Below are 57,671 nucleotides of genomic sequence, written 5' to 3'. Positions count from 1 at the left end.
TTAACATTGCCTGGTATTGCTGCCCTTATTTTAGGAGTAGGTATGGCTGTTGATGCTAACATCATCACATATGAACGAATTAAGGAAGAACTGCGAAGCGGAAAATCTGTATTAAGTGCATTTAAGGCTGGTAACCGCCGCTCGTTTACAACAATTTTCGATGCAAACATTACAACCATTCTTGCAGCAGCCGTTTTATTTGCATATGGGACAAGTTCTGTAAAAGGATTTGCGTTAGTTTTAATTATTTCAGTACTGGCAAGTTTTATTACTGCTGTATTTGGATCAAGACTATTCCTGGGCTTATGGGTACAATCTCGTCTAATGGATAAAAAGCCAGGTTTGTTCGGTGTAAAGGAGAGTGACATCCGTGAGCTTTAATTACGACTTTGTAAAAAACAGAAACCTTTACTTTATTATCTCTGCTCTCCTGACTGTTGCGGGAATCATCTTCTTGCTAACGATTGGCTTAAAGCTAGGCATAGATTTCGAAAGCGGATCACGCGTGAATATTCAAGCGAACGAGACACTGACGAATGAACAAGTGGAAGAAGAATTTAAGTCATTAGGTTTGGAACCTGAATCTGTTGTGCTTGCAGGGAAAAATAATAACCAAGCTAACGTAGCTTTTAAAGGCGTTCTTTCAAAAGTAGAAATCGCGAAATTGAATACACACTTTCAAGATAAATACGGTGAGCCGCCAAGTGTAAGTACGGTAACGCCAACAGTAGGGCGTGAACTTGCTCAAAATGCACTGATCGCAGTTTTGATAGCTTCTGTAGGTATTATAATCTACGTGGCTTTCCGATTTGAATGGTCGATGGCATTATCAGCCGTTACTGCATTGCTTCATGACGCTTTTATGATTATTGCGGTATTCAGTATTCTACGCATCGAGGTGGATCTTCCGTTTATTGCGGCTATACTCACAATTGTCGGTTATTCCATTAACGATACGATTGTAACGTTCGACCGTATTCGTGAGAACATGAAGCATGAAAAAGTTAAAACACAAGAAAAACTGGCTGAGATTGTAAACAGAAGTATCCATGAAACGCTCGGCCGTTCCATTAACACAGTTCTTACAGTTATTATTGCAGCGGTAGCTTTGTTGATTTTTGGTGCTGATTCAATCCGTAATTTCTCTATTGCCCTTTTGATCGGGTTAGCATTTGGAGCTTATTCCTCCATCTTTATTGCTTCACAACTCTGGTATGTACTTAAGTCACGCCAATTAAAAAATAAAAAGGCACGTCCTGTCGAAGCAGAACCTGAAATCTAAACGAAATATCGATTCATAAATTGTCACCTCTTATCCTGTTTTGTATAATGAATAGGTTAAGAGGTGATTTTTATGCTGGAGCCAAGAACGAGGTGGAAGATTCAAGAAACTTCGGAAGAAAAGGCGAATTGGTTGTCACAAGAATTGAATATTCCACTATTGATTGCAAATCTATTAATAATAAGAGGAATAGATTCTATAGAGAAAGCTCAAGCTTTTTTGAAAATAGATTCTAATCAATTTCATGATCCATTTTTGTTAGATGGTATGAAAGAAAGTGTTGAACGGATACATAAAGCGGTTGAATCAAATGAAAAAATCCTTATCTTTGGGGATTATGATGCTGACGGTGTAAGCAGTACTACTGTCATGTATTATGCACTTAAAGAACTAGGAGCAAATTTCGATTATTATATTCCAAACCGGTTTACAGAAGGATATGGACCAAATGAGCCAGCCTTAAGGAAAGCAAAGGAAGACGGGTACACCCTTGTAGTTACAGTTGATACCGGGATTTCTGCTGTTCATGAAGCAGCTGTTGCGAAGGAGATTGGGCTTGATTTCATTATTACTGACCACCATGAAGCGCCACCTGTTCTTCCTGACGCATATAGCATTATTAATCCGAAGAAGCCTGGATGTACATACCCTTTTTCAGGTCTTGCTGGTGTTGGTGTTGCTTTTAAAGTGGCCCATGCACTCCACGGAAACCCGCCGCTTCATCTACTTGATTTTGCATGTATAGGAACGATTGCAGATCTTGTTCCTTTAGTAGATGAAAATAGAATGATAGCCAAGCTAGGAATAGAGGCTCTATCAAAAACAGATAAGATTGGTTTACAGGAACTTTTAAAAATATCAGGTCTATATGAAAAAGAATTAACTGCAGAAGATGTCGGTTTTGCTATTGGCCCGCGCGTGAACGCAGCCGGAAGGCTAGGATCAGCAATGCCGGTTGTGGAATTGTTCACAACACATGACCGGGAGCAGTCAGCTATGCTTGCCGAAGAAATAGATTCTGTTAATAAGGAACGGCAAGCAATCGTAAACGATATTACGAAAGAAGCGATCGCGATGGTGGAAGAAAATTTCCCGCCTGAAGAGAATGAGGTACTGCTTCTTGCGAAAGAGGGCTGGAACCCTGGAGTGATTGGAATCGTTGCTTCACGGCTAGTCGAGAAATTTTACCGTCCGACGATTGTTTTATGCTTAGACCCAGAAAAAGGAATTGCGAAAGGTTCTGCGCGAAGCATACAAGGTTTCGATATGTTTGAAAATCTGTCTGAATCACGTGATATCTTACCTCATTTTGGGGGTCATCCAATGGCTGCAGGCATGACTTTGTCACTGCATGACGTTGATGAGTTAAGAGAACGGTTGATCAGACAGGCTAAAAAAGTTTTAAAGCCAGAAGATTTTCTGCCTGTGACAATGGTTGATCTTACAGCATCGTTGGATGAGATATCATTGGATACTGTAGAATTGCTTAGTACTCTTGCTCCGTTTGGAGTAGGAAATCCACACCCTAGGGTATTGATTGATCAGGTGCCTATCCGGGAGATGAAAAAAATAGGCAGCCAGTCAAACCATTTAAAATTACAAGTAGGAAATGGAGAGATGTCTGTTCTTGACTGCATCGGTTTTCAAAAAGGCAGTCTGCTGGCTGAGATGACACCCTACTCTATTCTCTCAATTGTCGGCCAAATTCAGCTGAATGAATGGAACGGATACAGAAAACCTCAAATGCTTCTTGAAGATTTAGCGATTTCTCATTTTCAGCTTTTTGATTATCGCGGTTTAAAAGATGCAGGCAATAGATTACTTGATCTGCCAAAAGCAAAAACACAATTTATTGTATATAGCGTGCAGACATTAACAGATTTAGGCTTGAAGTCATTATCTTCGCAAACATTAAGGGGAGAAGATCTGGCAGAACTACCAGAAAATTCATTTCGGGATAAGTATATTGTATTTCTAGATGTTCCGCCTTCCATATCGGAATTTAGAGAAATTCTTGAAACAAAAGGTGAACCCGCAAGGATCTATGCCGTATTTCACCAAAATACAGACCACTTTTTTACAACCTTGCCAACAAGAGACCACTTTAAATGGTATTACGGATTTTTGGCCAAAAGGAAGAAGTTTGATGTTAGGAAAGATGGAACAGAACTTGCAAAATGGAAAGGCTGGTCAAAAGAAACAATAGATTTTATGTCACAGGTGTTTTTTGAGCTGGATTTTGTTACAATAGACGATGGTGTAATTACAATAAACAGTAAACCAGGTAAAAGAGAACTGGAGAGTTCAATAACGTACCAGAAAAAGTTTGAACAGGCGGACATTGAAAATCAGCTCGTTTATTCATCTTATCATTCTTTAAAAAGTTGGTTTATAGAGCAAACAAGGTCAAAAGCCAGTTTGTAATTTTCGGGAGGCAAAGATTCATGGATTATAAGCCGTATATTTCAGTAGTAAATGATTTTCCGATCGAAGGCATTCGCTTTAAAGATATAACATCTCTTATGTCAGACGGAGCAATCTACAAAAAAGCGATGGACGATATTGCGGAATACGCAAAAGAAAGAGATGTTGATGTAATTGTTGGACCTGAAGCACGAGGGTTTATTGTGGGCTGTCCAGTTGCATACACACTAGGACTGGGATTTGTTCCGGTTCGTAAAGAAGGCAAGCTTCCGCGTGAAGTAATCAAAGTAGATTATGGTCTTGAGTACGGAAAAGATGTTCTTACGATGCATAAAGATGCTATTAAGCCAGGACAAAAGGTATTAATCACAGACGATTTGCTGGCTACTGGAGGAACGATCGAAGCAACGATTAAACTTGTAGAACAACTTGGCGGAATTGTTGCAGGAATTGCATTCATGATCGAACTCACATATCTAGATGGACGTCAAAAGCTTTCTGGTTATGATATTTTCACTTTAACCCAATACTAGGATTGAAGATAAAAGAGCACTCAGCTAGTGCTCTTTTTTATACTTTTATAAAGTATCACTTTTTAACTGACGCGTAAGCGACGAAGTTAAAAATTTGGGGATAAAGTATAAATTCAACTAAGGCTGACAGATAAGTCTTGTCCACAGACAACGTTTATTAACATTCCTGTCACAAATATTACCCATTCATTCGACAAATTTCGTTTTTCGCTTTACATGAGGGTTCAATTTAACGATAATAGAAGCAATATACAATGACAACGTAAGGTGATTCCATGACGATTGAGCAAGTGTTGCAAAAAGCGGAAAGCTATCTGCCTAAAGACGATATCGCTTTTATAACAAAGGCTTATGAATATGCAAAAAGTGCGCACGAAGGACAATTCCGTAAATCCGGGGAGCCGTATATCCACCACCCTGTTGAGGTAGCAGGCATTCTGGTGAACCTGCAGATGGATCCTGTAACTGTAGCTGCAGGGTTTCTTCATGATGTCGTTGAAGATACGTCCATTACACTAAAGGACATATCTAATCAATTCAACGAAGAAGTAGCGATGCTGGTTGACGGCGTAACAAAACTTAAAAAGATTAAGTTTAAGTCAAAAGAAGAGCAGCAGGCAGAAAACCACCGGAAAATGTTTGTTGCGATGGCACAGGATATCCGCTGTATCCTCATCAAGCTCGCTGACAGGCTTCACAACATGCGTACGCTAAAACATATGCCTAAAGAAAAACAAATACAAAAAGCAAACGAAACATTGGAAATTTTCGCACCGCTTGCTCATCGTTTAGGTATTTCGACGATTAAGTGGGAGCTTGAAGATGTTTCTTTGAGATACCTGAATCCGCAGCAATATTACCGTATTGTAAACTTGATGCAGCAAAAACGTGCTGAACGTGAAGAATATGTTCAGCAAGTAATGGATGAGATGAAAAGCAAGCTGAAAGAAGTTCAGATTACCGTAGATATTTCTGGACGTCCAAAGCATATATACAGCATCTATCGGAAAATGGCAAAGCAAGGCAAGCAGTTTAATGAAATCTACGACCTGCTGGCTGTGCGTATTATCGTTCAGAACATTAAAGACTGCTATGCGGCTCTTGGTATTATTCATACGTGCTATAAGCCGATGCCAGGCCGTTTTAAAGACTATATTGCCATGCCTAAAGCAAACATGTATCAATCTTTGCACACGACAGTTATCGGACCAAAAGGAGATCCCCTTGAGGTTCAAATTCGTACAGCAGATATGCACCGTGTAGCGGAGTACGGGATTGCTGCTCACTGGGCTTATAAAGAAGGTGCAGCAAAAGCACCAGTAAGTTCGTTTGAAAATAAACTTACTTGGTTCCGTGAAATTTTAGAATGGCAAAATGATGTTGTTGACGCCGAAGAATTCATGGAATCGTTAAAGGTAGATCTCTTTTCTGATATGGTCTTTGTTTTCACTCCAAAAGGTGATGTTTATGAGCTGCCATCTGGTTCTGTTCCGATTGACTTCGCTTATCGGATTCATACCGAAATCGGAAACAGATGTATTGGCGCAAAAGTGAACGGCAAGATGGTTACACTTGATTACCGTCTGAAAACTGGGGATATTGTTGAAATTCTAACGAGTAAACATTCTTATGGGCCGAGTCAGGATTGGCTTAAGATCACCCAGAGTTCTCATGCGAAGAACAAGATCCGCCAATGGTTCAAAAGGGAACGAAGAGAAGAAAACGTAGCTAAAGGAAAAGAGCTTGTTGAAAAAGAAATCAAGAATCGCGGTTATGATCTAAAAGATATTTTCACAAGTGAAAATCTGCAATATGTCGCTCAAAAATATAACTTTGCAGGCGAGGAAGATATGTATGCAGCAGTCGGCTATAACGGTATTACTGCAGCACAGATTGCCACGCGCTTAACTGATAAAGTCCGCCGTAAAAAAGAGCAGGATCCAGATAATTCTGAACTGCTGGATGCAATAAGGGATTCAGCTGAAAAACCGCCAGCAAAACGCCGCACTGACTCAGGAATTGTTGTAAAAGGCATCGATAACATGCTTATCCGTCTGTCGAAGTGCTGCAACCCTGTTCCTGGTGATGACATTGTAGGATATATTACAAAAGGCCGTGGTGTTTCGGTTCATCGTGAAGATTGCGTGAATGTGCATAATGAAGATGCACAAGTACGATTGCTTCCTGTGGAGTGGGAAGGTAACCTGGAACAGCCGAAGAACTATAATGTCGATATTGAAATTAATGGGTTTGACAGACGCGGACTGCTTAATGAAGTTCTGCATGCAGTTGCAGAAACGAAAACAAATATCACAGCTGTAAGCGGCAAGTCCGATAGAAATAAGATGGCAACAATCAGTATGTCAATTTCCATCCACAACGTAAGTCATCTGCAAAAAGTTGTTGAACGTATTAAACGTATCCCAGATATATATGCCGTACGGCGTATCATGCAATAAGCTTTAAGGGAAGTGACTTTTTATGAAAGTAGTATTGCAGCGTGCAAAGAATGCAGCTGTCTCTGTAGATTCAGAAATTAAAGGTCAAATAGACAGAGGACTGATGCTTTTAGTTGGTGTCACGCATGAGGATACAGAAAAAGACGCTGACTATTTAGCTGAAAAAATTGTTAACTTGCGAATTTTTGAAGATGAAAATGGAAAAATGAATTTATCTTTAAAAGATACGGAAGGGAGTATTCTTTCTATCTCACAGTTTACGTTATTTGGAGATACAAAAAAGGGCAGAAGACCGAACTTTATGGAAGCTGCTAAGCCGGATCATGCAAACAAGATGTATAATTATTTTAACGATAGACTGAAAGCTCTTGGTATCAATGTCCAGACTGGGGTTTTTGGTGCAATGATGGATGTGTCATTTACGAACGATGGTCCCGTAACATTAATTTTAGATTCAAGAGTTTAAAAAACGAATGAATGAAACCTTCGCCTTGATGGACAGACTAACCAAAAAAGGCGGAGGAGTTTTTTTATGAGACAGAACCGTAAAGGCATTGAAGGTATTCCGCAATGGAAACATTTAAGCTTTCATGATTTTCTTGCTTTAGAAAAATCTGCTAACGACATTGAGCTTGCTGAAGAGTTTGGACTGGATTTGTATCAGGTTAATCAATTAAAGAAAAAAATAAAACGAGAAAACTATTGACACAATACCCCGTAGAAAAGTATGATAATCTACAATTCCAAAATGAAAAAACCGATGACGAAGAAAAGTATCTTTACCCCACAGGGTTAGAGAGGAAATGCCTTGGCTGGAAGCATTTCTCCCTGATGATAAAGTGAAAGACACTTCACAGGTTTTAATTCGAACGGTTTTTAAACCTCAGTAGAGTTACACGTGGGCAATCGTTACTTGCATAAATGAAGGAAGCTTATTAATGCTTCGAAGCAGGGTGGCACCGCGGGAACTCCCGTCCCTTATGAAATTATTAATTTCATGAGAGACGGGAGTTTTTTATTTATTTTATGAATAATAGACATTCGGGAGGATGAAGCGAAATGAGTATTAATATTCCAAGGGGAACGAAAGATATTCTCCCAGGAGAAGTGGAAAAGTGGCAGATTATTGAGGAAAAAGTAAAAGAGGTATCTGCAAAATTCAATTATAAAGAAATCCGGACTCCTATCTTTGAACATACTGATCTGTTTCAAAGAGGAGTAGGAGATTCAACGGATATCGTTCAAAAAGAAATGTACACTTTCACGGACAGAGGAGACAGAAGTTTGACACTCCGTCCAGAAGGAACTGCACCTGTAACACGTTCTTATGTTGAAAATAAGATGTTCGGACTTCCTGGCCAGCCTGTAAAGCTTTATTACATTCAGCCTATGTTCCGCTATGAAAGACCTCAGGCAGGGCGCTACCGCCAGTTCGTCCAATTCGGAATTGAGGCGATGGGCTCAGCTGATCCGGCGATTGATGCAGAGGTTATCTCTCTAGCTATGACTGTCTATAAAGAGCTGGGATTAAAAAAACTGCGCCTTGTTCTTAATACATTAGGAGATGCTCAAAGCCGAAAGTCTCATAAGGAAGCGCTGATCGCTCATTTTGAACCTAGGATTGAAGAGTTTTGTTCTGATTGTCAAAATCGTTTAATAAAAAATCCGCTTCGGATCTTGGATTGTAAGAAAGACCGTGATCACGAGCTTATGAAGAACGCTCCTTCTATTCTTGAACACTTAAATGAAGATTCCAAATCATACTTTGAGGAAGTTAAAGCAAGCTTAGAAGCGATGAACATTGAATATGTAATTGATCCGACTTTAGTAAGAGGCCTGGATTATTATAATCACACTGCATTTGAAATTATGAGTGAGGCTGAAGGTTTTGGTGCAATCACGACGCTTAGCGGCGGAGGCAGATACAATGGACTTGTTGAAGATCTTGGCGGTCCTGCTACACCAAGTATTGGTTTTGCAATGAGTCTGGAGCGCCTTTTATTGGCACTGGAAGCTGAAGGAGTAACACTTGAAACAGAAGAAGATCTGGATTGCTATGTTGTGGCACTTGGTGATGAAGCAAAGAAAAAGTCTGTTTCCATACTAAGTCAGCTTCGCCAATCCGGCATTAAAAGTGACAAAGATTACCTGGATAAAAAGATGAAAGCGCAATTTAAAGCAGCTGACCGCTTAAAAGCTAAATTTGTTGCTATCTTAGGAGAAGAAGAGCTTTCAAAAGGAATAATCAATGTGAAGAACATGCAATCCGGTGAACAAACAGAAGTACGCATAGAGGAATTGAGTTCTTTTATTAAGCAAGGACAATAAGGAGGAGACATCTTATGGAATATCGCACACATCAATGCGGGAAAATTACCGAACAATATATCGGTGAAAAAGTAACAATAACAGGCTGGGTACAAAAAAGACGTGATCTTGGCGGGCTTATCTTTATCGACCTTAGAGATCGTTCAGGAATCGTACAAATCGTATTTTCACCTGAAGTTTCAGCAACAGCTCTGGAAACAGCTGAAAAAGTGAGAAGCGAGTATGTACTAACTATTACAGGAACGGTTATAGAAAGAGATCAGAGTACGGTTAATCCGGCAATGAATACAGGCAAGATTGAAATTTCAGGGGAAGAAATCAAAATCTTAAACAGTGCAAAGACACCTCCCTTTTCCATTAGTGAAGATATTGAAATTACGGAAGATATTCGTTTAAAATACCGTTATTTAGATCTTCGCCGTCCGATCATGCAGGAAACATTGAAGATGAGACATGAAGTTACCCGCTATATTCGAAACTTCTTGGAAACAGAAGAGTTTATGGAAATGGAAACACCGATGCTCACGAAAAGTACTCCTGAAGGCGCGCGTGACTATCTTGTTCCGAGCCGTGTACATCCAGGTGAGTTTTATGCACTCCCGCAATCACCTCAATTATTTAAACAGCTGTTAATGGTATCAGGATTTGAAAAATATTATCAAATCGTCCGCTGTTTTAGAGATGAGGATCTGCGAGCTGACCGTCAGCCTGAATTTACCCAGGTCGATATTGAAACATCATTCATGGGTCAGGAAGCTCTTCTCTCAATGATGGAAGAGATGATGACTGGATTAGTGAGCAAAGTAAAAGGAATAGAGGTTCCAAAGCCATTCCCAAGAATGACTTATAAAGAAGCAATGGACCGCTACGGTTCTGATAAGCCTGATACTCGTTTTGGCCTTGAGCTAATCAATGTTTCGGATGTGGTTAAACAAACTGGTTTTAAAGTGTTTGCTGCAGCAGTTGAAAACGGCGGAGAAGTAAAAGCGATAAACGTAAAAGGAAAAGCTGCCAACTATTCCAGAAAAGATATCGATGGCCTCACTGAATTTACAGCACGATATGGAGCAAAGGGTCTTGCATGGATGAAGGTTGAAGCAGACGGCTTAAAAGGTCCGATCTCTAAGTTCTTTAATGAAGAAGATGCCGCTGCTCTTTCAAAAGTATTGAATGCTGAAGAAGGAGATTTACTCCTTTTTGTGGCAGACAAACCAACAGTAGTGGCTGACAGCCTTGGTGCACTTCGTCAAAAGCTGGGTAAAGACCTGGATTTGATCGATCAATCAAAGTTTAACTTCCTATGGATCGTAGATTTCCCTCTTGTTGAGTATGATGAAGAGGCAGACCGTTTCGTAGCCTTGCATCATCCGTTTACAATGCCAAAAACAGAAGACCTTCACTTAATGGACTCAAATCCATCTGAAGTAAGAGCTCAGGCATATGACTTAGTTCTTAATGGATATGAGTTAGGCGGAGGATCGCAGCGTATTTACGAACGTGATGTCCAGGAAAAAATGTTTAAGACATTAGGATTTAGTGAAGAAGGCGCCCGCAAGGAGTTTGGTTTCCTTCTGGATGCATTCGAATATGGAACACCTCCACACGGCGGAATAGCGCTTGGATTAGACCGAATGGTAATGCTATTAGCAGGCAGAACTAATTTAAGAGATACAATTGCTTTCCCTAAGACAGCATCAGCATCATGTCTGCTGACAAATGCACCTTCACCTGTTAATGAAAAGCAGTTGGATGAGCTGCACCTTGCTTTAAAAGTAAAGCAAGAGACAAAATAATGAAAATTTAGAAAAATAAGAATTGTTTATTACAAAGACACATTTTGTCTTGTATTTGGAGGAACTGTGTGATAGTATTTAGTTAAACGATGGGTCCTATGGTGACCGTTAACAACCCGAAAGTTTTGAGCCAACATTAAGTATTAGGGAGTTTGTGTTTTCTCACAGCGTCCATGCCCTGAAAGATAGGGGACGGACAAAATGGGGAACAGGACACCCACCTGCGAGAGCAGGTTCAAAACTAAGGGAAGACGGCATTTTTGGGGCTCATTTTTTTTGTGCATTTAAACCAAGTAACCATATTGATTTTGTTTTGAAAAGTGGATATGCTGATAAAGATGCATTTTCTTTATTCATATGCACTTGAAAGGAGATCTCTATGCTATATCAATTCTCAAGAAATGAACTGGCAATCGGAAAAGATGGGATAAACGTTCTGAAAAATACAACTGTAGCTGTACTGGGCATCGGAGGAGTAGGTTCTTTTTCAGCAGAAGCTCTTGCAAGATCAGGTGTTGGACGTTTAATTCTTATAGATAAAGACGATGTGGACATCACGAATGTCAATCGTCAAATACATGCTCTTGTTACAACGGTAGGCCAGCCAAAAGTTGACCTGATGAAAGAAAGAATTGCCTTAATTAATCCTGAATGCGAGGTTATCGCATTAAAGATGTTCTATACAGAAGAAACGTATGAACAAATTTTTGAATATGGCCTTGATTTTGTAGTTGATGCTTCTGATACGATCTCTTATAAAATCCATTTAATGAAGGAATGTCTTAACCGTAAGATTCCGATCATCTCAAGCATGGGTGTAGCCAATAAACTGGATCCAACAAGGCTCCAAATTGCTGATATCTCTAAGACTAGCTACGACCCAATCGCAAAGGTAATCAGACAGCGTTTAAGAAAAGAAGGAATTACAAAAGGAATTCCGGTCGTATTTTCAGATGAAAAACCTATACAAATCCGCGAAGAAATCCGTCAGGAAATTGTTCCTGAGAATGCACCTGGTATTCGAAAAGCGAAAATGCCGCCATCTTCTAATGCGTTCGTGCCATCTGTATCAGGATTATATATGGCTGGATATGTAATTAATAAAATTATTGAGAAAAACAACATTAAAGTTGAAAGAATTCGTTAAATGAAGAAAGAAGCTGACACAAAAGGGCAAAAAATATCCCTTATTGGTGTTAGCTTTTCTTTTTTTATGGAATTTTGTATATCTGCACTCATTTTTACTTGGATTTTAAGCTAGAAAAAACTTCACGGAGCAAAAATAAGTGGTCATTGGGCGAAACTTCAAGTAGTTGGAGCGAAACGGGTACTCGATGGGGCGAAAACCCGATGGCACTGAGCGAACGTGTAATAAATGAAAGAACATGTACCGTAAAACGCAAAAAAAAGGGCTAGACCCAAAAGATTTATTTCTTTTGAGTTTAACCTTTCATTACTTTGCCAGCTTCTCTAAGTTCCCGTTCTTATCCATTCGGAAGCTTTGATTAGGGTTGGTATCCTCATCCTGGAACAGAACCATCTTTCTCGCACGATCCATGATCTGAATAAGAGCTTGATAATCTTCTTGAACGGTTTGATATTCTTTTTCAAGGACAGCAAGCTGTTCTTTCATAACCTTATTCTGCTGAAGCATTTCGTTCATCTGCAGGCGGAGCTCCATATTTTCCTGAACAAGCTTACCGCTGGACATTCCGTTTCTTTTTAATCCGGTAAGGAAGTCTATTACGTCATCCAGTGTAAGTTCTTCATGTTTACTAGCTTGAGGCTGCTGATAAGTAGAATTGACAGCTGCTGCAGGAATATTGTTTATTGGAGCAGGAGCAGGAGCAGGAGCAGGAGCAGGCTGTTTATCGTATGCATTTGAAGATGGCGCTCCTCTATCATACGTATAAGGAGTTTTAAAGAATTCCTCAGGATGATAGGTTTCATCATCATGCATTTGTGGCGTTTGAACGGGCTGAACAGCAGGCTTCGATACAGGTTTAGACTGCGGCTGCTGTTGAGATTTTGCTTGAGCCCGCTGACGTTCTTTTCTTTGCTTTTTAGCAATCTTTAAAGCTTGCTCGTATTTTTTTCTTACGATTGCATTCCATCGAAAACCCACAGCGGCACTCGTCCGTTCTAATTTATCTCCAACCTCTTCAAAGGCATGAAGCTGTGTACTTCCTTCACGGACATGGCGCAGTACTGTTTCTGCCAAAAGCAGATCGTCTTCTTCTGACCAGGCGTCCTGTCTGATTTTTGACACGTAAATCCTCTCCTTAGCTATTAAAAATATCATTTTATATTTTCATGTTTACCAAAGAGAGAAAATCCTATACACTCAGGAACAAAAATTTTGCTAGTTTGATAAAGTTAAAAGCTAAAAAGAACCGTTTAGATTAGTGCTGGACAATAAATGAAGTTAAAAGAATGATAGATTTACTCACCTTTTTTCTTTCTTTCGTTGAAATAATCCAATCTTCTTTTAATATTTTTTTCATATCCGCGTTCTGTTGGCTCATAAAATGATTTTCCAATCAAATGCTGCGGCAAATATTCCTGCGGAACATAGGCGTCTTCAAAATTATGCGGATATTTATAATCAACTCCATGTTTTAGTTCCTTAGCGCCTTTATAATGTGCATCGCGCAGATGAATCGGCACGAGACCTGTTTTTTCTTTTTTTACAGCATCCAGGGCTTTATCAATTCCTAAAATCACTTTATTGCTTTTGGGAGCGGTGGCTAAGTAGAGTGTTGCTTCTGCAAGCGGAATTCTTGCTTCAGGCATTCCGATAAAATCAGCAGCATAGCTGGCAGCCTGTGCAACGAGCAAAGCGTTAGGATCAGCGAGGCCAACATCTTCTGCGGCATGAACCATTAAACGCCGTGCAATAAAACGCGGGTCTTCCCCTGCATATATCATTTTCGCCAGCCAATATAGAGCTGCATCAGGATCTGATCCACGGATGCTTTTTATAAATGCAGAGACGGTATCATAATGATTGTCTCCTTTTTTATCATATTGTAGGACTCTTTGCTGAATAGATTCTTCCGCAATCTCAAGTGTGATATGGATATCCCCGTTTTTATCCGGCTTTGTTGTAAGTACAGCAAGTTCTACGGCATTCAGTGCAGTTCGTGCATCTCCATTGGCAATTGAAACGATATGGTCCTTTGCTCCTTTTTCCATTTGGACTGGGTGTTTACCATAGCCTCTCTCTTTATCTTGTAAAGCTTGTTCAATAATTTTAGCGATATGATTATCCGTTAAAGGTTCAAAACGGAACAGCCTAGATCGTGATAAAAGGGCAGGGTTGATCTCGAACATCGGACTTTCGGTCGTTGCACCGATCAATATTACAGTACCATCTTCAACATAAGGCAAAAGTGCATCTTGCTGGTTTTTGTTAAACCGATGGATCTCATCAATAAATAATACCGTTTTTTTATCTTCTAATAATAACCTTTCTTTTGCAGAGCCCATAATAGCTTTTAAATCAGCTACACCGGATGTTACTGCGTTTAATTGGTCAAACCAGGCAGATGTAGAGTTTGCGATGATCCTGGCTAAGGTTGTCTTCCCGGTACCTGGGGGCCCAAAAAATATCATGGGTGTTAGCTGGTCAGCTTCAATCGCTCTTCTTAGCAGCTTTCCTTCTCCTGCGATGTGTTCCTGCCCGATAAACTCTTGTATGTTTCGCGGACGCATTCGGTTGGCAAGAGGTCTTTTTAATGAGTCAGAGTTTTCTTCTTTATAGGAAAACAAGTCCATTTCTGTTCATCCTTCCGTACACTTGTTCTTAATTGTCATATGACAATACTATACATCAGTCCTTCATGCAAGGTTAAACTATTTCGTGCTATAATAAGCTTTAGATTTATTGATAAGGTTGCTTTTACAAGCTTCTATAGGAAGGATTTTGCAGGATGAGAGACCAAAAGCAATCACGGGTGAGCAAATTTTTGTTTCAGTGGTCTGTTTTTTTTGTGGGCTTGTTTATCATGGCCTTCGGAATTGCTCTTATGATAAAAGCTGAAATGGGAAGTGCTCCTTGGGATGTACTTCACATCGGCCTCTTTTCACAGTTCGGATTAACGATTGGAACATGGTCGATCATTATGGGCTTTTTCGTGATTTTAGCAACATCATTATTAACAAAGAAGTTTCCGCAGTCAGGTGCTTTTCTGAATATGGTGTGTGTTGGACTGTTTATTGACTTCTATTTATGGCTGCCTTTTTTCCAAGACCCAGTGACTATTGCTGGAAAATGGATTTACCTTCTTATCGGAATACTAATTTTAGGGTTTGGAATCGGTCTATATATTTCCTCGGATTGCGGGGCAGGACCAAGAGACAGTTTAATGCTGGCTTTAACAGAAAAGTCCGGATTAAAAGTTTCAAGAATCAGGCTTTACATGGAGCTTTTTGTTCTCTTTTTTGGCTGGGTTCTTCAGGGACCTATTTCTTTTGGAACGATTTTGTTTTGTATTATGATTGGCGGAATAGTTGGAAAAACACTGCCTTTTTGCCAAAGATCAGTAAAGTTTGTTTTAGAACGGAGTGAACAATTTGAAAATATCAACAAAGGGCCGATACGGATTAACCATCATGATGGCATTAGCAAAGAGATCGGGTGAAGGTCCGATCGCATTAAAACTGATTGCAAAAGAGCACAGTTTATCAGAACATTACCTGGAACAGCTTATAGCACCACTAAGAAATGCAGGTTTGGTTAAAAGTATAAGAGGTGCTTACGGAGGTTATATTTTAGCTAAAGAGGCATCAACAATTACAGCTGGCGATATTATTCGTGTTCTTGAAGGACCCATCTCACCAGTTGAAGTTATGGATGATGAGGAGCCGGCGAAACGAAATCTGTGGATAAAAATTCGTGATGCTGTAAAAGATGTTCTTGACTCAACAACTTTAGAAGATTTAGCAAACTATGAAGACGAAGGCGCGCAGGACGCCTATATGTTTTATATATAGGAAGGAATCTGATGATGAAAAACGTTTATTTGGATCACGCTGCAACATCACCTGTCCATCCTGAAGTGATCGAAGAGATGATCCCCTATTTAAAGGAACATTTTGGAAATCCTTCTAGCATTCATCAATACGGCAGACGTGCACGCAAGGTGCTCGACGATGCCCGCACAGCTATTGCCGCTTCTATTGGTGCTTCCCGAAATGAAATTATCTTTACAAGCGGAGGTACAGAAAGTGATAACCTGGCCATTCTGGGCACAGTCTCCTCTCTAATGGAAAAAGGCAAACATGTCATTACAACAAAAGTGGAGCATCACGCCGTTCTTCATACCTTTCATGAGCTTGAAAAAAGAGGGTTTGAAGTGACTTATCTAGCGGTTGATGAATACGGCCGTATCTCCCTTGACGAATTAAAGCAGTCACTGAGAGAAGATACGATTCTCGTCTCTATTATGTACTGCAACAACGAAACAGGGACAACACAAGATATTAAAGAGATCGGAAGCTTATTAAAAGAGAAAGATATATTATTTCATACTGATGCTGTACAAGCATATGGATTAATTTCGATAGATGCTGAAGATCTAAACATCGATTTGTTGAGCGCATCCGGGCATAAGATTAACAGTCCAAAAGGGACAGGCTTTCTATATGTAAAAGAAGGAGTTCCTTTTCTTCCTCAAGGCTTCGGCGGGGAACAAGAACGAAAAAGACGGGCAGGTACAGAGAATGTAGCAGGCATCGCAGCTTTGAATAAGGCCGCGGCAATTGCAAACAAAGAGCGTGAGGAACGTTTCGCTCAATATATGAAATATCGGGAAACGATGAAAAAAATATGGGATGAAGAAAGCATAGAATATTTAGAGAATGGCAGTGATGAATTCTTTTTGCCTCATATTCTAAATGTCAGTTTTCCTGGAGTAAAAACTGAAGTGCTCTTAGTAAATCTCGACCTAGCAGGAATTGCCGCTTCGAGCGGGTCTGCTTGTACGGCTGGATCTCTGGAGCCCTCACATGTATTGACGGCAATGTTCGGAGAAGATGAGCGGACAAAATCGTCCGTTCGATTCAGCTTTGGTCTTGGCAATAATCTGGAAAATATTGGGTATGCTGCTATTGAGACAGCAAAAATCGTGAAACGTTTATCAAAATAAGTTACAATGTTTGTCATATGAAAGAAAAGAGGTGGACAGCATGCAAACTGAATCAAACAAAAAGGCACCTCAAGATACACGAGTAGTCATTGGAATGAGCGGCGGTGTGGACTCTTCAGTTGCCGCACTTTTACTAAAAGAGCAAGGTTATGACGTAATCGGGATCTTTATGAAAAACTGGGATGATACCGATGAAAATGGCGTCTGCACAGCAACAGAAGATTACAACGATGTGATTGCGGTCTGCAACCAGATCGGTATTCCATATTACGCGGTGAATTTTGAAAAAGAATACTGGGATAAAGTATTCACGTACTTTTTGGAAGAATATAAAGCAGGAAGAACACCTAATCCTGATGTGATGTGCAACAAGGAGATCAAGTTCAAAGCTTTTCTTGAGCATGCCATGAATTTGGGTGCAGATTATGTAGCAACAGGTCACTATGCACGAGTGGCTGAAATAGATGGAGAAGTAAAAATGCTTCGCGGAGTAGATGAAAATAAGGATCAAACTTATTTTCTGAACCAGCTTTCCCAAGAGCAGCTCAAAAGAGTCATGTTCCCAATCGGTGAATTAAAGAAACCGGAGATTCGAAAAATTGCTGAGGAAGCAGGTCTTGCAACCGCAAAGAAAAAAGACTCCACTGGTATTTGTTTTATTGGTGAAAAAGACTTTAAAGAGTTCTTAAGCCAATACTTGCCTGCAAAACCAGGCGAGATGCAAACACTGGACGGAGAAGTTAAAGGAAAGCATGACGGATTGATGTATCACACGATCGGTCAGCGCCACGGGTTAGGAATCGGCGGAAGCGGAGATCCATGGTTTGTTGTCGGAAAGAATTTAAAAGACAATGTGCTGTACGTTGAACAAGGTTTCCATAATGAAAAGCTATATTCCGACAGCTTGAAGGCAGTAAAACCAAGTTTTGTTTCAGACAAACCTGTTCCTTCTGAATTTAAATGTACAGCGAAGTTCAGATACCGCCAGCCTGACATGGTAGTAACGGTTCGCGTGATGGATGAAGTAACACTTCAGGTTGTGTTTGATGAACCGCAAAGAGCGATTACACCGGGACAAGCTGTTGTATTTTACGATGGTGATGTATGTTTAGGCGGAGCAACCATTGATACTGTCTATAAAAACGATGAAGCGATCACATATTTGTAAGGAAAGAACAAAAAACTGGCTTTCAAGGTTAGATAACCTTGTAAGAGCCAGTTTTTTTTGTGAATTGAAGAGTTTTGAAAAGGAAATGATCTGATTTATGATCGCCCGGCAAGATTTATGAGCGCAATCCAATGAACAGGACAGAAACGTTGTGCGATTTTCACCCTTATTTGATATACTTTGGTAGGAAATAAGGATGGGGGTATAACGATGGAACCTTCAAAAGGTCTTGAATATTTAAAAAAAGGGAAGTTTGAGGAAGCAGCTAAGAGTCTTGAAGCAATGATAGAGAGTGATCCTCAAAATCCCGTTCATTATATTAATTTTGGAAATCTCCTTTCTGCCGTACATGAGCATGAAACAGCGATCCATTTTTTCGATAAAGCACTGACTCTTGATGAGAATGCCGCAGCAGCATTGTATGGCGCTGGAATAGCCTGTTATCATCTTGAACAATTTTCGAAAGCGGCCAAGCTTTTTCAAGAGGCGATCAAAGGCGGACTCCAGGACTCAGATACGTATTTTATGGCAGGCATTTCGTTCGTATCACTAGGGGAAAACAGACTTGCATTCCCTTTTTTAATGAGAGCAGTGGAATTAAATAAAAACGACAATGAAGCGCTCTTTCAGTTTGGATTGTGCCAAGGAAGAATAGGTGATGTTAAATCAGCCTTGAATTCATTTGAAAAAGTGACACAGCAAGACGAGGAGCATGCTGATGCATGGTATAACTTAGGTGTTTCGCTTAGCTTCTTTGACCGCGACGCCGAGGCATTAGCAGCATTTGAAAAAGCATTAGTTATCCAGCCAGATCATTATTTGGCAGGGAATGGAAAGAGAAATATCGAAAATAAGAATACAAAACAATAAAAGGGGATGCTTTATGGCACAGCAGCCTTCCTTTCATTTAGAGGATGAAACGTCTCAAACTTCCCGGTATATAAAAGGAACATTAATCGTCACTGTATATCATCAATCGGAAAGCCTTTATACGGTTGCAAGGGTTAGAGTGAAAGAGACAAATGAAAATTATAATGAGAAAGAAGTCATGGTTACCGGAATTCTTCCGCCGCTAAGAGAAGATGAACTTTATGTCTTTTACGGAAAATTTAAAGATCATCCGAAATATGGGAAGCAATATGAAGTGGATTTCTTCAAAAAAGAAATTCCGCAGTCCAGGGAAGCGATGATCCAATACTTATCCAGTGATCTGTTTAAAGGAATTGGCAAAAAAACTGCAGAGCATATTGTGGAAGTCATGGGTGACGATGCAATCACAAAGCTGCTTGAATCTCCCGAGTATATTAGCCAGATTCCAAAGCTGACAGAAGAGCAGGCTAAAAATCTTCACGAGGCTCTCCTTCAAAACAGAGGACTCGATCAAGTCATGATGACTGTACAGCCATATGGAATAGGTCCTCAGCTTGCAATGAAAATCTTTCAAACTTACCAGGATGAAGCCGTTTCTGTAGTTAAGAACGAGCCGTACCGGCTGATTGAGGATGTACCTGGAATAGGATTTCATCGGGCAGATGAAATAGCAAAAGGGAATGGTATGCAAGTTAACCATCCTGAACGGATTCAAGCCGCATGTCAATTTCTATTAAGAGATCAAGGTACTGATCTTGGACATTCTTATCTTCCTGTTGGAGAACTTTTAGAAGGGGTAAGAAAACTTTTGGCTGATGGTAAAAACACAGTCGACGAGATGAGTATTTTCAGGGAAATTCAAGACATGGAAACGGAGAAGCGTCTGATCTTAATAGAAGATGTTGTATATTTACCATCTCTTTATTTTGCTGAAAGAGGATTTGCCAAAAAAATTAATCATTTATTACAAAGCCAGCAGAACGACTATGATATACCTGATGAACAAATTGAAACTGAACTAACTAACTTGGAAAAACGGCTTAACATTACATATGCTAAAAGTCAAAAAGAAGCCATAAAAAAAGCATTAACTTCATCTGTAATGGTTTTGACTGGGGGACCGGGGACCGGAAAAACAACTGTTATAAAAGGTATTGTTGAACTTTACAGTGAGATTCATGGAGTAAGCTTGAACATAGAAGATTACCGCGGTAAGAAAGAACCCTTTCCTGTTCTCCTTGTTGCGCCCACAGGACGTGCGGCTAAACGTATGACAGAATCAACAGGTATTCCTGCTCATACGATTCACAGGTTCCTGGGCTGGAGAGGTGCTGGACATTTTGAAAAAAATGAGGACGAGCCGATTGAAGGAAAACTTTTAATCGTTGATGAGATGTCTATGGTCGATATTTGGCTTGCATACTCACTTTCAAAGGCGCTCCCTGATCATATTCAGATTATTTTTGTTGGAGATGAAGATCAGCTTCCGTCTGTTGGACCCGGTCAGGTATTAAAAGATCTTCTTGAAACAGAGCATATCCCACAAACAAGATTAACGGATATATACAGGCAGTCTGAAGGTTCATCCATCATTCGTCTCGCTCATGAAATGAAAAACGGGCTAGTACCGGATGATTTGCTTACGCCACAAAGTGACAGAAGGTTTTTTTCATGTTCAGGTGAGCAGGTTTTTCAAGCGATTATGCAAGTGTGTGAAAATGCTATTAAAAAAGGGTACACTTCCAGAGATATACAAGTGCTTGCTCCGATGTATAAAGGTCCAGTTGGCATAGACCGTTTAAATGTAGAACTTCAGCGTTTGTTTAATCCTGAAAAACAAAAACAGCGGCAGCTTCAAATCGCTAATGTCTTTTACAGGAAGGGAGACAAGGTGCTTCAGCTTGTAAATCAGCCTGAAGATAATGTGTTTAACGGTGATATAGGTGAGATTGTTTCCATCATCTATGCGAAGGAAAATACGGATAAAGAAGATCAGATCGTGATCAGCTTTGATGAAATTGAAGTGACCTATAAGAGAAGTGAATTTCATCATTTTACACACGCATTTTGCTGTTCCATACATAAATCTCAGGGCAGTGAGTATCCCATTGTAATCCTTCCAATCGTAAAAAGCTATTACAGGATGCTTAAGCGGAATTTAATTTATACGGCTATAACGAGAAGCAAGGAATATTTAATTTTATGCGGTGAACATGAGGCTTTTTCCTGGGCAGTTCAGCGTTCTGATGAATCAGAAAGATATTCAGGCCTGAAACTTCGCCTGCAAGAGACCGTATTGGAAAAAGATTTTATGAATGATACACTCTTTAACGAAACAAACTAGAAATGTTCGGAGGATGAACGATTGTCATCTTATCGGACATTTCTTTTTTCTTTTCTAAACAGGTCATCCTTCAAAGCCAATATTTGCGTATAATTTTTACCGTTTCGGGACACCCTTGTAAAAGTAAATTTTAAAGGAGAGAAAGCAAGTGGAATGTCCGAACTGCGGCCGTAAAGATATTGGGAAAATCGGAGTTAACCAGTATTATTGCTGGAATTGTTTTATTGAGCTTTCCATTGAAAAAGGAAGACTGTCCCTTCATCAAGTGGAAGAAGACGGCTCACTGACATCACTCGACGATTTATTTGAAGATCATGACCTGACATACAGAGAAAGCACTTCATAAGCTTGATAACTCTAATGTCGAGGTGATAAAGCATGAATAGGACGATGAGTTCTCTTTTCGCACTTGGTATTGGAGCGGCAACATTTGCGATAAGAAACAGAAGGATGTCTAGAATGTCCAGAATGAACATCAATTTTTCGGATATCGGTGACCTTTGGACATCGAGGCGTGCAAAGAGAATCCGAAAAAGAATCGCAAAAGCCATTTATTAAACGTATTCCCCGTCTATTTAAGACGGGGTTTTTTAAAAAAGGGTGAGAAAGATGACAAAGGATAATCGAATGAAGTGGATCTACCGTCTAGCGCTTCTTTTATTGCTTTTTTTGTGTTTATTTCTTCTTATGAAGCTGAATCCTTTATACCATCCACTGTTAAAAGCGTTACAGGGTGTTTTTTTACCTTTCTTTCTCGCTGCTCTTATTACATATCTGCTTCATCCCTTGGTAGAGTTTGTGCATGAAAAAGGGGTACCAAGATTTGTGGCGATTTTAACGATCTACCTGCTGTTCTTCGGAGGCGTTGGCTATGCGGTTGTTAAAGGTTTCCCATATTTTGTTGTTCAATTGAAGGAATTGCTTGAAAATGTACCTGCACTTGCAAAAGACTATAAAGAACTATTGTATAAGGTCGATAAAGGAACATCTGCTCTGCCATATTCCGTTCATTCTAAAATTGAACAATATATCGTTAAAATGGAAATAAGCGCACAAAATACCCTTACAAACGCAATATTTTCCTTAAAAAAAATTGTTGATTATTTTTTTGTCATTATCGTAGTTCCATTTTTAGTTTTTTATTTTCTGAACGATTTCGAAAAAATAAAAAAAGCATTTTGGTATATTACACCGCGAAGGTTCCGTCATGAAGGAAAGCATCTTATTGAAGATATTGATAAATCATTGGGTGGCTATATTAGAGGGCAGTTATTTGTAGGGGCTATACTTGGGGCTGCGGCTATGATTGCTCTCTGGGTAGTTGGGATGCCATACCCGATTCTTTTAGGAATTGTGATTGCCATAACTGATATTATTCCTTATTTTGGTCCGATTTTAGGGGCAATCCCTGTGATTCTAATTGCTTTAACAATCTCTTGGAAGATGGTTTGGATCACAATTGCCATCATGCTTGTACTGCAGTTTATTGAAGGAAATATACTTGGACCTTTTATTGTCGGGAAAAACCTTCACATCCATCCTGTTTTTATCATCTTTTCTCTTCTTCTAGGAGGGGAGCTTGCAGGAGTGCCTGGAATGATCTTAGCAGTTCCGGTTTTTAGTGTTATAAAAGTTATTGTTATTCATATTCGTGACCACCGTTTAAGACATCCGATTGACAAGTCAGAATAAATAAACGTATACTATCGCTAGAAGAACAAAAATCGTTGAAAGAGATAAGTACGTTTTAGACCTTCCAAAAGAGAGAAACATCCACCGGCTGAAAGGTGTTTCAGGAAGAAGGAAAACGGAAAGCTCCTCTGGAGAGCAGAAGGAAAATCTGCCGTTATGCCGCGTTAAGGCTTAAATCAAGGTGATATGCTTTATTTTGCATATAACCAGGGTGGTACCGCGTGAATTCAAACTCTCGTCCCTGTTTTATTAGGGATGGGAGTTTTTTATTTTATCTAAAAAAGGCTCATTTCTAAAAGACTGTTGTAAAAAACTTCGGTGATAGTTGATTGGAGCGTATGGTGCGAGACTCCTGCGGGAGTAGCGGGACAGGTGAGACTCCGCAGGCTTAAAAAGCCGAGGAGGCTCACCGTACGCACCGCGGAAAGCGAGCATCCTGCAGTGGAAATCAACTACTCCAATGGTTTACGGAAAAAGCCTAAAGTAAAAAGGAGAATGAAAACAATGAAAACGTTGACTTCAGCTCAAGTCAGACAAATGTTTCTCGATTTTTTCAAAGAAAAAGGCCACCGCGTGGAGCCTAGTGCATCACTTGTTCCGCATGAAGATCCAACTTTGCTTTGGATCAACAGCGGTGTGGCAACCCTAAAAAAATACTTTGACGGCCGAGTGATTCCGGAGAATCCGCGTATAACAAATGCTCAAAAATCTATCCGCACAAATGATATTGAGAACGTTGGGATAACAGCAAGACATCATACTTTTTTTGAAATGCTGGGTAACTTCTCGATCGGAGATTATTTTAAAGTGGAAGCAATCCTTTGGGCTTGGGAGTTTTTAACCAGCAAAGACTGGATTGGATTTGATCCAGAAAAACTTTCTGTAACGATCCATCCAGAAGATGATGAAGCATTTGACATCTGGACAAAACAAGTTGGACTCCCTGAAGAAAGAATCATTCGTCTAGAGGGTAACTTCTGGGATATTGGGGAAGGTCCAAGCGGTCCGAATACAGAGATTTTCTATGATCGTGGAGAATCTTATGGGGACGACCCTTCTGACCCTGAACTTTATCCAGGCGGTGAGAACGAGCGCTATCTAGAAGTATGGAACCTTGTATTTTCTCAGTTCAACCACAATCCGGATGGTACGTACACACCTCTGCCAAAGAAAAACATTGATACGGGCATGGGGCTTGAAAGAATGGTCTCTGTCATTCAAGATACAAAAACAAATTTTGAAACTGATTTATTCCTCCCAATCATTAGGGAAACTGAAAAGCTTGCAGATACTTCATACGGAGTAAGTACAGAGACTGATACGGCTTTTAAAGTAATTGCAGACCATGTACGTACTGTAAGTTTTGCGATCGGTGACAGTGCGCTTCCTTCGAATGAAGGAAGAGGCTACATCCTTAGAAGATTGATAAGAAGAGCAATTCGTTTCGCGAAAAAGATTAACATTAACAAGCCTTTTATGTATGAACTTGTTCCGACTGTTGCTGAGATCATGGTGGACTTTTATCCAGAAGTAAAAGAAAAAGTGCCATTTATCCAAAAAGTCGTGAAGACAGAAGAAGAAAGATTTCATGAAACGATCAACGATGGCCTTGCTATCTTAGAAGATGTAATAGCAAAAGAAAAAGCAGAAGGCAAATCAGTTATCTCTGGAAAAGATGCTTTCAAATTATACGATACATTTGGTTTTCCATTTGAATTAACACAAGAATACGCTGCTGAAAATGGGATGGAAGTTGATCTTGAAGGTTTTGAAAACGAAATGAAGGCACAGCGTGAACGTGCACGTGCTGCAAGACAAGAAGTGGACAGCATGCAGGTACAAGGAGGAGTCCTTTCGGATATTACCGTTAAGAGCGAGTTCTCTGGTTATGATCATTTAACAGGTGAAGCAACCATTTTGGAAGTACTTCAAAATGGAGAACGTGTTTCTATGGCTGGCGCTGGAGAGGAAGCTCAGATCATCCTTGATGTAACACCCTTTTATGCAGAAAGCGGGGGACAGATCGCGGACCAAGGAACAATTTCAGGTAATGGATTATTGCTCCACGTGAAAGATGTTCAAAAAGCACCTAACGGACAAAATCTGCACACTGTTATCGTTGAAAAAGGTGTGTTAGAAAACAATATGGCAGTTTCTGTACAAGTTGATCCGGAAACACGTGCAAAAGTCGTTAAGAACCATACGGCTACACATTTGCTTCACCAGGCATTAAAAGATGTTTTGGGAACACATGTAAATCAGGCAGGATCACTTGTTCAAGGAGGACGCCTGCGCTTTGACTTTACACATTTTGGAAGTATTTCTTCTGAAGAACTTGAGAAAATTGAAGAAATTGTAAACGAAAAGGTATGGGCAAACATTCCTGTTGAAAAAATGGTCAAGAACATAAACGAAGCAAAAGCAATGGGAGCAATGGCTCTTTTCGGTGAAAAGTACGGCGAGACTGTCCGTGTTGTAAAAGTAGGTGACTACAGTTTAGAGCTTTGCGGGGGCTGCCACGTAAACAATACGGCTGAAATAGGTTTATTTAAAATTGTTTCAGAGTCAGGAATTGGAGCAGGTACACGCCGTATCGAGGCTGTTACAGGCGAGAATGCTTACCGTTTAATGAACGGCCAACTACAGCTGTTAAAAGAGACAGCTGCTAAATTAAAAACAAATATAAAAGATGTTCCACAGCGAATTGACGCATTGAGCGATCAGATCCGTGAGCTTCAAAAAGAAAAAGAGTCCCTTGCTGCAAAGCTTGGAAACATGGAAGCAGGAAGTCTCGTTGATGATGTGCAAATGATTAACGGCGTTTCTGTCATTGCTAAAAAAGTGAACGACATGGATATGAACGGTTTGCGCTCCATTGTAGATGATTTAAAGAATAAGCTTCAGAGCGGCATTGTTATTTTGGGTGCTGAAAATCAAGGCAAAGTGAATATTGTGGCAGGTGTTACGAAAGATTTAGTGTCAAAAGGATACCATGCGGGTAAGCTAGTTAAAGAAGTTGCGGTTCGCTGCGGCGGGGGTGGCGGAGGCCGACCGGACATGGCTCAGGCAGGCGGAAAAGACCCTGAAAAGTTAGAAGAAGGTATAGATTCTGCAGTAGAATTGATTAAAACGGTTTCCTAAGCGATCATCTATCATGTACAATAGAGAAAATAACTAATTTGTCCCTTAAGGGAGATCTTCAGAAAGAGGTGTTCGCAAGTGAGTTCTATGGACAAGACGATGAAATTTAACTTTAACGAAGATGATGCTTATAAAACGAATGTTGAAACCGTCCTGTTTTCTGTTTATGACGCCCTGCAGGATAAAGGTTACAATCCGATCAACCAGATTGTTGGTTATTTGCTCTCGGGTGACCCAGCATATATACCTCGCCACAATGATGCAAGAAGTATGATCCGTAAGCTTGAGCGGGACGAGCTTATAGAAGAGCTCGTAAAATCATATCTTCAAAATCAAAAAGAAGGAAGTCGTTAATGACAAGAATACTTGGATTGGACGTCGGAACTAAAACGATCGGTGTTGCTGTTTCAGATTTGTTAGGCTGGACAGCTCAAGGCGTTGAAACAATCAGAAGGCGTCCTAACCACCCTGAAGAAGATTTTAACAGAATTAAAGAGCTGATTTCGCAATATGAGATTGGTGAGGTTGTTGTCGGTCTGCCAAAAAACATGAACGGATCAATTGGCCCCAGCGGGGAGGCTTGTCAAAACTTTGCAAAAGAACTTGAAAGTATTACAGGCCTTTCGGTTATCCTATGGGATGAGAGGCTGACCACTATGGCAGCTGAACGCACACTTATATCCGCTGACGTGAGCAGAAAGAAACGTAAACAAGTTATTGATAAACTTGCTGCAACGATCATTCTGCAAGGGTATATGGACAGCCAAAAAAATTAAAATTGAGGTGAGCCGATTATGGCGAAAGAAGAACGCGAACGCATTATTATTCCAGATGAGAACGGTGACGAAAATTTATTTGAAGTCCTTTTCAAATTTGATGTTGACCAAACGGGAAAATCCTACATGGTGACAATCCCTGTAGCTGATGATTCTGAAGATGATGATACGGATGAAGTCGAAGTATTCCCTTTCCGTTATGAAGAAAAGGGAGACGCAGACGATGATCTGGCATTGTTCCCTCTTGAAACAGATGAAGAGTGGGATATGATCGAGGAAATGTTAAATACATTCCAAGATGATGAGTACGAAACTGAATAATCAATTTTTAAAGAAGATGGATTTGTCCATCTTCTTTTTTGTATTTCATATTACTGCTATTCTCGACAATTTCTGCTAGCAAAAGTATAATTAAACAGTTGGAAGGGGGAAATGAGATGTTACAACTCCAGTCATCTGGGAATTACATAAACGAAAATAAAAAAAAGAAACGTACAAAATCCATCATTTTATCCATAATCGCTCTATTTTTTACTGTAATTGTCTTAATAGCAGGCATTTTATATTTTTATTTTAATAAAAATATCGGAGCGTTTGATTCTAAAAATCAGGAAAACATTACTGTAGAAATTCCGATTGGTTCTTCAACTGCTCATATCGGAAAGGAGCTAGAAGAAAAAGGAATCATCAATAGCGGCCAGTTTTTTAAACTTTATACAAGGGTTAAAGGAGAAGGAGATTTTCAGGCGGGAATATATGAATTATCCCCATCCATGAAACTTTCTGAAATCATAGCTGCTCTTAAAGAAGGAAAGCTGTTTAAAAAACCAGAGCTTGTTCTAACCATTCCAGAAGGATTTAATGTTCCTCAGATTGCTGGACTAATCAGTGAAAATACAGGATATAAAAAAGAAGAAATAATTAATAAAATGACTGAAGAAGCATATTTAAAAGAACTTCAGAGCAAATATAAAAATATCCCGGACGATATATACAAGGAGGGACTTTATTACCCGCTTGAAGGATTTCTTTTCCCTGCTACTTACGAGTTTGATAAAAAGAAGCCTGAACTCACAGAAATGATTGATAAGATGGTAGAACAATCATCAGATGTCATAGCAAAATATGAAAAAGATTTTAAAAAGAGCGGTTATTCTATGTTTGAGATGATTACACTGGCATCCCTTATTGAAGAAGAATCTCAGCGTGATGAAGACCGTCAAAAAATCTCTGGTGTATTTTATAACAGACTGGAAAAAGACATGAAACTCGACTCAGATCCAACGGTCAAATATGCCAGAAAAGATTTTGATGTACAGGTATTATATGAGCATCTTGAAGTGGATTCTCCGTATAACACCTACCGTTATAAAGGAATACCGATAGGACCAATCGCATCACCAGGTGAAAAATCAATCAAAGCTGCATTACAGCCAGAAAAGATGGACGAATTGTTCTTTTATGCTAGACCAAACGGAGAAGTCATTTATACAAAAACGCTTCAAGAACATAATGCTGTATATAAAAAATACAGAGATGAATGGAAAGTATGGCAAGAACAACAATAATATTTTTTAAGGATACTTTCTATAAGTATCCTTTTTTCATCATGTTTCTTTAGTTTAATGAAACTTTCTTAAAAGGCTGAAATCACTCGACTCTCGCCTTCATAAAAAGATTATGTTACAATATACCGGTTGATGTGAAGGAGGCGTGTTACTTTGGTCTCAAATGAAGTAAACCAGTATATCGAAAAATTAATTCCAGCGCGCTCTGAACATGTTCTAAAAATGGAACAATACGCAAAGCAGCACGATGTGCCAATCATGGAATTATCGGGGATGGAAACGCTTTTGACCTATGTCAGACTAAAAAAACCCGCCCGTATTCTAGAGGTTGGAACAGCGATTGGATATTCTGCAATACGGATGGCTCTTGCAAGTGAGGCTTCTGAAATTGTTAGTATTGAAAGAGATGAAGAACGGTACAATATAGCAAAAGAAAATGTAAATGTTCTTGATCTAACTAATAGGATTACATTATTGCTTGGCGATGCGAATGAATTACAGAGTCAGGTAGAACACTATGCCCCATATGACTTTATGTTTATAGATGCAGCTAAAGGGCAATATCAACACTTTTTTGATCATTATTCCACTATGCTGTCAAAAGATGGCATCATTATTACAGATAATGTTCTCTTTAGAGGATATGTTGCTGAGGAAAAAGGTCTGGAGAGCAGAAGACTCCGTTCTCTTGTGAAAAAAATCAGAAGTTTTAATGAGTATATCATGCAGCATCCTGACTATTATTCTTCAATCTTACCGGTTGGAGATGGTATGATGGTGAGCGTGCGAAAGTCTTAAGGTACTGCAGTTTGGAGGAGTAAGAATGGTGAAAAAACCTATCGTAATTGGGGTTGCAGGTGGTTCTGGATCAGGAAAAACAACGGTAGCTAAAGAAATCTATCGTCAGTTTGCAAATCAGTCCATTCTGATCATTGAGCAAGATGCTTATTATAAAGATCAATCTGAAAAATCAATGGAAGAGCGATTAAAAACAAATTATGATCATCCGCTAGCTTTTGATAATGAATTGTTAATCCAGCACATCATGTCACTTCAAGCATATGAATCTGTTGAAAAACCTGTGTACGACTATACAGCGCATACAAGAAGTGATAAAATTATCCCAGTTGATGCTAAAGATGTCATTATACTGGAAGGTATTCTTATCCTCGAAGATGAACGTTTACGTGATTTAATGGATATTAAGTTATTCGTAGATACTGATGCTGACGTACGAATCATCAGAAGAATGGTTCGCGATATTCGTGACCGCGGCAGAACATTAGAATCAGTAATCGATCAATATACTTCTGTGGTGCGGCCTATGCACAATCAGTTTATTGAACCGACAAAAAGGTACGCAGATATTATCATTCCAGAGGGCGGGCAAAACCGTGTTGCAATTGATTTAATGGTGACAAAAATTAAAACCATTTTAGAAGACAAAGCATTATTGAAAAAATGAGGAACCAAATCCTCATTTTTTCGGTATACATGGACAATCTTTGCTTTTAAAGATTTGGCATTCAACTATTGTCCTATTTTTTTATACATACCCTGCCGGAATTAACATATAACGTAACAAGGGTACTGATTATTGAAGGAGTGAAAAACATGGCAGACGAGAAAAAACACTATATGACCCAAGAGGGTAAGCAAAAGCTTGAAAATGAGTTGGAATATTTAAAAACAGAGCGAAGAAAAGAAGTTGTAGAAAGAATTAAAGTAGCGCGCAGTTTCGGAGATCTTTCTGAGAACTCTGAGTATGATGCAGCAAAAGACGAGCAGGCTTTTGTTGAAGCGCGTATCGTTCAATTAGAAAAAATGATCCGTGATTCGGTTATTATTGAAGATAATAAAGATCAATCTGATAACGTTTCCATTGGGAAAACAGTAAAGTTCCAGGAGCTTCCTGATGGTGATGAAGAAACATACGTAATCGTCGGAAGTGCAGAAGCCGATCCGTTTGAAGGAAAGATATCAAACGATTCTCCGATGGCAAAAAGCCTATTAGGAAAGAAACCTGGAGATAAGGTTTCTGTTCAAACACCAGGCGGAGAAATCAGTGTTGTTATTTTAGAAGTAAAATAAGTTCCAAAGAAGGCTTGCATCTGCAAGCCTTCTTTTTTGTTTAAGATGATTTAGTTGAGGCGAAAATGTGGTTAGGGTGGTGACCACAATGTTATCCCGAAAAAGAGTAATAACGGCAGGGGTTTGTTTTTTATCAGTCATTTTATTTTTAATGTACCGTTTAGCAGATATACAGCTGATCTCCACTAAGTCTTTTTCAAAAAATAACGTTAATCTCATTGAGGAAAGTGTGAATCAGCGAACACACCGATTTACGATAAATGATGGCAGAGGCTACTTCCTGGATCGAAATGGAGAGCTTTTATCAACAGATGTAATACCTCAAATTGTTGTATTCCCCAATCTTTATAATGAGGACTGGCCGATAACCAGGATTTCAAATATCCTTCAGATGCCTTCAGATAAGATTGTAGATATGATAAACACATTAAAAAAACCTTCAGCTCTTTCAATACCGAGAGAACTGACGCTGGAGCAAATGAACGAGATCAATGAATTAGAGATTCCTGGTTTGTACGCACAGCTTGTTACAAGGAGAAAGCCGCTTCCATTCGCAAATCATATTATTGGTGCTGTTGGTGAAGACCCAAATTTAATAAAACGAAAATATAAAGACAAATTGGATAAAGGTACTGTAAGTATAACGACTAAAACCGGAAAAAATGGCATGCAATATACGTTTGATCCTTTTTTAATATCTGAAGGAGAAACTCAGTTTATCTATCATGTGGACAGGCAGGGAAATCCGTTATTCGGTCTTGATGTTAAATACCGTTCACAAGCGAACCCGTTATATCCTCTCTATGTTAAAACAACGATTGATAAACAGATGCAGGAAGCTGTAGAAAAATCTTTAAATGCTCATCATCTGGAAGACGGCGGAGCGGTACTGCTGGATGTGGAAACCAATGAACTACTAGCTTTAGCGAGCCGGCCAGTGTTTACGAGTAATACTCTATATGAACACGAAAATAAGATGACAACTCATCAAATCCCTGGTTCAGTCTTTAAGATTGTTACCGCAGCAGCTGCCATTGAAGAAAACAAAATACAGGATGATCGTTTTTATAACTGTGATATGAATATTTACGGCGAAGAAGACGAAAGACAATTAGGGATGCTTAATTTTGAGGATAGCTTTGCTCAAAGCTGCAACAAAACATTTGGAGATCTAGCGAACGAACTGACTGCAGAGCATAAAAACATTATTGAGGAATACGCTTTAAAGTTAGGACTTCTCGAATTCAATGGATGGAGAGGACAAGTCTATCATTTTAAGAATTTTTCACATTTCTATCAAGAAGAAAAAGGACAAATTAGAAACCCGAATAAAAAAACACAAGATTATGAATCACAACTAGCGATTTCACAAACAGCAATCGGCCAGCTGGATGTGAAAATTACTCCGTTGGCAGCAGCCAATATGATGGCTGCAATCGCAAGAGGGGGCTCTTGGTCAGAAGTAAAAGCTGCCAAGTCCGTAAATTTTGCAAATGGAACAGAATTAGTCGAATTCGAGGATCATAAGGCCAAGGAACATTCGTTATCCCCTTATACAATGATGAGGCTGCAGTCTCTTTTAGTAAACGCAGTTAAAAATGAAAAGGGGACAGGCCATGCTTTGCAATCGCTGCCTTTTCAAGTAGCCGGGAAAACAGGAACTGCTCAAAAAGGAGATGGGAAGAGCTTTAATAATAAGTGGTTTGCAGGATATTTTCCCGCAGACAGCCCAAGATTCGCATTAGTAATCGTCGATTTGAAGCATGATTCAACAAATAGGGCCACTGCAGTTTATGCTGATATAGCAAAAGAAGTCATGCAGATCTCTAGTGTAAAAGATAAATAATGGCAGAGAAAGAAGGAAAGAGTATTCCCAGACACCATGGTCGTGGTAAAATAGATTGAGTTTATTTTACTGGGGAGGATACTATGAAACGAAATCAACGTTATGAAACGAGATTAGAAAAGCGAAAGCAAAATCGTTTTTTAAACATAGCAATTGGCTTAGTGTTTTTGTTAATTGTTGTTGTTGCGTTCAATCTTTTCTCTGGTGATGATAACGAGAAGGCGTCAACATCGGTAAATGAACAAACAGAGAGCAGCAATGAAACAAAAGATGATTCCGCTATTGAAATGGAATCTGACAAAGAGGAAAATAATGATGTTTCTGAGGAACCTGATAAAGAAGAAACAGAAACAAATGAAGAAGAGGAAGCACAGTCTGAAACTCCAGAAGGCGGAGGTCCAGAAGGTCCTTGGGAACCGATTGGAACATCGCAGACTGAGCCTCATCAAAAATCATATGATGATCAATCTCAAGACTGGAAAGAGATGGTCCAGGCCATCTCCTATGCTACAAATATCCCAGAGGACGAGATGACTATCTTTTGGTTAGGAAACGGCGGAGGACCTGATCTCTCCAAAGGCACAGTTCAATCCAAAGTCGAAAAGGTCAAGTATGATGTTGAACTGCAGTGGATTCCTGAAAAAGGATGGCAGCCAATAAGTGTAACACCCGTTCAATAAGGAAACAAAAGACAATCTGCTGCTAGGCCGGTTGTCTTTTTTCTTTTATTTTTTATTTGTTAATGCTTCAATAAGGATATGAAACAAATAGGAGTAAATATGAAAAAAGTAAACTATATCACAACACTGATAATCCTAGCACTCTTATTAACTTCTTGTTCCAAAACGAATCAGCCTGAGAAGGTATTATACATATCCGCTGCGTCAAGTCTGAAAGGGCCAGTTACCGAATGGAAGAAGCAGTTTGAAAAGAATCATCCGTCTATTGATATCAAAGTAAACTTTGGTGCTTCTGGAGTATTAATAAATCAAATAAAGAAGGGTGCACCTGCTGATTTAATATTTTCGGCTCAGTCTCTTCAACGATTTATCTCAAGTGAAGATCAGATCGAAATGGATAAAAAAGGAATTATCGCTTCTAATGAACTGGTATTTGTGGCAGGGAAAAAGCTAGATTCACCTGTTCGTTCTTTAGAAGACATTCCTGCATCTAGTAAGCTCGGAATCGGTGATCCCGAACTTGTACCAGCAGGATATTATGCAGAAAAGGCGCTAAAAAACGTTAAACAAATTAAAGCTAAAATTGTATACAGCCAAAATGCCGTACATTTAAAGGGCTTAGTGGAAACCGGTGCTGTAGATTATGCCATTATGTATCGAACAGATGCCTTAGAGAATAAACGGATCTCGATCATTGAGAGTATTCCACAGAATTGGTATCCTGCCATTGTTTATCCCGTATATTCAATGCAGACTGGTAAGGATGAGGCGGAACAATTTTTGAAATATGTTAGATCAAATGTAGGACAGCAAATTTTAAAGAAATATAATTTTAGAGAGAGTGTAAATAATTGATGCATTCATTAGTACTATCTTTAGAAACAGCTTTGATTGCAACATTTTTTGTACTGGCAGCTGGTTTGCCGTTATCCTATCTGTTCGCACGTTTTTCGTTCAAAGGGAAAATAATCATGGAGACATTGTTCAGCCTCCCCTTAATCTTGCCGCCTTCTGTAGTAGGATACATTTTATTGCTGCTATTAGGCAAAGATGGATTAGGAAGACTTGGAATCCAATGGATATTTACCTGGAAAGCTGCTGTATTAGCTGCAGCAATTGTTGCATTTCCTCTGTTTTTCCGTACAGCCAAAGCGGCTTTTGAAAATTTAGATGTTAGCATTATAGATGCTGCGCGTTTAGATGGATCACCAATAAATATATTTTGGAAAGTCAGCGTTCCCCTGGCAAAACACGGGATCATTGCAGCCGTGATGCTTGCTTTTTTAAGAGCGATGGGAGAATTCGGAGCAACTCTTATGATTGCAGGAAATATTCCAGGTGCAACACAAACTGCGCCTCTCGCTATATATGATCATGTTCTTTTGGGAGACGAAAAATCAGCTCTGATATTATCCTTATTTCTTACACTCTTTTCCTTTGTTTTATTAACGATAAGTTCCATATTTTTAAAAAGATCCGGTTAAAAGACTCTGAAAATCATTTCAGAGTCTTTTTTGGCTGTTTCCTAAAAGATAGTTGTTGTTTTAATATGCGAAAGAGAACCGTTGATAAAAAAGTTGATTAGAGCGGAAGGTGCGAGACTCCTGCGGGTGCAGAGGGCCAGGTGAGATACCACAGGTTCAAAGCGCAGAGGAGGCTCACCGCACCACCCCGCGGAAAGCGAGCAAGCTGAAGGGGAAATCAACCACTCAATTGCAACAAAGATTACAAAAACAGCCTTTATTTTTTATAGAAGAAAGTAATTGAAATAAAGATTCAAACATTTGAAAATGTTGAAAATGACTAGAAAATGTGGTAATTTGGAACCTGTAATCGTTTAATTCATAGTATATTGATAGGAATTATATATTTTAACTTTGGAGTGAAAAAAATGGGACGAGAATTTATTGAGTTGTTTGACGAGTGGTCTTCATCATACGATGATACAGTTGCAGGTGTGGATCAAGAATACAAAGAAGTCTTCCATAAGTATGATCATATTCTAGAAACAGTTGCGAATAAATCAGGCAGTACAGTGCTAGAATTTGGGGTGGGCACAGGGAATTTGAGTGAAAAGCTGCTTTTAAAAGGAAAGACTGTTATCGGAATTGAACCTTCCAAGGGAATGCGTGAAAAAGCTTTAAAAAGAAATCCGGGACTAACACTTCATGATGGAGATTTTTTATCATTTCCAAAATTAGATCAGGAAATTGATACGATTGTCAGCACATATGCTTTTCACCATTTAACAGATGATGAGAAAGATGCAGCGATCGGACACTATAGCCAGCTGCTCAAAAAAGATGGTAAAATTGTTTTTGCAGATACCGCATTTCTTCATGAAGCCGATAAACAAGAAAGACATGAAAAAGTTAAGAAGCAAGGTTTTCTCAATCTTTTGAATGATCTTCAGACAGAATATTATACGACACTTGGAGTTTTGGAAGAGATTTTCAAAAAACATGATTTTGATATTTCCTTTGAAAAACTTAATGAGTATGTGTGGCTCATGGAAGCGGTAAAAAAATAGAAATTGGAGAATTAACAAAATGAGAATTGGAATAATTGGTGCTATGGAGGAGGAGGTTGTTCTTTTAAGAGAGCAGCTGACAGAGCTTAAGAAAAATGAACTTGCAGGCTGTGAGTTTTATACAGGGTTTTTAAATGATCAGGAAGTCGTTCTTTTGAAATCAGGGATTGGAAAAGTAAATGCTGCGATTGGTACAACACTTATGATTCAGCTGTATAAACCGGATGTTATTTTAAATACTGGTTCTGCAGGCGGATTTCATACGGATCTGAACGTAGGGGATGTTGTCATCTCCACAGAGGTTCGCCATCATGACGTAGACGCTACCATTTTTGGATATGAATACGGTCAGGTGCCTCAGATGCCTGCCAATTATCTGCCTGATCAAACTCTAGTGGAAGCGGCTGAAAAAGCAAGTGCACGTGTAGAAAATATTCAAGTTGCAAAAGGTTTGATAGCTTCTGGAGACTCGTTCATGAGCGACCATGAAAGGGTTGAAGACATACGGACTAAATTTCCAGCTCTTTACGCTGCTGAGATGGAAGCAGCAGCAATTGCCCAAACATGCTATCAATTTGATGTCCCTTTTGTTATTATCCGTTCATTATCGGATATAGCAGGGAAAGATGCCCGAGTATCGTATGATCAGTTTTTAAAAACAGCATCAAAAAATTCCGCAGAACTTGTACAAAAAATTGTAGAGGAGCTAAAAACACATGACTAAAAAAATGAACGTAGAAAGCTTTAACTTGGACCATACTAAAGTAGTTGCACCATACATCCGCTTGGCGGGTACAACTTCAGGGGCAAACGGAGACGTCATTCATAAGTATGACATTCGTTTTTGCCAGCCGAATAAAGACCACATGCCAATGGAAGGTCTTCACTCAATTGAACACTTAATGGCAGAAAATATCCGCAATCATCATTCTACTGTAGTAGATATCAGCCCAATGGGTTGCCAGACTGGTTTTTATCTCTCAGTTATCAACCATGATAATTATGATGAAATTCTAGAAGTACTTGAAAAAACACTTAATGATGTATTAGAAGCTACTGAGGTACCTGCTTGTAATGAAGTACAATGCGGCTGGGCAGCAAACCACAGCCTTGAGGGTGCAAAAGAGATTGCCCGTAAGATGCTTTCTAAAAAAGATGAGTGGCATATAGTTTTCGCTGAATAGAGGCTAGACATCATGAAGTACTATAAAAATGTGCATGAATTAATCGGTAATACCCCGTTAATGGAGATCACGCAGTTTTCACTCCCAATAGGAGTGCGCCTTTTTGCAAAACTTGAGTTCATGAATCCAGGCGGAAGTGTAAAAGACCGTCTGGGGATGGAACTATTAGAATGTGCCCTGTCTTCCGGAAAGCTTAAACCGGGAGGGACTGTCATTGAACCAACGGCAGGAAATACAGGGATAGGTCTTGCACTTGCTGCAATCAACAAAGGGATCAACGTCTGTTTTGTTATACCTGAAAAGTTCAGTATGGAGAAACAAGAGCTTATGAAAGCCCTTGGCGCAAAAATAATTCATACTCCGACTTCGGAGGGTATGAAAGGTGCGATCAAGAAAACCAAGGAACTCTTAACGGAGCTGCCAAACTCATTTTCTCCATCTCAATTCTCAAATCCAGACAACCCTAATACGTATTATAAAACGCTGGGTCCTGAAATCTGGAAAGACCTTGACGGTAAAGTAGACGTATTTGTTGCAGGAGCTGGCACCGGCGGAACGTTTATGGGAACAGCTCGATATCTGAAGGAAAAGAATCCGCATGTTAAAACAGTTATTGTTGAGCCTGAGGGATCTATATTAAACGGCGGGGAGTCCGGTCCTCATAAAACAGAAGGCATCGGCATGGAATTTCTTCCGGACTATATGGATGTATCCTATTTTAACAGCATTCACACGGTAACAGATGAAGATGCTTTTAACCGTGTAGCAGAGCTTGCCAAAAAGGAGGGGCTTCTTGTAGGAAGTTCCTCAGGAGCGGCATTGCATGCATCCTTAATAGAAGCAAAGGATGCTAGAAGCGGCGATGTGATCGTAACGGTTTTTGCAGACAGCTCAGAGCGTTATTTAAGCAAAAAAATTTATGAAGGTGGCATCTGATATGAAAAGAAAAACACAATTAATCCACGGAGGCATTCCTTCTGATAAAAATACAGGAGCTGTTGTCTATCCGATTTATCAGGTAAGCACATACAAGCAGGATGATGTAGGGGTTCATAAAGGTTTTGAGTATTCCAGAACCGGAAATCCGACACGTCATGCTCTTGAAGAACTGATTAAAGATCTAGAAGGCGGAAAACGAGGATTTGCTTTTGGCTCAGGTATGGCAGCTATAACTGCAGTTATGATGCTATTTGATTCAGGAGATCACGTAATTTTAACGGATGATGTATACGGCGGGACTTACCGAGTTATGTCAAAAGTATTAAACCGCCTCGGCATCGAGTCTACTTTTGTAGATACAACGGATATCGAACAGATCGAAGCAGCTTTAAAGCCAAACACGAGAGCACTCTATGTGGAAACACCAACAAACCCATTATTAAAAGTTACAGATATTGAAGCTGCTGCTAAATGGGCAAAATCAAAAAATCTTTTATTCATGGTTGATAACACGTTTAACACGCCTTATTGGCAAAATCCGATCGAATTAGGTGCCGATATCGTATTACACTCAGCGACGAAGTATATTGGAGGCCACAGTGACGTTGTAGCGGGTCTTGTCGTGGTTAACGATGATAAGCTGGGCGAAGATTTGCATTTTGTACAAAACTCAACAGGGGGCGTTCTGGGTCCTCAGGATTCATGGCTCTTAATCCGCGGTATTAAAACATTAGGACTGCGCATGGAAGCTCATGAGAGCAGCACGAAGAAAATCATTGAGTTTTTAAAAGAACATCCTTCTGTAGAAAAAATCTATTATCCTGGACTAGAAGATCATCCGCAGCATGATATAGCGAAAAAACAATCACGAGGTTTTGGTGGTATGGTATCTTTTGATGTGGGCAGTGAAAAAAATGCAGATGCAGTTCTGAAAAAGGTGAAGTATTTTACACTCGCTGAAAGCTTAGGAGCTGTTGAAAGTCTGATCTCTGTACCTGCAAGAATGACACATGCTTCTATTCCGGCAGAACGAAGAGCAGAACTGGGAATAACAGATGGGCTGATTCGAATTTCTGTTGGAATTGAAGATGCTGAAGATCTTATTGAAGATCTTAAAAACGCATTAAATCATTAATTCCCTTATGAACAGGCGCCTATGCGCTTGTTCTTTTTTGATCACTATTTAGCCATAGTTTTTTCACGATATTGTCAAAAAGTGCTTGGCGGGTCGCTCTCTTACCTATGTTATTCTGTTAATAGAGGTTAGGAGGTAGTAACTGCTATGAAAAACAAAGCTGAACAATTACAAAAAAAGATGGCTGACTACCAGCGTTTTGGTTTTATTTTGTTGGCAGTAAGCACATTCTTCTATTTAGGATTAGTTCTTCCAGTCGAAGATAAAAACTTAATCCAATCCATTACACTAGGAATCGCATCACTAACTTGTTTAGGTTTTACCGCACTTATGTACAATGTTGTGAGAAAGTGCAAGGTGCAATTACAAGAACTTACTAAATAACAATTAATTTCACATACCGTCCCTAAAATAGGGGCGGTATTTTTGTTTTTACAGAATGGAAATAGGGGTATGAATACGGAATAACCATTCCCGGTCATAATAAGTTTTAACAATCTAGAGAGAGAAAGAAGTGGTTTTTTGGGTATTATATGGGCACTTATTACAGCTGTATGCTGGGGAAGTATCGTATTAGTGAGTGAAAAGCTTGGAGGTGATTTCCACAGCCAGACCTTTGGAATGACACTAGGAGCATTGCTATTTTCAATCGTCGCATTTTTTATTGTACAGCCTGATCTTAATATGGCTGTGATTGCAATTGGAGTTGTTTCAGGAATTTTTTGGGTGATCGGACAGCGGAATCAATTTGCAAGTGTTGACTACTTAGGTGTTTCTAAAATCGTGCCGTTATCAACGGGAATGCAATTGTTTGGAACTACTCTTTTTGGAGTCTTGGTTTTTCAAGAATGGAAAACCACAACAGAAATTATTATAGGGATATTAGCTATCTGTGCAATTATAGCAGGAGCATTGTTAACATCACGCCGCAGTAAAAAGGGGAACGAAAAGGATAATCAAAATTTCAAAAAAGGTCTAACGATCCTTTTAATATCAACGGTTGGATATGTTACTTACGTCGTTATTATTAGATGGTTTGAAGTGAACGGATGGCAGGCAATATTGCCACAAGCAATCGGGATGTTTCTCGGAGCCCTTGTTTTATCACTTAAACATAAACCCTTTAATAAATATTCGGTGCGGAATATCTTAACTGGTCTTATCTGGAGCACTGGAAACCTGACTTTGCTTCTTGCCTTGCCGCTGATCGGTATTGCAACTAGCTTTTCTTTATCTCAAACAGGCATTATTATTTCGACACTTGGCGGAATATTTATTCTCGGTGAAAAACGGAGTAAAAAAGAAATTATTTGGGTTATATCAGGATGTGTTCTTATCATTTTAGGCGGTGTGATGCTTGGGTTTACAAAATCGTAAAAGGAGTGGTTTAGAATGTATCCAGATTTAAATGGAAAAACAGTAATTATAACAGGAGCAGCAACAGGTATTGGAAAAGCATGTGCGATACGATTTGGTCAAGAATCAGCAAATGTAGTCATTAACTACCATTCAGATAAGCAAGTTAAGGAAACTGAAAAGATTATTGAGGAAATTAAACATAGCGGCGGAAATGCAGTTGCCGTTCAAGGGGATGTAACAAAGGAAGAAGATATTAAAAATCTTATTCGTTCAGCCGTAGAAACGTTTGGCTCACTTGATATCATGATCAATAATGCAGGAATTGAAAATGAAGTACCTTCCCATGAACTGACTTTAGAAGATTGGAACAAAGTCATTTCTACCAACCTGACAGGTCAATTTTTAGGATGCCGTGAAGCTCTCGACTATTTTCTTGAAAATGATATTCAAGGCTCGATCGTTAACATGTCAAGTGTGCATGAAATCATACCTTGGCCTCACTTTGTCCATTATGCTGCCAGCAAAGGTGGAATAAAGCTAATGACACAAACACTTGCATTAGAATACGCTCCCAAAAAAATACGTATTAACAGCATCGCCCCAGGTGCAATCAATACACCGATAAATGCAGAGAAGTTTTCAGATCCAAAGTTAAAAGAAGGAGTATTGAAGCTAATTCCGATGGGGTACATAGGAGAACCCGAGGAGATTGCAGCAACAGCCGTATGGCTCGCATCAACCCAGGCAAGTTATGTAACAGGACTAACATTGATTGCTGATGGCGGAATGACGCTTTACCCAGGGTTTCAGGCAGGAAAAGGCTGAAAAAAACACGTCCTCTTATTCAGGAGGACGTGTTTTTGTTACACTATCAGAAAGTATAACTTGTTAGCACGATGATATTCGACGTGGCAACAAGTTTAGGTCGAAAGTATAAGTGCAACTAAGGCTGACGCGAAACATCAGCCAAGTTTTCTTTATAACAGAATGCCTGTCAGTGTTCCAATACATAAAAGAATTCCAAAAGCCATATGAAGCATGGCAGTTAATCCGAGAGCTTTGTTCAGCTGCTTTGCTTCCCAAGTGGAGACTGCAATCTGCAGTCCTTTTATTGCAATAGGGAGCGTTATAGCTGCAATCAGACTCCAAACGGGTAAAATATTTAAAAGAACTAATGCAATTAAACTAACGTACGTACCAAGCATCAAAATATAGTACTCAATCCGGGAAGCTTTTCTGCCGATCAATCCGGCAATTGTTGTTTTTCCGATCTGTTTATCTGTATCAAAGTCTCTTAAATTATTTGCATGTAGAATGGCCATTACAAGCATAGCATTGGGTATTGCTGCCAAAAAGATTTCCATATTCAGATTAAGTGTTTGTGTATAAAAAGAACCGACGACCGCTAAAATTCCCAGTGTACTTCCTGAAGCTACCTCACCTAATCCGTTATATGCTAATGCATAACGTGTAGCTGTATAAAAATATCCTACCAATAGTGAAGGAATACCAATAAAAAGAACAACAGGTCCAGTTATTGCTGTTAAAATTAATCCAATCATAATACTCAGGCTAAAGAATATAAGTCCTGTTATATATACTTGGCGAGGTGTCATTTCTTTTCGGTCTATTACACCGGACGGACTTAAAGAACCAGGAATATCTGCTCCTTTCATATGATCAAAATAATCATTTACAAGGTTTGTGCCGCATTGTAAACATACAGCTCCTAAAAGTGTAAGTAAGAAAGCAGTCCAATTGATGCTTGTCCACTGTAAAGCTAAAATCGTTCCAAATAGAACTGGTATGACAGACGCCGTTAATGAAAAAGGTCTTGTAGAAGCGAAAATGACCTTAGGATGAACCATTTGTGTTTCCCCCTTTACGATTATTATTATAATAAAAGTTTGTGAAACTGTACACATAAATAACTTTAGAAAATAAACCCCAATTTTAAAAAAAGAAGGAAACTTTTTAAGAGAATTGAATATCCTTTTAAAGGCTTTAAAATAATTCTTTACAATACTTGGTAAATTGTGTATAATTTGCTAAGGAAAGTAAATGAACAAAAAGGAGGTTGAACACAATGATTTTAAAACTACGCAAAACAAACCAACTAAATAAAAATTTACGTTCGACCGCCCTTTGGAGCAGTATGTCTATTTAATTTGTTTAAAAGACACCGCGGGTCGAATGCCTGCGGTTTTTTTATAACCATTTTTGCACCGCAGGTATTAATCTGCGGTGTTTTTTATATTAAAAATGTAAAGGAGGAGATTGCAATGATAATGATAGGAATTACACTGCTGACTTGGCTGGTAACGGAGAAAGACTCGACCTAACCGAAAAAATAAATTAACTATTTAGGAGTGAATAACTTTATGTTTACATTACATTTGTTTTTTATAACGATTACCTTTTCAATCAAAAGAAACCATAGATCAGAAGAACAATACGTTTATGATAAGAGAGTAAAATCTCTATATGATCGGGCTAAAGAAAAGGCATCATATAATATTTCTTCAATGCTTTAAAAAAAAGATAAGCGCCCTCCGCAATAAGTGGATCGGCGCTTTTATTTTAATGCTGAAGGAAGAAAGTAAGAAAGGTTATCCGTGATGCGATTTCCTACACGATATCCGAAAGCACTTGGTTGTCCGTTAATGATAAAGGTCCCGGTCATCCTGTGTCCCTCAATCGTTCCCTTTTGCGATTGGAATTTCATTGTTGGCAGAGGAACATATTTCTGATAAACACTTGTATATTGTTCATATGTTGTATGTTTGTCTTGATCCAGCAGCCTGCCTTTTTCATCAAATATCCGGACCGTATCACCTTCACGTCCAAAAACCGGCTTTTGCACAAACATCTCATTATTTTCTAGGAAAAGATCAGGTTCTAAATAGGTAGGCAGAAAATATCGAGCGATCCATTCATGTTCTTCTTCTGTAAAATAAAGCGCTCGTTCCTCGTGTAATCCCCAGATGACTGCTAATACAGCTTTGCTCTGTAATAAAAATGCTGAAGGCGGATTTATTATTGCAAGCTTATTTTGAATAACAAGATCAGTCAGGTGCAAACCGATTTCTTCATCTGTCACAACATCTCTATCCTGAATAAGCAATTCAATTGGAAAAGTTTGCCGGTACAAAACATCGATCTTTTTACCTTCTGCATCATAGAGGCCTTCATTTTTTCGGATAATAAGCTGATCCAAAGGGATATATTGAGACGGAAAACCTGATAACTTTTTCAAATAAAGGACTGTTTGCTTATCTTCTATATTTTCATCATGAGATGTAAAAACAATGTTTGGAGAATGTGAGGTTTTTAATCCCCGGTAAGAAGTAAGAATGGCTGAACGAACAGCACGTTTTAATTCATCTTCCTTTCCAGCATTAGGATTATTACTCTCAAAATGTTTTGAAATAAGACCGTTTACCTTAAAACATTCATATATAAAAGTAGGTGTATCACTGTTAAACTCCATTACTTTGTGTCCTTCAAGAGTTTCGATAGAGTCTATTCTGCCGATCACTGTTTTGGGTAGCGGTGTTTGAAACCGGAGGAACGGAAAAAGTGAATCAGGAAAACCTAAAAGCCTTAAAGTATCATCTTCAAGATTTTGAAGAAGTGCGGTTGTTTTAAAAAGAATATGACTCGCTCTAGAACCAAATTCCTTAACGGAATCTACTTTTTCTTTATCAATAAAGTATGGCTCATACAGCGCATATTCTTGCCCGTACATATCTGCCCAAAATTCAGGGATCTGCTGATAGAATTTTTTTCTTTCTTCATTATAGTTCATAATAATAAAAAACCTCCGGCGATACATACATTCATGTAAACTGATATCATAAACATAACAAAATATAAAAGGGATGAGAATATTGGAATTAACCTATTACATAGAAAAAACGGCTGGATATGAACCTTTCTTAACCTATAAAATACCTGAGAACATGCACAATGATGAAAAATATGCGAGACAGTTATGTGAATTTTTTGTTACTGGACACAAAGAATATGAACTCCAATCAAATGAAATGAAAGGAAGCGAAGAGATCTTAATCGTAAAAGAAAAAGGTCCTGCTAGACGTTTTTCTGATGAGCCCAGTTATAAGGGACGAGGTATATTTTTAGAGTTCAGGCAATACAACAGTACAGGTGATATGCCTCTATTACATGTACAGGCATTGAACAGCCATTGGGATGTTATGAGATATCTTTTAAAAGATGTAGTAGAGATACCAAGACAAGGTCAATTCTTAAGAGATTCAGCAGAAATTGATGAAGACCGTTCAGTTTACGTTATGTATGTCGGAGAAAAAATATAAGCATGCGGCAAAAACCGCATGCTTTTTATTTTAATAGGTAAGACATTGTGCGATAACCCATCCAACAGAAAGGCTAAGGAACATAACCAACAGTCCGACTGCTTTGTTATCTGCATCAATGGCTTTCGATATACTGGAACGAATCGCCAAGTGCTCAGCAATAAATAATGCTAGGATTTGTGCGATGATTCCTACTGCTCCCCAAATAAGAAGATCGATTATGCTCAGTGAGTTAGCGATTGAAGACCCGATTACAAAAGCAAGACCAAACAACCGTCCTCCAAGCGATAGCGCAGCAGCTGTATTCCCTTTTCCGATCAACTTGAGTTCTTTTGTTTTTGTCGATAGTTCAAAGATTATAAATCCTGCAAATAAAAGTCCGAGGCCTGTAGCCGCATATAACGCAAAATTTAAAAATAAGTTCATCTTTACAACTCCTTAATTTTTATCCGCCAAAACCTTTGTTGCTCCCAAATCCAGTACTTCCGCCTTTAAAGCTGGAGCTGTTTTTGTAAGCTTTATATTTAGAGTTTTTCAATAAGCTGCTTGTTCCGCTGAAATATCTTCCGCCAAAAAAATAATATCCAAAAAAACGGGAATTTGTATCATCACATTCATAGACACCGTCATCTTCATCCCATTCCCAATCCTGGCACTCAGTGTCTGTTGGTTCAGGAGGAAGCTCTTGAGCCTGGTTGTCATTACAGCCTGAAAGCATAACAGCTACAGAAGCAGATGAAACACCTGCAATAAGTTTTTTCGTTTTATTCATGTTTTCACCCCATTCAAGCCTAATTATAGTTGCAATACGAAGTCTTGAAAACCATTTATTTCTATTATGTTCTATTAAATAAAAAGGTTTCGTGTCATTTTTGATGTACAGACACACCCAAGCCCAGCTTCGCATAAAGATATAGGAGTAAGTATGTCTTGGAGGTGCTGTTATGTCATTAGTAGGTGTGTTGGCCTATTTTTTTAAAGAAGTTATGCTCTTTGTATCATATGTAAAAAACAACGCTTTTCCCCAGCCACTGTCTGAGAATGAAGAAAAGCAGTACTTAAAAGATATGGCAAACGGTGATGAACATGCAAGAGGTCTTTTGATTGAACATAACTTACGGCTTGTGGCTCATATCGTGAAAAAGTTTGAAAATACCGGGGAAGATACCGAAGATCTTATCTCCATTGGTACAATAGGGCTTATTAAGGCAATCGAGAGTTACTCCAGAGGTAAGGGTACAAAGCTTGCAACTTATGCTGCGCGCTGTATCGAGAACGAGATTCTAATGTCATTAGTAGTGCGTTTAAATTTGGAAGAAGAAAAGATGAGGAGTTATGTTTTTTCTTAAAATAATTATATCACATAAAAACTTTTATCATTTTCAAATCTTACATATTAAGTTATTCCACAATACCAGCTAATAGAAGGTCAATAGATAAGCCTAAAAAAGTTTAAAACGACATGTTACAATAATAATGAACATACTAAATAAACTTCAAAAACATGAATTTGAAGTTATTGTAATTAAAGTATTTTATTGGTCTGTATTTAAACCTTAAATACCTCTTTACGATTTAATAATGCATAAATCCAATGGATAAGCTTGTTTGCACAAGCAATGATAGCCACTTTATGCGGTTTTCCTTCTTCGCGCTTTTTATCGTAATAAGCTCTTAGTTTTGGATTGCGATTCTTCGTTATTCCACACTGCACAGCTGTATAGAGGGTTTGCCGAAGGCGTGTAGATCCTCTTTTTGTGATTTTGTTGATGGTTGCCTTAAACTTACCTGACTCAAAAACGCTTGGGTCAATTCCTGCGTAAGCAACCAACTTCTTTGGGTGATTGAACTGATCGATTTCCCCAATTTCGGAGATGATTGTGGCGGCAATCTTTCCACCAATACCGGGGATTGATCGGATAATCTCATATTCCTCAAATTCTTCTGCCAGGGCATCTATCTCTTCAATTAGTTGGGATAGGTGCCTTTGGTATTGAAGAAGAATTTGAATGTACATGGTGAGACTAGTGATATGACTCGTATATAAGTTACGTTTAAAGGGGTCTCTCTCGGCTGCTTCCTTTAGCTTATAGGCTTTCTCTTCTGCCCACTTATAAGAGCGTTTAGCTCCTTGTTTCAGAATCACTTCAGCGATTTGATCCACTGTTTCCTCCTTCACACCTTGTGGTGTTTGATATTGGAGTAACGTTGCTAATGAGGTGGGCGAATATAGGGCTCCGAAAACCTTTTTATATTCAGGAAAAACTTGATCTAATATTGTTAGAAATTGAAGCTTTGTTTGTACGTAGGTTCCTGTCAAAGAGTCGTGTTGACGTGTTAAATTTCGCAAGTTCATTATCCTAATACTCTTTTTCTGGAAAGGTTTTAGGTCCTCGTTTTTGTAATAAAGCTCACCTAAGTGAAAGGCATCAATCGCATCAGTTTTGACTTTTCTTAAACTAGCCTTTTTTGCTTCATATGAAAGAACCGGATTGACGAGATAATAAATGATCTGCTTATCCTCTAAAAACTGTAAGACAGGTTCATGGTAATGCCCCGTCGATTCAAAAACGACTGCCGGAGGTAGACCTGCAACTTTTTCAACTTCTTGATAAAAGCGATAAAAATCGTGTAGCCCCAAAACATTATGCTCAAACGTAAAGCTTTTCTGTAAGGATTCTTCTTTTGTAAAAAGGCTTGTACTTGGGTTTTTCCTTTTGCGACATCCAGGCCAATGACCGGATCCATTCATTATCACATCTCCTCTTTTGTTTTAGCCGGCAGCCCCTGTTATAACTTGTAGTTTCATAGCTTCGCTTTTTATAAGGGATCACGGTCCCAACCAGCCTCAAACATGTTTCTACAAGTAGGGGTGGACAGTATTGCGGACGGGATCTTGCTCCCCCGGGCCAGAACGTCCTCCCCCGGCTACCTAAAGAATAACCTATAAATAGGCTAACCAGATGGAACTGGTTAACCTTATAATACGAACGGGCCAGATTGTGGAGTAACTAAAAATATATTTTTAACATCTGAATTTGTTCATTTATAAGAAAAAGTAATTAGTTAAAAGAAACAGAATAAATTAATCGTCAAAAAAATTACATACGTATATCATTGTAAATTTATAGTGCATTGCTAAAATTTTTATAATTATATACAAATTCAGGAAGGAGAATGCTTTTGAAAAAGCCGACTTCTTAACTAAAAAGGGAGGAAATAATAATGAATCTAAAAATGGTTTTAATTCAAAATGTATTTCTTGTTATTGGTGTAGCGGCGGTTTTTGAATTTTTTAGTATTGAAAGACTTTATTCTATGGTTTAAAAGCCGTGAAAATGGCTTCCGACTTCTTGATGGAGACCATATCGCATTAGATTTTTTAGGAGTTTCATTAAATGAAGAAGGTATCCATTGGCCACATGCCATGAATGCAGGATATGTATTTTTGATAGTCGGTATATTTTTAATATTAGCATCAGTTGGTTTTCTTCTGAGGATAAAAAAAGAAATAACTAAATAACATTACAAACCCATAATTATACAATAAAAAGGTCAACCAGAAATTCTGGCAACCTTATATTACGATCGGGTGCTTTCTATAATAAGAAATGTGCCCTTTATTAATAACTTGGATCAGAATGTTGAAAAAAGAAAGAAGAAAAGCTTTTGGTTAGCCTTTCTTCTCCTTTGCTAGCTTCTCCCTATCTTTAGTTCCAGGTGGCTGTTCAAGCCAATGATGTTTTATCATAATATCTGCTCCACTTTTGGCGTATTGGGCAATCTCGAATGATAATCGTTCATAATTCAGTGCTAAATCATTACGTTGGCTAGCAGCAGCAGCAGTTGCATAATTCCCAGTACCAGCAGAACTTAATAATGCTATATGGAACATTATTAATTTATCTGAGAATGTTTTGGTAGTTGAATTACTAACACATGCATCAGGTAAACGGGGTGTTACGATATCGTTTTCAAGCAAAATAGAAGAAAAGATTTTTATATGTTTATTGGAAATTTCCTTTCCCCTTAACATGAAATTTTGAATTTCTTTTGATGGTGAGGTTTGAGCAAAACTAAGACATAAATTAACACCTATCGCATTTGTTAAAATATTCATATACAAATGAGATATTTCCAATGCGTTTAATGGTCGTTTGTTAGTAAATGGATTCAATCCACTTAAATATTTTTTACTATCCACATAATCGGTTTCTTTAGGAACCTCTATATAAGGAAATCTGGCAAGTATACCTTTTGAAAGGGCAATTTTATTAGTTTGATTATGAAGAGTGGATGTATCAATTAATCCTTGGGTAAAGAAATGACTTATGTCTTCTCTTATACACATAGAGATAAAACCACTAGATGCTAATAAACCAACTTTTGCCATATGATTTACATATGTCAAACAGAATACATTAGAAAAAAGAAAAGGAGCATCCATATTCACGTCTTGTTCAGAAAAACCGTTAGGGACTGCATACTGTTCCTGTTCAAATATGCTAAGTAATTGATCTAACTGATTTGATGCTATATCATATGCAGATTTTACAGCAGCTTTTATTTCTAAATCTTCAATGTGTTTCAGCATAAATCTTAAGATTAATGTAGACATAGAATTATTCATATACGAAGTCCAAAGACAAGCTATTTCAGCTGAGGTTAAATAAATTTTATTTTCATTCATAATGTAAACCTCCTGGGAAGTTATTGCGAAGCATGCAATTTTATGATTCCCTTTTATGAATACATTATGTCTATGAGCGTGATTTTATAAGATTTCTTATTAAACAATCGGGTGCATGTGCGGCCGAGCCTAGGTCGTATCATATAACGGGTGGGATTCCCGTCGAGTAAGAACTAGCCATTCGCTCGTAGCGAGTCTTGGAGGACTAAAGGTAACTTTAGTTTTTAAGCGTAGACAGTTAGGTAGCGGGCCGAAAGCCAACTGGTTGAAGGGATTGAGCTCCATAATGATTGTAAGTCGAGAGGGCTGATGCTTTATGCACAGCAGAAAGCTACATTTTAACTTTCGTTAAAGGCAAGAAGGGTAAAACCTCTCTGGAGTCAGAGACCTTGGCACGTTATACATTGATATGATACGGCAACTCGGGAGACCCTACCGGTCTTTTCTTTTTTTTTTAGAAGAGTATGGTGTACAAGCGATAATAAGCAAGGAAACCAAATGTCGATGTAGGGAGTCGGATAGCAGCGTAGTACCAATGAAGTTGGGTAATGCCGATGGAGGAAAGGCTGCTACCAGTTATCACCCTTACTAGGGACACATTTACTACACACAGAGGTAGGTATACTAAATGGAAACAAAACTACTAAGGATAGCAGAATTAGCAAAGTCTGATCCTAAAATGAAATTTACATCTCTTGCACATTTATTAAACAATGGAGCACTAACTCAATGTCATCACGAATTACCCAACAAGAAGGCAACCGGGATTAAAGGTACGACTAAAGAGCAATACAGTGAAAGTTTAGAAGAAAATATAGAGGAATTAGTAAGAAGACTTAAAAGCAAAAGCTATCGTCCTGTTCCAGTAAGGAGAATGTATATTCCAAAGCTCAATTCAAACAAGAAAAGACCACTAGGAATACCGGAACATGAAGACAAGGTTGTTCAAAAAGGCATTACGAAGATAATGAATACCATCTATGAAAATGATTTTCTAGACTGTTCCTTTGGATTCCGCCCAAACCGTAGTTGCCATGATGCTTTGAAAATACTGAACTTCTATATTGAAAAGAGGTCAGTAAATTATGTAGTAGATGTCGATATTAAAGGATTCTTTGACAACGTTGACCACAAGTGGATGATGGAGTTCTTAAAACTGCGAATCACTGACCCTAACCTACTAAGAATAATTGGTAGGTTTCTTAAAGGTGGATACATGGAGGAAGGTAAGAAATACAAAACAGACAATGGCACACCGCAAGGTGGAGTAATATCTCCCGTATTAGCCAATGTGTATCTCCATTATGTCCTTGACTTATGGTTTGAGAAAAAGGTCAAGAAACAATGCAAGGGACAGGCATATATAGTAAGGTATGCAGATGATTTTGTGTGCTGTTTTCAACATCAGAACGAAGCTCAGGAATTCTTCCAATCATTAAAATGTAGATTAAAGAAATTTAACTTGGAAATAGCCGAGGATAAAACCAAAATTATTCCCTTCGGGCGGTTTGCCGAAAAATATGAAAAGCAAAAGGGAAATAGTAAACCAGCAACCTTTGATTTTCTAGGCTTTACACACTATTGTGGGAAAAGTAAACAAGGGAAATTTCGGGTGAAACGGAAATCGAGCAGAAAGAAAGTCCAAGGTAAATTAAAAGAGTCTAAAGAATGGCTGAAGAAGAATAGGAATAAAGATATTCATATGATCATGGATAGATTTAGACGCTCGCTTATAGGTTATTACAACTATTATTGCATCACTGATAATATCCTAAATGTTAGCAACTTCAAAGACAAAATCGAGAACTTACTGTTTAAATGGCTCAATAGAAGAAGTCAAAGGAAATCCTTTACATGGGATAAATTCAAACTATTTCTTGATAAACATCCACTACCTTCACCAAGAATTAAAGTGAATATATATGAATTAAGAAAAGAGATTAGCTACATTCTGTGAATGATGACTAGGAGGAGCCGTGTGCATTAATAGTGCAAGCACGGTTCTGTGAGGGGATGGAGTACAATTACCGTAAGGTAGAAAGGCTCCGTTCTACTCGACTTCTTCAAGAAGGAGAAGTGCACTTTTTTATTGAAGTAAAGATTACTTAAAATTATTATAGGAAGAGGAATAAATAATGAGTATCTTTATATCCGTTATATCATTGGTTTATTTCGGGATATTTGTATGGCTAATTTTTTCGACACTTGTAGATATTACTGAACAGTTGAAAGAACAGAATGGTATTTTAAAAGAATTGGTTCGAGAGAGAAAAAACAATTAAATACTAGGTTATTACAACACATTTTAGTCATTATAAATATTCAACAATCGGGTGTTTTAATGGAATAAGTATATAAGAAAACGACCTGAAATAAATCTGGTCGTTTTGATTTTTTTTACACATATCTAATTACAGTGTATTTTATCTGCTAATTAGTATGTGATTTATACTGTTTTTTTACTTTGTACTCCAAAAGAAAACCCGTTAGAAAAACAAGGGGTTTCTCTGCAAGCTAAAAGCTCTAAGGGATGATTCCTTGGAGCTTTTTAACTGCTTATGTTTGGCTTGGGACTTTGATCGCTTTGATCATCTGTCGAATTGAACCGAGATGGTAGGCGGAGTGAGCGATCGCTCCCAATAGACCATTCGATGTCTGTTCATCTAAGGAGTCAAGTGAATCAATCTTTTTAAGTAGTGTTGTGTATTCTTGTTGAAGTTCTTCATTAAATTGTGCCCATGTGATTTTATCAACGTTTGTGATTTTCCAAGATGCTTCCCAGTCCTTACTTGGTTCTTCTCCATTTAAGTAGGAATTCGCAACCCATAAGTAATAACGGGTATGATCCGTTTGTGCGGCGGTTGTCGTACCATTGACAGGTATCGAAGCATCTTCTGCCGATAATTTTCCAAGCGTTCCGAATAAACCACTACCAGGCTTCGCTTCTGTGTACCAGCTTGCGTTTTCTTCAGGTCCATCAAATGTTTCCTTCAACAATGTTCTAACAGCTACCAACATCGGATTGTCCATCTCAGTACCTCCTGAATTTGTTTTTAACCATCAAAAATACTTTAGATGGTTATAGATTAACCTAGTTGTTTCTAACTGTCAATATGTATTATGATGGTTATAGTAAAGGAGTTTTGATCATGTCGGAAACGAACCCTTATATGATGGTCGGAGAACGTTTGTGTATGGATTTCATCAATACTGTCAGTTGGCGGGAAAGTGGTGAGAAAAGGCGGGATTGGTTTACGAGTTACGTCAAATTGGTCGACTGGTGCATCCATGCTGAAGTTTTGACCGGACAACAAGCAAAAGCTCTTCTTTTAGAAGCGGAGGAGAAACCGTCTGAAGCGGAAGTTGTTCTGAAGCAGGCAATCGAAATGCGGGAAGTCATGTATCGAATCTTTAAGTCCATTTCAAAGGAAACATCGCCCCACCCGCCAGACCTAGAACGTTTCAATGAATCTGTGAGCCACTTTTATCAAACTTTGCAAGTAATCCATGAAAAGGATTATTACACTTTGAAGTTCAAGCATACCGAGAAAAACTTGGACACTATGCTCTCTCCGATTTTGCAATCTGCTGTAGATTTACTCGTTTCTAAAAACGACCTAGAACGAGTCAAACAATGTGAGGGAGACCCTTGTGGATGGTTATTCTTCGATACGAGCCGGAACCGGAGCCGCCGCTGGTGTTCAATGGCCGATTGCGGCAATCGTGCCAAAGCACGACGATTTTACCAAAAAGAAAAGTGACCATACTCGGTCACTTCCCTTCGATAGGTGCTGTTCATTTTTAGAAAGACTTTGAGTGCGGTATCCAGTTGAAAAACAATAATCTATATTACAATTATTCATTAACTGTTGTATTACTTAGTGATCCAGCTGCCAAATCAGGCAGCTTTTCTTATTGGCTAAAGGACAGTATTCCTGTTATGAACTAATATAGTTGTATTCAACGAACAGGTGCATTTCTCCAATAAGGAGAAGTGCACTTTTTGTTATATAGGGTTGTTATTTAAATCAATTTCAACTTACTTACCTATAATGGATACTTCTTCATCAAAAAGCTTTCCCAGAAAAACCGGGGTTGTAAAGAAATTATTTCACATTCTTCTTTAAATGCTCCAATTGAAAGGACATAAATTTTTTTAGTGTTTAAGCAATATTCTAAAGTTAATCATATTGAAACAAGAATAATCAAACCTTTTATGTTCAAACTAACTTTAGAGGTGGGATTATTGAAAAAGCGCGAAATCAAAAAGCTTCTTAACAAAGACGTTCCGGTTGAAAAAGTACAACAGATCATATCCGATATTCCCCTAAATTCTATCAAGTTAAAAGAATTACTTATTCAAATATTTCACAACACCTCTGATTTGAAGTTTATAAAATTCTCAAATCTAACTCTAGTTTATATTGATAATCAAATTGATAAGCATGAATTAAATAAGAATATAATAGGTAAGTTACAGAAAGAACGTACATACACAATACCTGAAATTGTATCAAACTTAGCCGTCAGCGATTTGGAAGAGTCAAATGAAATACAATTTGTGGTCCTTTCCATTCTAAAGGGGAGTGCAGGGGTTTACATTGAAGGGGAAAAAAAGATCATACTAGCCAAGATTCCTTCAGAAAATAGCCGGTCTATAACCAAGCCGGAGAATGAATCTCAAGTAATTGGTCCACAAATCGGGTTTAATGAGAACCTTTCAACGAACGTATCAATTATCAGAAAATATATTAAAACACCTGACCTTTGTAACGAGCTGTTCTTATTCGGAACTCGAACGAATACACCCGTATCATTGTTATACATAAAAGGAGTAGCCTCTGAGGAACTTATATCCCGGCTACGTAAGAAGTTAAGGAAAATAAAAATCGATGGTATGCTGGACAGCGCGGTACTCAATCAATTAATCAATGATGATTATTTATCGATATTTCCCCAGATGTTATTAACAGAAAGACCAGATCGGATTAGTGATGGTTTATTAAATGGGAAGATAGCCCTGATTGTCGATGGGAGTACAATGGCTATCTTGTGTCCAATGTCTTTTCTTGAGTTCTTTCATAGTAGAGAGGATTATAATGTACGCTGGCCAATAGCTACCTTTGTAAGATTGCTTAGAATTATGGCTATGTTTCTTTCGGTGTTCTTTACCGCATTATATGTGGCGGCGTTAACGTTTCATTACGAAATAATCCCGCAAGCCCTTTTGGTCCCCTTAGGTGAATCAAGGTCAAGAGTTCCTTTCCCGCCACTCTTTGAAGCTGTACTATTAGAGTTTATCATTGAACTTCTTCGAGAAGCTGGTGCCAGGTTGCCGACTAAAGTAGGTCAGACAATGGGTATTGTTGGAGGTATCGTTATTGGGACTGCAGCGGTTCAAGCAGGCTTTACAAGTAACATCCTCATTATAATCGTTGCTCTTGGTGCGTTAGCTTCTTTTACGACTCCAAGTTATACGATGGGTAGTCTGATCAGGATCATTCGGTTCCCTATCCTCTTCTTAGCGGGATTTTGGGGGTTTTATGGAATCATGTTCGGTTTCTGTCTAACATTAATCCATTTATTACGACTTTCTACGTTAGAGAGTCCTTACATGGCACCATTCTATCCACCTCGATTAAAGGATTGGTCAGATAGTGTGGTCCGTTTGCCCTTTAATTTAACTTACAAGCGACCTGCATTAACGCGTCCAAGGGACGAACAAAAATATGATCCAGATGAAACAAAATAGGGCGGTGTAAATAATGGAGGTGGTACTTAAAATAAAGTCACACTATCTTTTCAACGCATTCTTAATATTCTTTGTAGTTCATGCGACTCAAATAGGTGTTGGTGTGCAAGGGTTTCAAAGGATCATCTTTCAAAATGCCCATCAGGATGCTTGGATTTCAGTAATCATCTCAGGTGTTGCGACTAACCTGCTCGTCTTTATGATTATTAAGACGCTAGAATTATACAGTTCAACTGACATATACGGAATCCATCATGACCTCTTTGGTCTCATAATAGGAAAGCTCTTAAATGTTAGTTACATTTTCTACTTAATCATGAGTTTTTTTGTTGTACTGCGGAACTATATAGAAGTTATACAAGCATGGATCTTCCCGGAACTTCCTTTATGGTTTTTATCTTCATCTATGTTGTTACTTGTCATTTACGGTATAAATTCAGGAATCCGAAGTATCGTAGGAATCGCTTTTTTTAGCGTGACCCTATCACTATGGCTCCTAATCTTTATCGCATATCCTATGAAATATGCTAATTGGAAACAGATGCTGCCAATGTTTGAGGCGGATATGATTAGTTTGTTAAAAGGTGCTTATCATATGACGTTCACGGTATTAGGCTATGAAATCCTATACACGATCTATCCCTATGTGAAGGAAAAGAAGAAGGTACAAAAATTCGCTCAACTAGGGGTGGTCTTTACAACTTTAATCTATACGTCTCTTATGGTCGTTTCAACTGTTTATTTTAGTGGTGAACAGTTGGAAAGAACAATATGGGCGACTTTGTCTTTGTTTAAAGTAGTCAGGCTCCCTTTTATCGAAAGATTTGAATATGTTGCAATTACTTACTGGATGTTAATCATCCTGCCAAACTTAATTTTATACATGTGGTCTGCTAGCAGGGGGATAGAACGTATTTTCAACATCAAGAGTAAAAATACAATCTGGGGCATTTCTATACTCACGATAATAGGTATACAGTTCTTTGTTACACGGAACCAAGTAAACACTTTAAACGGAGTCTTTGCTAAGTTTGCTTTCTTTGTAGTCACTGTCTATCCTGTCATTCTATATCTTTTTGCATTGGTAAAACGGAAACTTTTGAAAAAAGGGGCAAGTTAATATGAAAAGGTGGTGTACATCATTTTTTCCATGGATTGTTTGCTTAATTTTACTGAGTGGTTGTGCTGAAAAAAAAATCCTAGAAGAAATCGGTCTGATCACGACAGTAGGTTATGATTTAGAAAAAGACAACAAGGTTAAAGCGACCTTAGTTGTTCTACAGATCAACCCCGAAGCTGCAAGGAATATTGACGTTATTGCAAGTAAGGCCCAAACCAGCAAAGGTTCCCGTTTAGATGCGAATCTTAAAGCATCAAAAAAGCTTCAATCAGGGCAGTTACGTGTAGCCCTTTACAATGAGGAGATTTCTAAAAAAGGGATAAAACCTTACGCTGATACTTTGGCTAGAGATCCTTCTATCAGTGATCTTATCTATATTGGAGTAGTCGAAGGAGCTACCGAAGATCTCCTAAAACATGATTATAAAAACATTCCTGATATCGGGCAACATTTGTTCAATCTGATCGGGCAGCTGACGGATAGGGAACAGATCTCAAACTCGACACTCCAGGAAGTTCGACAAAGTTATTACTCCATAGGAATTGATCCGGTCCTACCGTTGATCAAACGAAGCGGTAATTCTATAATCGTAACTGGCAACGCGATCATGAGAAATGATAAGATGGTCGGTAAACTCTCACCCGATGAAAGCTTTTTTGTAAAATTAATTCGTGATGAGTACCGTACGGGAAGTATTGAACTCACATTCCCAGTAAAAGATATACGAGGTAAGAAACACAAAGTAACAACAGTCATCGATACCATTAAGAGTTCGAAAAAAGTAAAACTTGTTGATAAAACACAACCTCGGTTTGATATCGATTTGGATGTAAAAGGAAGATTATTAGAACTACAGGGAGAACTCGACCTAAAAAACCCTAAGAACATCCAATTGCTAGAAAAAGCTATTGGTCTTAAGTTAAAACTAGAAGCACAAAAGGTAATCGCCTATTGCCAGGAGCGTAATTCTGATGTTTTTGGATTCGGGGAGACTTACAGAAGTTCTGTCCGATTTGCGAACTTGACAAGAAAGGAATGGCATCAAAAATATAGAACCATGAAATATGGTATTTCAGTCGATTTCAAACTCATTCGAACCGGTATTACAGAGTAATTAAAAGAGTAGGTAGCTGCCTACTCTTTTAATAAAATAAGTTTCTAATACCCAAAAAGAATATTGATCCACATCTATGTTGTTATGCTTACTTAACACAAACCATGGTTTAATTAAGAACGAACCTAGATGGAAAAAATGAAGGGAATCTTCAACCAAGCATTTATCGAATTACAAGCAGAGTAAAGGATTTTAATTTTATAGGCTTAATTAGTACCTACAGAGTTTAAAACGGTGGTTGCGGCATATTTCAGTCGCTTTTTTTTTTTGAAAAAATTGATAACAAGTAAATAAACTACCGTGTCTATATTTTGGTGGGGCAGAGAATTGGTTAAGAATGCTTGTACTACTCCCCTTAATTCCTTTT

General features: G+C 38.6%; 54 protein-coding genes, 1 other RNA gene, 3 pseudogenes and 2 other annotated features (1 of these 60 cut by a window edge). Of the genes and pseudogenes, 49 read left to right on the top strand and 9 right to left on the bottom strand.

Annotated features, from left to right (window positions below; translation table 11 throughout):
• From secDF to M3196_RS04205, 10 genes and pseudogenes are all read left to right on the top strand, one after another.
• Nucleotides 1–1,282 (top strand): annotated as a pseudogene (gene secDF, locus M3196_RS04250) (protein translocase subunit SecDF) (it extends 933 nt beyond the left edge of the window).
• 72 nt (nt 1,283–1,354) lie between these two features.
• Entirely contained in the window at nt 1,355–3,706 is a 2,352-nt protein-coding gene (recJ, locus tag M3196_RS04245) for a single-stranded-DNA-specific exonuclease RecJ (RefSeq protein WP_251320986.1), read from the top strand.
• Nucleotides 3,707–3,726: 20 nt separating this feature from the next.
• Nucleotides 3,727–4,239: an adenine phosphoribosyltransferase gene (locus M3196_RS04240; RefSeq protein WP_251320985.1), complete on the top strand. Its 513-nt coding sequence runs from the start codon at nt 3,727–3,729 to the stop codon at nt 4,237–4,239.
• Nucleotides 4,240–4,514: 275 nt separating this feature from the next.
• Nucleotides 4,515–6,698 (top strand): RelA/SpoT family protein, encoded by a 2,184-nt coding sequence (locus M3196_RS04235; protein WP_251320984.1) that lies wholly within the window; start codon nt 4,515–4,517, stop codon nt 6,696–6,698.
• A gap of 22 nt (nt 6,699–6,720) precedes the next feature.
• The gene (gene dtd / locus M3196_RS04230; RefSeq protein ID WP_251320983.1) at nt 6,721–7,164 is read left to right on the top strand and encodes a D-aminoacyl-tRNA deacylase; all 444 of its coding nucleotides are present in this window, start codon (nt 6,721–6,723) and stop codon (nt 7,162–7,164) included.
• Nucleotides 7,165–7,230: 66 nt separating this feature from the next.
• Entirely contained in the window at nt 7,231–7,404 is a 174-nt protein-coding gene (locus tag M3196_RS04225) for a hypothetical protein (protein WP_251320982.1), read from the top strand.
• Nucleotides 7,405–7,449: 45 nt separating this feature from the next.
• Nucleotides 7,450–7,680: a binding site (T-box leader), on the top strand.
• Between the two features lie 77 nt (nt 7,681–7,757).
• Nucleotides 7,758–9,026 (top strand): histidine--tRNA ligase, encoded by a 1,269-nt coding sequence (gene hisS, locus M3196_RS04220; protein WP_251320981.1) that lies wholly within the window; start codon nt 7,758–7,760, stop codon nt 9,024–9,026.
• A 14-nt stretch (nt 9,027–9,040) separates the two neighbouring features.
• Entirely contained in the window at nt 9,041–10,819 is a 1,779-nt protein-coding gene (aspS, locus tag M3196_RS04215) for an aspartate--tRNA ligase (RefSeq protein ID WP_251320980.1), read from the top strand.
• Nucleotides 10,820–10,909: 90 nt separating this feature from the next.
• Nucleotides 10,910–11,090: non-coding RNA, 6S RNA (ssrS, locus tag M3196_RS04210), on the top strand.
• A 108-nt stretch (nt 11,091–11,198) separates the two neighbouring features.
• The gene (locus M3196_RS04205; protein ID WP_251320979.1) at nt 11,199–11,966 is read left to right on the top strand and encodes a tRNA threonylcarbamoyladenosine dehydratase; all 768 of its coding nucleotides are present in this window, start codon (nt 11,199–11,201) and stop codon (nt 11,964–11,966) included.
• 306 nt (nt 11,967–12,272) lie between these two features.
• On the opposite strand, the gene M3196_RS04200 is transcribed toward M3196_RS04205, so the two are convergent.
• Both M3196_RS04200 and M3196_RS04195 read right to left on the bottom strand, forming a co-directional pair.
• On the bottom strand, nt 12,273–13,088 hold the full coding sequence (locus M3196_RS04200; RefSeq protein ID WP_251320978.1) for an RsfA family transcriptional regulator: 816 nt from the start codon (nt 13,086–13,088) through the stop codon (nt 12,273–12,275).
• A gap of 173 nt (nt 13,089–13,261) precedes the next feature.
• The gene (locus M3196_RS04195; RefSeq protein ID WP_251320977.1) at nt 13,262–14,596 is read right to left on the bottom strand and encodes an AAA family ATPase; all 1,335 of its coding nucleotides are present in this window, start codon (nt 14,594–14,596) and stop codon (nt 13,262–13,264) included.
• A 155-nt stretch (nt 14,597–14,751) separates the two neighbouring features.
• Here M3196_RS04195 and M3196_RS04190 point away from each other — a divergent pair, with 155 nt between their 5' ends.
• The 29 genes from M3196_RS04190 to M3196_RS04050 all read left to right on the top strand — a co-directional run bounded on the left by M3196_RS04190 (nt 14,752) and on the right by M3196_RS04050 (nt 41,116).
• Nucleotides 14,752–15,462, top strand: a complete 711-nt coding sequence (locus M3196_RS04190; protein WP_251320976.1) for a YczE/YyaS/YitT family protein — start codon at nt 14,752–14,754, stop codon at nt 15,460–15,462.
• Entirely contained in the window at nt 15,395–15,814 is a 420-nt protein-coding gene (cymR, locus tag M3196_RS04185) for a cysteine metabolism transcriptional regulator CymR (protein ID WP_130294718.1), read from the top strand. Before M3196_RS04190 ends, cymR begins: the two co-directional genes overlap by 68 nt.
• 14 nt (nt 15,815–15,828) lie before the next feature.
• A complete protein-coding gene (locus M3196_RS04180) occupies nt 15,829–16,968 on the top strand; it encodes a cysteine desulfurase family protein (protein ID WP_251321723.1) in 1,140 nt (379 codons plus the stop codon).
• Nucleotides 16,969–17,008: 40 nt separating this feature from the next.
• Complete coding sequence (mnmA, locus tag M3196_RS04175) at nt 17,009–18,136, top strand: tRNA 2-thiouridine(34) synthase MnmA (protein ID WP_251320975.1); 1,128 nt, start codon at nt 17,009–17,011, stop codon at nt 18,134–18,136.
• A 210-nt stretch (nt 18,137–18,346) separates the two neighbouring features.
• Nucleotides 18,347–19,006 carry a tetratricopeptide repeat protein gene (locus tag M3196_RS04170; RefSeq protein WP_251320974.1) on the top strand — a complete coding sequence of 220 codons (660 nt, stop codon included), beginning with the start codon at nt 18,347–18,349 and terminating at the stop codon, nt 19,004–19,006.
• A 13-nt stretch (nt 19,007–19,019) separates the two neighbouring features.
• Nucleotides 19,020–21,350, top strand: coding sequence for an SF1B family DNA helicase RecD2 (gene recD2, locus M3196_RS04165; RefSeq protein ID WP_251320973.1), 2,331 nt, complete (start codon nt 19,020–19,022; stop codon nt 21,348–21,350).
• A gap of 148 nt (nt 21,351–21,498) precedes the next feature.
• Nucleotides 21,499–21,696, top strand: a complete 198-nt coding sequence (locus M3196_RS04160; protein WP_251320972.1) for a DUF2797 domain-containing protein — start codon at nt 21,499–21,501, stop codon at nt 21,694–21,696.
• Between the two features lie 32 nt (nt 21,697–21,728).
• Nucleotides 21,729–21,908, top strand: a complete 180-nt coding sequence (locus M3196_RS04155) for a DUF3918 domain-containing protein (protein ID WP_251320971.1) — start codon at nt 21,729–21,731, stop codon at nt 21,906–21,908.
• Between the two features lie 51 nt (nt 21,909–21,959).
• The gene (locus tag M3196_RS04150; protein WP_251320970.1) at nt 21,960–23,042 is read left to right on the top strand and encodes an AI-2E family transporter; all 1,083 of its coding nucleotides are present in this window, start codon (nt 21,960–21,962) and stop codon (nt 23,040–23,042) included.
• Nucleotides 23,043–23,068: 26 nt separating this feature from the next.
• Nucleotides 23,069–23,288, top strand: a binding site (T-box leader).
• A 258-nt stretch (nt 23,289–23,546) separates the two neighbouring features.
• Complete coding sequence (gene alaS / locus M3196_RS04145; RefSeq protein WP_251320969.1) at nt 23,547–26,183, top strand: alanine--tRNA ligase; 2,637 nt, start codon at nt 23,547–23,549, stop codon at nt 26,181–26,183.
• A gap of 78 nt (nt 26,184–26,261) precedes the next feature.
• Entirely contained in the window at nt 26,262–26,537 is a 276-nt protein-coding gene (locus M3196_RS04140) for an IreB family regulatory phosphoprotein (protein WP_251320968.1), read from the top strand.
• Entirely contained in the window at nt 26,537–26,959 is a 423-nt protein-coding gene (ruvX, locus tag M3196_RS04135) for a Holliday junction resolvase RuvX (RefSeq protein WP_251320967.1), read from the top strand. Before M3196_RS04140 ends, ruvX begins: the two co-directional genes overlap by 1 nt.
• 18 nt (nt 26,960–26,977) lie before the next feature.
• Nucleotides 26,978–27,280 (top strand): DUF1292 domain-containing protein, encoded by a 303-nt coding sequence (locus M3196_RS04130; protein ID WP_251320966.1) that lies wholly within the window; start codon nt 26,978–26,980, stop codon nt 27,278–27,280.
• A gap of 116 nt (nt 27,281–27,396) precedes the next feature.
• Nucleotides 27,397–28,527, top strand: a complete 1,131-nt coding sequence (mltG, locus tag M3196_RS04125; protein ID WP_251320965.1) for an endolytic transglycosylase MltG — start codon at nt 27,397–27,399, stop codon at nt 28,525–28,527.
• Between the two features lie 153 nt (nt 28,528–28,680).
• Nucleotides 28,681–29,325: an O-methyltransferase gene (locus M3196_RS04120; protein WP_251320964.1), complete on the top strand. Its 645-nt coding sequence runs from the start codon at nt 28,681–28,683 to the stop codon at nt 29,323–29,325.
• 25 nt (nt 29,326–29,350) lie between these two features.
• A complete protein-coding gene (gene udk, locus M3196_RS04115) occupies nt 29,351–29,992 on the top strand; it encodes a uridine kinase (RefSeq protein ID WP_251320963.1) in 642 nt (213 codons plus the stop codon).
• Nucleotides 29,993–30,141: 149 nt separating this feature from the next.
• Complete coding sequence (gene greA, locus M3196_RS04110; RefSeq protein WP_251320962.1) at nt 30,142–30,618, top strand: transcription elongation factor GreA; 477 nt, start codon at nt 30,142–30,144, stop codon at nt 30,616–30,618.
• Nucleotides 30,619–30,706: 88 nt separating this feature from the next.
• Nucleotides 30,707–32,464, top strand: a complete 1,758-nt coding sequence (locus M3196_RS04105) for a peptidoglycan D,D-transpeptidase FtsI family protein (RefSeq protein WP_251320961.1) — start codon at nt 30,707–30,709, stop codon at nt 32,462–32,464.
• 83 nt (nt 32,465–32,547) lie between these two features.
• Nucleotides 32,548–33,144, top strand: coding sequence for a YrrS family protein (locus tag M3196_RS04100; protein WP_251320960.1), 597 nt, complete (start codon nt 32,548–32,550; stop codon nt 33,142–33,144).
• Nucleotides 33,145–33,243: 99 nt separating this feature from the next.
• Nucleotides 33,244–33,999: a molybdate ABC transporter substrate-binding protein gene (gene modA / locus M3196_RS04095; RefSeq protein ID WP_251320959.1), complete on the top strand. Its 756-nt coding sequence runs from the start codon at nt 33,244–33,246 to the stop codon at nt 33,997–33,999.
• Complete coding sequence (gene modB, locus M3196_RS04090; RefSeq protein ID WP_251321722.1) at nt 33,999–34,628, top strand: molybdate ABC transporter permease subunit; 630 nt, start codon at nt 33,999–34,001, stop codon at nt 34,626–34,628. Before modA ends, modB begins: the two co-directional genes overlap by 1 nt.
• Before the next feature lie 407 nt (nt 34,629–35,035).
• Nucleotides 35,036–35,674 (top strand): class I SAM-dependent DNA methyltransferase, encoded by a 639-nt coding sequence (locus tag M3196_RS04085; protein WP_251320958.1) that lies wholly within the window; start codon nt 35,036–35,038, stop codon nt 35,672–35,674.
• A gap of 19 nt (nt 35,675–35,693) precedes the next feature.
• A complete protein-coding gene (gene mtnN / locus M3196_RS04080) occupies nt 35,694–36,398 on the top strand; it encodes a 5'-methylthioadenosine/S-adenosylhomocysteine nucleosidase (protein ID WP_251320957.1) in 705 nt (234 codons plus the stop codon).
• Nucleotides 36,391–36,858 (top strand): S-ribosylhomocysteine lyase, encoded by a 468-nt coding sequence (locus M3196_RS04075; protein WP_251320956.1) that lies wholly within the window; start codon nt 36,391–36,393, stop codon nt 36,856–36,858. The genes mtnN and M3196_RS04075 overlap by 8 nt, the downstream gene beginning before the upstream one ends.
• A gap of 12 nt (nt 36,859–36,870) precedes the next feature.
• Nucleotides 36,871–37,794 carry a PLP-dependent cysteine synthase family protein gene (locus M3196_RS04070; RefSeq protein ID WP_251320955.1) on the top strand — a complete coding sequence of 308 codons (924 nt, stop codon included), beginning with the start codon at nt 36,871–36,873 and terminating at the stop codon, nt 37,792–37,794.
• A 1-nt stretch (nt 37,795) separates the two neighbouring features.
• Complete coding sequence (locus M3196_RS04065) at nt 37,796–38,932, top strand: bifunctional cystathionine gamma-lyase/homocysteine desulfhydrase (protein WP_251320954.1); 1,137 nt, start codon at nt 37,796–37,798, stop codon at nt 38,930–38,932.
• Nucleotides 38,933–39,079: 147 nt separating this feature from the next.
• The gene (locus tag M3196_RS04060; protein WP_251320953.1) at nt 39,080–39,316 is read left to right on the top strand and encodes a YrhC family protein; all 237 of its coding nucleotides are present in this window, start codon (nt 39,080–39,082) and stop codon (nt 39,314–39,316) included.
• Nucleotides 39,317–39,454: 138 nt separating this feature from the next.
• Nucleotides 39,455–40,309 carry a GRP family sugar transporter gene (locus M3196_RS04055; protein ID WP_251320952.1) on the top strand — a complete coding sequence of 285 codons (855 nt, stop codon included), beginning with the start codon at nt 39,455–39,457 and terminating at the stop codon, nt 40,307–40,309.
• 15 nt (nt 40,310–40,324) lie between these two features.
• Entirely contained in the window at nt 40,325–41,116 is a 792-nt protein-coding gene (locus tag M3196_RS04050; RefSeq protein ID WP_251320951.1) for a glucose-1-dehydrogenase, read from the top strand.
• A gap of 152 nt (nt 41,117–41,268) precedes the next feature.
• Here the strand turns inward: M3196_RS04050 and menA are convergent, their stop codons facing one another.
• Entirely contained in the window at nt 41,269–42,159 is an 891-nt protein-coding gene (gene menA / locus M3196_RS04045; RefSeq protein ID WP_251320950.1) for a 1,4-dihydroxy-2-naphthoate octaprenyltransferase, read from the bottom strand.
• 513 nt (nt 42,160–42,672) lie between these two features.
• Between menA and M3196_RS22175 the strand changes: the two genes are divergently transcribed.
• A complete protein-coding gene (locus M3196_RS22175; RefSeq protein ID WP_425310974.1) occupies nt 42,673–42,825 on the top strand; it encodes a YrzI family small protein in 153 nt (50 codons plus the stop codon).
• Nucleotides 42,826–42,866: 41 nt separating this feature from the next.
• Here the strand turns inward: M3196_RS22175 and M3196_RS04040 are convergent, their stop codons facing one another.
• Complete coding sequence (locus M3196_RS04040) at nt 42,867–44,099, bottom strand: glutathionylspermidine synthase family protein (RefSeq protein ID WP_251320949.1); 1,233 nt, start codon at nt 44,097–44,099, stop codon at nt 42,867–42,869.
• An 82-nt stretch (nt 44,100–44,181) separates the two neighbouring features.
• On the opposite strand from M3196_RS04040, the gene M3196_RS04035 reads away from it, so the two are divergent.
• Entirely contained in the window at nt 44,182–44,628 is a 447-nt protein-coding gene (locus M3196_RS04035; RefSeq protein ID WP_276531234.1) for an RNA helicase, read from the top strand.
• 30 nt (nt 44,629–44,658) lie between these two features.
• Here the strand turns inward: M3196_RS04035 and M3196_RS04030 are convergent, their stop codons facing one another.
• Both M3196_RS04030 and M3196_RS04025 read right to left on the bottom strand, forming a co-directional pair.
• Entirely contained in the window at nt 44,659–45,054 is a 396-nt protein-coding gene (locus tag M3196_RS04030) for a DUF350 domain-containing protein (protein WP_251320947.1), read from the bottom strand.
• A 19-nt stretch (nt 45,055–45,073) separates the two neighbouring features.
• Complete coding sequence (locus M3196_RS04025) at nt 45,074–45,400, bottom strand: aminotransferase yhxA (RefSeq protein WP_251320946.1); 327 nt, start codon at nt 45,398–45,400, stop codon at nt 45,074–45,076.
• A gap of 172 nt (nt 45,401–45,572) precedes the next feature.
• Here M3196_RS04025 and M3196_RS04020 point away from each other — a divergent pair.
• Nucleotides 45,573–45,923, top strand: a pseudogene (locus tag M3196_RS04020) (sigma-70 family RNA polymerase sigma factor); the annotation flags it as partial.
• A gap of 254 nt (nt 45,924–46,177) precedes the next feature.
• Here the strand turns inward: M3196_RS04020 and M3196_RS04015 are convergent.
• A pseudogene (locus M3196_RS04015) lies at nt 46,178–47,376 on the bottom strand (IS110 family transposase).
• A gap of 538 nt (nt 47,377–47,914) precedes the next feature.
• Here M3196_RS04015 and M3196_RS04010 point away from each other — a divergent pair.
• Nucleotides 47,915–48,151 (top strand): hypothetical protein, encoded by a 237-nt coding sequence (locus M3196_RS04010; protein WP_251320945.1) that lies wholly within the window; start codon nt 47,915–47,917, stop codon nt 48,149–48,151.
• 150 nt (nt 48,152–48,301) lie between these two features.
• Here M3196_RS04010 and M3196_RS04005 read toward each other — a convergent pair whose 3' ends face one another.
• Entirely contained in the window at nt 48,302–49,318 is a 1,017-nt protein-coding gene (locus M3196_RS04005) for a DUF3231 family protein (RefSeq protein WP_251320944.1), read from the bottom strand.
• A 628-nt stretch (nt 49,319–49,946) separates the two neighbouring features.
• Between M3196_RS04005 and ltrA the strand changes: the two genes are divergently transcribed.
• Both ltrA and M3196_RS03995 read left to right on the top strand, forming a co-directional pair.
• Entirely contained in the window at nt 49,947–51,275 is a 1,329-nt protein-coding gene (ltrA, locus tag M3196_RS04000; RefSeq protein ID WP_251320943.1) for a group II intron reverse transcriptase/maturase, read from the top strand.
• 178 nt (nt 51,276–51,453) lie between these two features.
• A complete protein-coding gene (locus M3196_RS03995) occupies nt 51,454–51,600 on the top strand; it encodes a hypothetical protein (protein WP_251320942.1) in 147 nt (48 codons plus the stop codon).
• A gap of 274 nt (nt 51,601–51,874) precedes the next feature.
• Here the strand turns inward: M3196_RS03995 and M3196_RS03990 are convergent, their stop codons facing one another.
• Nucleotides 51,875–52,348, bottom strand: coding sequence for a hypothetical protein (locus M3196_RS03990; protein WP_251320941.1), 474 nt, complete (start codon nt 52,346–52,348; stop codon nt 51,875–51,877).
• A gap of 119 nt (nt 52,349–52,467) precedes the next feature.
• Here M3196_RS03990 and M3196_RS03985 point away from each other — a divergent pair, with 119 nt between their 5' ends.
• The 4 genes from M3196_RS03985 to M3196_RS03970 all read left to right on the top strand — a co-directional run bounded on the left by M3196_RS03985 (nt 52,468) and on the right by M3196_RS03970 (nt 57,304).
• Nucleotides 52,468–53,079 (top strand): CGNR zinc finger domain-containing protein, encoded by a 612-nt coding sequence (locus tag M3196_RS03985; RefSeq protein ID WP_251320940.1) that lies wholly within the window; start codon nt 52,468–52,470, stop codon nt 53,077–53,079.
• Nucleotides 53,080–53,564: 485 nt separating this feature from the next.
• A complete protein-coding gene (locus M3196_RS03980) occupies nt 53,565–55,070 on the top strand; it encodes a spore germination protein (protein ID WP_251320939.1) in 1,506 nt (501 codons plus the stop codon).
• A gap of 13 nt (nt 55,071–55,083) precedes the next feature.
• The gene (locus M3196_RS03975) at nt 55,084–56,190 is read left to right on the top strand and encodes a GerAB/ArcD/ProY family transporter (RefSeq protein WP_251320938.1); all 1,107 of its coding nucleotides are present in this window, start codon (nt 55,084–55,086) and stop codon (nt 56,188–56,190) included.
• A 1-nt stretch (nt 56,191) separates the two neighbouring features.
• Nucleotides 56,192–57,304: a Ger(x)C family spore germination protein gene (locus M3196_RS03970; protein WP_251320937.1), complete on the top strand. Its 1,113-nt coding sequence runs from the start codon at nt 56,192–56,194 to the stop codon at nt 57,302–57,304.
• Nucleotides 57,305–57,671: the final 367 nt, after the last annotated feature.

Origin of the sequence: Fictibacillus nanhaiensis, assembly GCF_023715445.1 — a bacterium.
In the GTDB taxonomy this organism is placed as follows: domain Bacteria; phylum Bacillota; class Bacilli; order Bacillales; family Fictibacillaceae; genus Fictibacillus; species Fictibacillus nanhaiensis_D.
This window is presented reverse-complemented; position numbering and strand designations above follow the sequence as displayed.

What these genes read in the sequence shown, in the direction of transcription:
- recJ (WP_251320986.1), top strand. Translation starts at nt 1,355, where the DNA reads ATGCTGGAGCCAAGAACGAGGTGGAAGATTCAAGAAACTTCGGAAGAA.
- M3196_RS04240 (WP_251320985.1), top strand. Translation starts at nt 3,727, where the DNA reads ATGGATTATAAGCCGTATATTTCAGTAGTAAATGATTTTCCGATCGAA.
- M3196_RS04235 (WP_251320984.1), top strand. Translation starts at nt 4,515, where the DNA reads ATGACGATTGAGCAAGTGTTGCAAAAAGCGGAAAGCTATCTGCCTAAA.
- dtd (WP_251320983.1), top strand. Translation starts at nt 6,721, where the DNA reads ATGAAAGTAGTATTGCAGCGTGCAAAGAATGCAGCTGTCTCTGTAGAT.
- M3196_RS04225 (WP_251320982.1), top strand. Translation starts at nt 7,231, where the DNA reads ATGAGACAGAACCGTAAAGGCATTGAAGGTATTCCGCAATGGAAACAT.
- hisS (WP_251320981.1), top strand. Translation starts at nt 7,758, where the DNA reads ATGAGTATTAATATTCCAAGGGGAACGAAAGATATTCTCCCAGGAGAA.
- aspS (WP_251320980.1), top strand. Translation starts at nt 9,041, where the DNA reads ATGGAATATCGCACACATCAATGCGGGAAAATTACCGAACAATATATC.
- M3196_RS04205 (WP_251320979.1), top strand. Translation starts at nt 11,199, where the DNA reads ATGCTATATCAATTCTCAAGAAATGAACTGGCAATCGGAAAAGATGGG.
- M3196_RS04195 (WP_251320977.1), bottom strand. Translation starts at nt 14,596, where the DNA reads ATGGACTTGTTTTCCTATAAAGAAGAAAACTCTGACTCATTAAAAAGA.
- M3196_RS04190 (WP_251320976.1), top strand. Translation starts at nt 14,752, where the DNA reads ATGAGAGACCAAAAGCAATCACGGGTGAGCAAATTTTTGTTTCAGTGG.
- M3196_RS04180 (WP_251321723.1), top strand. Translation starts at nt 15,829, where the DNA reads ATGAAAAACGTTTATTTGGATCACGCTGCAACATCACCTGTCCATCCT.
- mnmA (WP_251320975.1), top strand. Translation starts at nt 17,009, where the DNA reads ATGCAAACTGAATCAAACAAAAAGGCACCTCAAGATACACGAGTAGTC.
- M3196_RS04170 (WP_251320974.1), top strand. Translation starts at nt 18,347, where the DNA reads ATGGAACCTTCAAAAGGTCTTGAATATTTAAAAAAAGGGAAGTTTGAG.
- recD2 (WP_251320973.1), top strand. Translation starts at nt 19,020, where the DNA reads ATGGCACAGCAGCCTTCCTTTCATTTAGAGGATGAAACGTCTCAAACT.
- M3196_RS04155 (WP_251320971.1), top strand. Translation starts at nt 21,729, where the DNA reads ATGAATAGGACGATGAGTTCTCTTTTCGCACTTGGTATTGGAGCGGCA.
- M3196_RS04150 (WP_251320970.1), top strand. Translation starts at nt 21,960, where the DNA reads ATGACAAAGGATAATCGAATGAAGTGGATCTACCGTCTAGCGCTTCTT.
- alaS (WP_251320969.1), top strand. Translation starts at nt 23,547, where the DNA reads ATGAAAACGTTGACTTCAGCTCAAGTCAGACAAATGTTTCTCGATTTT.
- ruvX (WP_251320967.1), top strand. Translation starts at nt 26,537, where the DNA reads ATGACAAGAATACTTGGATTGGACGTCGGAACTAAAACGATCGGTGTT.
- M3196_RS04130 (WP_251320966.1), top strand. Translation starts at nt 26,978, where the DNA reads ATGGCGAAAGAAGAACGCGAACGCATTATTATTCCAGATGAGAACGGT.
- mltG (WP_251320965.1), top strand. Translation starts at nt 27,397, where the DNA reads ATGTTACAACTCCAGTCATCTGGGAATTACATAAACGAAAATAAAAAA.
- udk (WP_251320963.1), top strand. Translation starts at nt 29,351, where the DNA reads ATGGTGAAAAAACCTATCGTAATTGGGGTTGCAGGTGGTTCTGGATCA.
- greA (WP_251320962.1), top strand. Translation starts at nt 30,142, where the DNA reads ATGGCAGACGAGAAAAAACACTATATGACCCAAGAGGGTAAGCAAAAG.
- M3196_RS04105 (WP_251320961.1), top strand. Translation starts at nt 30,707, where the DNA reads ATGTTATCCCGAAAAAGAGTAATAACGGCAGGGGTTTGTTTTTTATCA.
- M3196_RS04100 (WP_251320960.1), top strand. Translation starts at nt 32,548, where the DNA reads ATGAAACGAAATCAACGTTATGAAACGAGATTAGAAAAGCGAAAGCAA.
- modA (WP_251320959.1), top strand. Translation starts at nt 33,244, where the DNA reads ATGAAAAAAGTAAACTATATCACAACACTGATAATCCTAGCACTCTTA.
- modB (WP_251321722.1), top strand. Translation starts at nt 33,999, where the DNA reads ATGCATTCATTAGTACTATCTTTAGAAACAGCTTTGATTGCAACATTT.
- M3196_RS04085 (WP_251320958.1), top strand. Translation starts at nt 35,036, where the DNA reads ATGGGACGAGAATTTATTGAGTTGTTTGACGAGTGGTCTTCATCATAC.
- mtnN (WP_251320957.1), top strand. Translation starts at nt 35,694, where the DNA reads ATGAGAATTGGAATAATTGGTGCTATGGAGGAGGAGGTTGTTCTTTTA.
- M3196_RS04075 (WP_251320956.1), top strand. Translation starts at nt 36,391, where the DNA reads ATGACTAAAAAAATGAACGTAGAAAGCTTTAACTTGGACCATACTAAA.
- M3196_RS04070 (WP_251320955.1), top strand. Translation starts at nt 36,871, where the DNA reads ATGAAGTACTATAAAAATGTGCATGAATTAATCGGTAATACCCCGTTA.
- M3196_RS04065 (WP_251320954.1), top strand. Translation starts at nt 37,796, where the DNA reads ATGAAAAGAAAAACACAATTAATCCACGGAGGCATTCCTTCTGATAAA.
- M3196_RS04060 (WP_251320953.1), top strand. Translation starts at nt 39,080, where the DNA reads ATGAAAAACAAAGCTGAACAATTACAAAAAAAGATGGCTGACTACCAG.
- M3196_RS04050 (WP_251320951.1), top strand. Translation starts at nt 40,325, where the DNA reads ATGTATCCAGATTTAAATGGAAAAACAGTAATTATAACAGGAGCAGCA.
- menA (WP_251320950.1), bottom strand. Translation starts at nt 42,159, where the DNA reads ATGGTTCATCCTAAGGTCATTTTCGCTTCTACAAGACCTTTTTCATTA.
- M3196_RS22175 (WP_425310974.1), top strand. Translation starts at nt 42,673, where the DNA reads ATGTTTACATTACATTTGTTTTTTATAACGATTACCTTTTCAATCAAA.
- M3196_RS04040 (WP_251320949.1), bottom strand. Translation starts at nt 44,099, where the DNA reads ATGAACTATAATGAAGAAAGAAAAAAATTCTATCAGCAGATCCCTGAA.
- M3196_RS04030 (WP_251320947.1), bottom strand. Translation starts at nt 45,054, where the DNA reads ATGAACTTATTTTTAAATTTTGCGTTATATGCGGCTACAGGCCTCGGA.
- M3196_RS04025 (WP_251320946.1), bottom strand. Translation starts at nt 45,400, where the DNA reads ATGAATAAAACGAAAAAACTTATTGCAGGTGTTTCATCTGCTTCTGTA.
- M3196_RS04005 (WP_251320944.1), bottom strand. Translation starts at nt 49,318, where the DNA reads ATGAATGAAAATAAAATTTATTTAACCTCAGCTGAAATAGCTTGTCTT.
- ltrA (WP_251320943.1), top strand. Translation starts at nt 49,947, where the DNA reads ATGGAAACAAAACTACTAAGGATAGCAGAATTAGCAAAGTCTGATCCT.
- M3196_RS03995 (WP_251320942.1), top strand. Translation starts at nt 51,454, where the DNA reads ATGAGTATCTTTATATCCGTTATATCATTGGTTTATTTCGGGATATTT.
- M3196_RS03990 (WP_251320941.1), bottom strand. Translation starts at nt 52,348, where the DNA reads ATGGACAATCCGATGTTGGTAGCTGTTAGAACATTGTTGAAGGAAACA.
- M3196_RS03985 (WP_251320940.1), top strand. Translation starts at nt 52,468, where the DNA reads ATGTCGGAAACGAACCCTTATATGATGGTCGGAGAACGTTTGTGTATG.
- M3196_RS03975 (WP_251320938.1), top strand. Translation starts at nt 55,084, where the DNA reads ATGGAGGTGGTACTTAAAATAAAGTCACACTATCTTTTCAACGCATTC.
- M3196_RS03970 (WP_251320937.1), top strand. Translation starts at nt 56,192, where the DNA reads ATGAAAAGGTGGTGTACATCATTTTTTCCATGGATTGTTTGCTTAATT.